The sequence below is a fragment of the Novosphingobium sp. BL-52-GroH genome (assembly GCF_044813085.1).
Lineage (GTDB): Bacteria > Pseudomonadota > Alphaproteobacteria > Sphingomonadales > Sphingomonadaceae > Novosphingobium.
In genome coordinates this window covers 400,174-456,871 of the sequence record NZ_CP171149.1, presented here as the reverse complement: position 1 = coordinate 456,871, position 56,698 = coordinate 400,174, and the positions used below count along the sequence as shown (strand labels likewise).

49 protein-coding genes, 1 pseudogene and 1 riboswitch (2 of these 51 running past the window's edge) are annotated in these 56,698 nt (G+C 66.9%); of the genes and pseudogenes, 26 read left to right on the top strand and 24 right to left on the bottom strand.

Annotated elements, in window-relative coordinates:
• From ACFFDA_RS02015 to ACFFDA_RS01995, 5 genes are all read left to right on the top strand, one after another.
• Positions 1–1,894: the 3' portion of a LamG-like jellyroll fold domain-containing protein gene (locus ACFFDA_RS02015; RefSeq protein WP_404478287.1), read on the top strand. 1,850 nt of this gene lie to the left of the window's left edge; only the last 1,894 of its 3,744 coding nucleotides appear in the window; the start codon falls outside the window, past its left edge; its stop codon occupies positions 1,892–1,894.
• Between the two features lie 22 nt (positions 1,895–1,916).
• Positions 1,917–2,579, top strand: coding sequence for a LamG domain-containing protein (locus ACFFDA_RS02010; protein WP_404477923.1), 663 nt, complete (start codon positions 1,917–1,919; stop codon positions 2,577–2,579).
• 187 nt (positions 2,580–2,766) lie between these two features.
• Complete coding sequence (locus ACFFDA_RS02005) at positions 2,767–4,341, top strand: family 43 glycosylhydrolase (protein ID WP_404478286.1); 1,575 nt, start codon at positions 2,767–2,769, stop codon at positions 4,339–4,341.
• Between the two features lie 94 nt (positions 4,342–4,435).
• A complete protein-coding gene (locus tag ACFFDA_RS02000) occupies positions 4,436–5,581 on the top strand; it encodes a fumarylacetoacetate hydrolase family protein (RefSeq protein WP_404477922.1) in 1,146 nt (381 codons plus the stop codon).
• 25 nt (positions 5,582–5,606) lie between these two features.
• Positions 5,607–6,404 carry an SDR family NAD(P)-dependent oxidoreductase gene (locus ACFFDA_RS01995; RefSeq protein ID WP_404477921.1) on the top strand — a complete coding sequence of 266 codons (798 nt, stop codon included), beginning with the start codon at positions 5,607–5,609 and terminating at the stop codon, positions 6,402–6,404.
• Between the two features lie 183 nt (positions 6,405–6,587).
• On the opposite strand, the gene ACFFDA_RS01990 is transcribed toward ACFFDA_RS01995, so the two are convergent.
• Entirely contained in the window at positions 6,588–7,598 is a 1,011-nt protein-coding gene (locus tag ACFFDA_RS01990; RefSeq protein ID WP_404477920.1) for an alpha/beta hydrolase, read from the bottom strand.
• Positions 7,599–7,700: 102 nt separating this feature from the next.
• Positions 7,701–10,613, bottom strand: a complete 2,913-nt coding sequence (locus ACFFDA_RS01985) for a TonB-dependent receptor (RefSeq protein ID WP_404477919.1) — start codon at positions 10,611–10,613, stop codon at positions 7,701–7,703.
• Positions 10,614–10,859: 246 nt separating this feature from the next.
• Between ACFFDA_RS01985 and ACFFDA_RS01980 the strand changes: the two genes are divergently transcribed.
• Complete coding sequence (locus tag ACFFDA_RS01980; protein WP_404477918.1) at positions 10,860–11,042, top strand: hypothetical protein; 183 nt, start codon at positions 10,860–10,862, stop codon at positions 11,040–11,042.
• On the top strand, positions 11,039–11,434 hold the full coding sequence (locus ACFFDA_RS01975; RefSeq protein WP_404477917.1) for a cupin domain-containing protein: 396 nt from the start codon (positions 11,039–11,041) through the stop codon (positions 11,432–11,434). The genes ACFFDA_RS01980 and ACFFDA_RS01975 overlap by 4 nt, the downstream gene beginning before the upstream one ends.
• A 19-nt stretch (positions 11,435–11,453) precedes the next feature.
• On the opposite strand, the gene ACFFDA_RS01970 is transcribed toward ACFFDA_RS01975, so the two are convergent.
• From ACFFDA_RS01970 to ACFFDA_RS01950, 5 genes are all read right to left on the bottom strand, one after another.
• Complete coding sequence (locus tag ACFFDA_RS01970; RefSeq protein ID WP_404477916.1) at positions 11,454–13,013, bottom strand: carboxylesterase/lipase family protein; 1,560 nt, start codon at positions 13,011–13,013, stop codon at positions 11,454–11,456.
• 60 nt (positions 13,014–13,073) lie between these two features.
• Positions 13,074–14,096, bottom strand: coding sequence for a sugar kinase (locus ACFFDA_RS01965; RefSeq protein ID WP_404477915.1), 1,023 nt, complete (start codon positions 14,094–14,096; stop codon positions 13,074–13,076).
• A 7-nt stretch (positions 14,097–14,103) separates the two neighbouring features.
• A complete protein-coding gene (gene kduD / locus ACFFDA_RS01960; protein WP_404477914.1) occupies positions 14,104–14,862 on the bottom strand; it encodes a 2-dehydro-3-deoxy-D-gluconate 5-dehydrogenase KduD in 759 nt (252 codons plus the stop codon).
• 131 nt (positions 14,863–14,993) lie between these two features.
• Entirely contained in the window at positions 14,994–15,830 is an 837-nt protein-coding gene (kduI, locus tag ACFFDA_RS01955; protein ID WP_404477913.1) for a 5-dehydro-4-deoxy-D-glucuronate isomerase, read from the bottom strand.
• Between the two features lie 66 nt (positions 15,831–15,896).
• Positions 15,897–16,913, bottom strand: coding sequence for a LacI family DNA-binding transcriptional regulator (locus ACFFDA_RS01950; protein ID WP_404477912.1), 1,017 nt, complete (start codon positions 16,911–16,913; stop codon positions 15,897–15,899).
• Between the two features lie 299 nt (positions 16,914–17,212).
• Here ACFFDA_RS01950 and ACFFDA_RS01945 point away from each other — a divergent pair, with 299 nt between their 5' ends.
• Entirely contained in the window at positions 17,213–18,022 is an 810-nt protein-coding gene (locus ACFFDA_RS01945; protein ID WP_404477911.1) for a 2-keto-4-pentenoate hydratase, read from the top strand.
• A 53-nt stretch (positions 18,023–18,075) separates the two neighbouring features.
• Positions 18,076–19,389: an MFS transporter gene (locus tag ACFFDA_RS01940; protein ID WP_404477910.1), complete on the top strand. Its 1,314-nt coding sequence runs from the start codon at positions 18,076–18,078 to the stop codon at positions 19,387–19,389.
• A gap of 79 nt (positions 19,390–19,468) precedes the next feature.
• Here the strand turns inward: ACFFDA_RS01940 and ACFFDA_RS01935 are convergent, their stop codons facing one another.
• Positions 19,469–20,947, bottom strand: coding sequence for a PLP-dependent aminotransferase family protein (locus ACFFDA_RS01935; RefSeq protein ID WP_404477909.1), 1,479 nt, complete (start codon positions 20,945–20,947; stop codon positions 19,469–19,471).
• Between the two features lie 60 nt (positions 20,948–21,007).
• Between ACFFDA_RS01935 and ACFFDA_RS01930 the strand changes: the two genes are divergently transcribed.
• Positions 21,008–21,628, top strand: a complete 621-nt coding sequence (locus tag ACFFDA_RS01930; RefSeq protein ID WP_404478285.1) for a YitT family protein — start codon at positions 21,008–21,010, stop codon at positions 21,626–21,628.
• A 12-nt stretch (positions 21,629–21,640) separates the two neighbouring features.
• On the opposite strand, the gene ACFFDA_RS01925 is transcribed toward ACFFDA_RS01930, so the two are convergent.
• Together ACFFDA_RS01925 and ACFFDA_RS01920 are read right to left on the bottom strand one after the other, a co-directional pair.
• Positions 21,641–22,897 (bottom strand): family 43 glycosylhydrolase, encoded by a 1,257-nt coding sequence (locus ACFFDA_RS01925; protein WP_404477908.1) that lies wholly within the window; start codon positions 22,895–22,897, stop codon positions 21,641–21,643.
• A 148-nt stretch (positions 22,898–23,045) separates the two neighbouring features.
• Positions 23,046–25,919, bottom strand: a complete 2,874-nt coding sequence (locus ACFFDA_RS01920) for a TonB-dependent receptor (protein ID WP_404477907.1) — start codon at positions 25,917–25,919, stop codon at positions 23,046–23,048.
• Between the two features lie 393 nt (positions 25,920–26,312).
• Here ACFFDA_RS01920 and ACFFDA_RS01915 point away from each other — a divergent pair, with 393 nt between their 5' ends.
• Together ACFFDA_RS01915 and ACFFDA_RS01910 are read left to right on the top strand one after the other, a co-directional pair.
• On the top strand, positions 26,313–27,662 hold the full coding sequence (locus ACFFDA_RS01915; protein ID WP_404477906.1) for an MFS transporter: 1,350 nt from the start codon (positions 26,313–26,315) through the stop codon (positions 27,660–27,662).
• Entirely contained in the window at positions 27,659–29,515 is a 1,857-nt protein-coding gene (locus ACFFDA_RS01910) for a hypothetical protein (protein ID WP_404477905.1), read from the top strand. Before ACFFDA_RS01915 ends, ACFFDA_RS01910 begins: the two co-directional genes overlap by 4 nt.
• 34 nt (positions 29,516–29,549) lie before the next feature.
• Here ACFFDA_RS01910 and ACFFDA_RS01905 read toward each other — a convergent pair whose 3' ends face one another.
• Positions 29,550–30,458: a LysR family transcriptional regulator gene (locus ACFFDA_RS01905; RefSeq protein ID WP_404477904.1), complete on the bottom strand. Its 909-nt coding sequence runs from the start codon at positions 30,456–30,458 to the stop codon at positions 29,550–29,552.
• A 149-nt stretch (positions 30,459–30,607) separates the two neighbouring features.
• Here ACFFDA_RS01905 and kdgD point away from each other — a divergent pair, with 149 nt between their 5' ends.
• Positions 30,608–31,534, top strand: a complete 927-nt coding sequence (gene kdgD, locus ACFFDA_RS01900) for a 5-dehydro-4-deoxyglucarate dehydratase (protein WP_404477903.1) — start codon at positions 30,608–30,610, stop codon at positions 31,532–31,534.
• A 138-nt stretch (positions 31,535–31,672) separates the two neighbouring features.
• On the opposite strand, the gene ACFFDA_RS01895 is transcribed toward kdgD, so the two are convergent.
• The 3 genes from ACFFDA_RS01895 to ACFFDA_RS01885 all read right to left on the bottom strand — a co-directional run bounded on the left by ACFFDA_RS01895 (position 31,673) and on the right by ACFFDA_RS01885 (position 35,787).
• The gene (locus ACFFDA_RS01895; RefSeq protein ID WP_404477902.1) at positions 31,673–32,704 is read right to left on the bottom strand and encodes an alpha/beta hydrolase; all 1,032 of its coding nucleotides are present in this window, start codon (positions 32,702–32,704) and stop codon (positions 31,673–31,675) included.
• A gap of 26 nt (positions 32,705–32,730) precedes the next feature.
• Positions 32,731–34,302: an aldehyde dehydrogenase (NADP(+)) gene (locus ACFFDA_RS01890; protein WP_404477901.1), complete on the bottom strand. Its 1,572-nt coding sequence runs from the start codon at positions 34,300–34,302 to the stop codon at positions 32,731–32,733.
• A gap of 435 nt (positions 34,303–34,737) precedes the next feature.
• Positions 34,738–35,787 carry a LacI family DNA-binding transcriptional regulator gene (locus ACFFDA_RS01885; RefSeq protein ID WP_404477900.1) on the bottom strand — a complete coding sequence of 350 codons (1,050 nt, stop codon included), beginning with the start codon at positions 35,785–35,787 and terminating at the stop codon, positions 34,738–34,740.
• A gap of 11 nt (positions 35,788–35,798) precedes the next feature.
• On the opposite strand from ACFFDA_RS01885, the gene ACFFDA_RS01880 reads away from it, so the two are divergent.
• Positions 35,799–37,019 (top strand): LacI family DNA-binding transcriptional regulator, encoded by a 1,221-nt coding sequence (locus ACFFDA_RS01880; RefSeq protein ID WP_404477899.1) that lies wholly within the window; start codon positions 35,799–35,801, stop codon positions 37,017–37,019.
• Between the two features lie 31 nt (positions 37,020–37,050).
• On the opposite strand, the gene ACFFDA_RS01875 is transcribed toward ACFFDA_RS01880, so the two are convergent.
• Positions 37,051–37,245, bottom strand: coding sequence for a hypothetical protein (locus tag ACFFDA_RS01875; protein WP_404477898.1), 195 nt, complete (start codon positions 37,243–37,245; stop codon positions 37,051–37,053).
• Between the two features lie 171 nt (positions 37,246–37,416).
• Here ACFFDA_RS01875 and ACFFDA_RS01870 point away from each other — a divergent pair, with 171 nt between their 5' ends.
• The gene (locus ACFFDA_RS01870; RefSeq protein ID WP_404477897.1) at positions 37,417–39,213 is read left to right on the top strand and encodes a UvrD-helicase domain-containing protein; all 1,797 of its coding nucleotides are present in this window, start codon (positions 37,417–37,419) and stop codon (positions 39,211–39,213) included.
• An 844-nt stretch (positions 39,214–40,057) separates the two neighbouring features.
• On the opposite strand, the gene ACFFDA_RS01865 is transcribed toward ACFFDA_RS01870, so the two are convergent.
• From ACFFDA_RS01865 to ACFFDA_RS01845, 5 genes and pseudogenes are all read right to left on the bottom strand, one after another.
• Complete coding sequence (locus ACFFDA_RS01865; RefSeq protein WP_404477896.1) at positions 40,058–40,924, bottom strand: MucR family transcriptional regulator; 867 nt, start codon at positions 40,922–40,924, stop codon at positions 40,058–40,060.
• A 119-nt stretch (positions 40,925–41,043) separates the two neighbouring features.
• The gene (locus ACFFDA_RS01860) at positions 41,044–41,373 is read right to left on the bottom strand and encodes a hypothetical protein (protein ID WP_404477895.1); all 330 of its coding nucleotides are present in this window, start codon (positions 41,371–41,373) and stop codon (positions 41,044–41,046) included.
• A gap of 77 nt (positions 41,374–41,450) precedes the next feature.
• A complete protein-coding gene (locus tag ACFFDA_RS01855; RefSeq protein ID WP_404477894.1) occupies positions 41,451–41,813 on the bottom strand; it encodes a TonB-dependent receptor domain-containing protein in 363 nt (120 codons plus the stop codon).
• A 53-nt stretch (positions 41,814–41,866) separates the two neighbouring features.
• Positions 41,867–42,034 (bottom strand): annotated as a pseudogene (locus tag ACFFDA_RS01850) (TonB-dependent receptor plug domain-containing protein); the annotation flags it as partial.
• Between the two features lie 177 nt (positions 42,035–42,211).
• Complete coding sequence (locus ACFFDA_RS01845; protein ID WP_404477893.1) at positions 42,212–43,609, bottom strand: phospholipase D-like domain-containing protein; 1,398 nt, start codon at positions 43,607–43,609, stop codon at positions 42,212–42,214.
• Positions 43,610–43,874: 265 nt separating this feature from the next.
• Here ACFFDA_RS01845 and ACFFDA_RS01840 point away from each other — a divergent pair, with 265 nt between their 5' ends.
• From ACFFDA_RS01840 to ACFFDA_RS01825, 4 genes are all read left to right on the top strand, one after another.
• Positions 43,875–44,168, top strand: a complete 294-nt coding sequence (locus tag ACFFDA_RS01840) for a hypothetical protein (protein ID WP_404477892.1) — start codon at positions 43,875–43,877, stop codon at positions 44,166–44,168.
• A 120-nt stretch (positions 44,169–44,288) separates the two neighbouring features.
• Entirely contained in the window at positions 44,289–44,546 is a 258-nt protein-coding gene (locus ACFFDA_RS01835) for a hypothetical protein (protein ID WP_404477891.1), read from the top strand.
• A gap of 2 nt (positions 44,547–44,548) precedes the next feature.
• Entirely contained in the window at positions 44,549–44,989 is a 441-nt protein-coding gene (locus tag ACFFDA_RS01830; RefSeq protein ID WP_404477890.1) for a periplasmic heavy metal sensor, read from the top strand.
• A gap of 21 nt (positions 44,990–45,010) precedes the next feature.
• Positions 45,011–45,553 carry an RNA polymerase sigma factor gene (locus ACFFDA_RS01825; protein ID WP_404477889.1) on the top strand — a complete coding sequence of 181 codons (543 nt, stop codon included), beginning with the start codon at positions 45,011–45,013 and terminating at the stop codon, positions 45,551–45,553.
• Positions 45,554–45,586: 33 nt separating this feature from the next.
• Here ACFFDA_RS01825 and ACFFDA_RS01820 read toward each other — a convergent pair whose 3' ends face one another.
• The gene (locus ACFFDA_RS01820) at positions 45,587–47,998 is read right to left on the bottom strand and encodes a DUF3772 domain-containing protein (protein WP_404477888.1); all 2,412 of its coding nucleotides are present in this window, start codon (positions 47,996–47,998) and stop codon (positions 45,587–45,589) included.
• 250 nt (positions 47,999–48,248) lie between these two features.
• On the opposite strand from ACFFDA_RS01820, the gene ACFFDA_RS01815 reads away from it, so the two are divergent.
• Entirely contained in the window at positions 48,249–49,163 is a 915-nt protein-coding gene (locus ACFFDA_RS01815) for a Ku protein (RefSeq protein WP_404477887.1), read from the top strand.
• Positions 49,164–49,271: 108 nt separating this feature from the next.
• Positions 49,272–50,297 (top strand): 2-hydroxyacid dehydrogenase, encoded by a 1,026-nt coding sequence (locus tag ACFFDA_RS01810; protein WP_404477886.1) that lies wholly within the window; start codon positions 49,272–49,274, stop codon positions 50,295–50,297.
• 10 nt (positions 50,298–50,307) lie between these two features.
• Here ACFFDA_RS01810 and map read toward each other — a convergent pair whose 3' ends face one another.
• Both map and ACFFDA_RS01800 read right to left on the bottom strand, forming a co-directional pair.
• A complete protein-coding gene (map, locus tag ACFFDA_RS01805; RefSeq protein ID WP_404477885.1) occupies positions 50,308–51,066 on the bottom strand; it encodes a type I methionyl aminopeptidase in 759 nt (252 codons plus the stop codon).
• 1 nt (position 51,067) lies between these two features.
• Positions 51,068–51,274, bottom strand: coding sequence for a ParD-like family protein (locus tag ACFFDA_RS01800; protein ID WP_404477884.1), 207 nt, complete (start codon positions 51,272–51,274; stop codon positions 51,068–51,070).
• Positions 51,275–51,435: 161 nt separating this feature from the next.
• Positions 51,436–51,675, top strand: a riboswitch (cobalamin riboswitch).
• A 266-nt stretch (positions 51,676–51,941) separates the two neighbouring features.
• Here ACFFDA_RS01800 and ACFFDA_RS01795 point away from each other — a divergent pair.
• From ACFFDA_RS01795 to cobJ, 4 genes are read left to right on the top strand one after another with little or no spacing between them, the layout of a single operon-like run.
• Positions 51,942–53,024: a cobalamin biosynthesis protein CobG gene (locus ACFFDA_RS01795; RefSeq protein ID WP_404478284.1), complete on the top strand. Its 1,083-nt coding sequence runs from the start codon at positions 51,942–51,944 to the stop codon at positions 53,022–53,024.
• Positions 53,024–53,653 carry a precorrin-8X methylmutase gene (locus ACFFDA_RS01790; protein ID WP_404478283.1) on the top strand — a complete coding sequence of 210 codons (630 nt, stop codon included), beginning with the start codon at positions 53,024–53,026 and terminating at the stop codon, positions 53,651–53,653. Before ACFFDA_RS01795 ends, ACFFDA_RS01790 begins: the two co-directional genes overlap by 1 nt.
• Complete coding sequence (gene cobI / locus ACFFDA_RS01785; RefSeq protein ID WP_404477882.1) at positions 53,650–54,375, top strand: precorrin-2 C(20)-methyltransferase; 726 nt, start codon at positions 53,650–53,652, stop codon at positions 54,373–54,375. The genes ACFFDA_RS01790 and cobI overlap by 4 nt, the downstream gene beginning before the upstream one ends.
• A complete protein-coding gene (cobJ, locus tag ACFFDA_RS01780; RefSeq protein WP_404477881.1) occupies positions 54,372–55,121 on the top strand; it encodes a precorrin-3B C(17)-methyltransferase in 750 nt (249 codons plus the stop codon). Before cobI ends, cobJ begins: the two co-directional genes overlap by 4 nt.
• Here cobJ and ACFFDA_RS01775 read toward each other — a convergent pair.
• A complete protein-coding gene (locus ACFFDA_RS01775; protein WP_404477880.1) occupies positions 55,097–55,903 on the bottom strand; it encodes a cobalt-precorrin-6A reductase in 807 nt (268 codons plus the stop codon). The two genes, cobJ and ACFFDA_RS01775, sit on opposite strands and share 25 nt — an antisense overlap.
• Between ACFFDA_RS01775 and cbiE the strand changes: the two genes are divergently transcribed.
• Positions 55,860–56,698 carry the 5' portion of a precorrin-6y C5,15-methyltransferase (decarboxylating) subunit CbiE gene (gene cbiE / locus ACFFDA_RS01770; protein WP_404477879.1) on the top strand. 370 nt of this gene lie beyond the right edge of the window, so the window shows 839 of its 1,209 coding nt (coding positions 1–839); the start codon lies at positions 55,860–55,862; its stop codon lies beyond the right edge, outside the window. The genes ACFFDA_RS01775 and cbiE overlap by 44 nt on opposite strands.

The following is a 56,698-nucleotide window of genomic DNA, read 5'->3' as shown; positions in this document are numbered from 1 at the left end:
CGATCGCTTCAACCAGGTGAAGGACAACTGGGCCTTCCTGGTGGAAGAGCACACGGCCTCGAAGAGGGCCGCGCTCTATCGCCGGCTTCATGGCGACATTACCGACCTGCTGCGCGTCGACCCCGACAACCTCGAAGCGCGCCGCTATTGGGCGGATATCGGCTATTCCGAAGGGCAGTTACCGCCCTTCACCCAGCCCGAGGCCCCCGCCGGCATGCCGCTCTGGGCATTCCGGCAGCTTGAAGACCTCAAATTGACGCGCCGGTTCGTGAACTGGTGGATCGACAATCGGCAGGTGGCATACGGCGATTTCGGCGGCGGCATTTCCGACGATACCGACCTTACGCAGCAATGGCCGGGCCTTGCGCTCATGGGAGTGGACCCGGACAAGATCAACGCATCGCTCAAGGCACTGTCGGACGCGGTCTATGCCAACGGCATGATCGTCGACGGCCTGAGCTATATCAGTACGGACGAACTGCACGTCTACGAGGAAGGCATCAATTCCGATGCCGAGCGGCTTTACCTCAATTGGGGCGAACCCAAGGCGTTGGAGCGGATGTTCGCCACCGTGAAAGCCCTCGGCGACGTGATCCGCGTGAATCCGGCCGGGCACATGCACTTGTCGTCTAGCTGGTACGGCGGACGCAAGATCTACCGCGACGAACCCTGGGCATGGCAGAAGCCTTACGGCTTTGTCATCATGCACACGCCGATCCTGCTTGGGGTCTACAACGCCGATCCGTCGGCACGGGCACTGGTGACGGGGATGATGGACGGCTTGCTGGCGCACGGCAAGCAGGATGCCGACGGCCTGTGGCGCTTCCCCAACGACATCAGTTGGGACCATGACACCGAGCGCGCGGGGGATGGCGGAGGTGCGACCCTGCCGCTGCAGTCGGCCTGGGCGGCGTGGCGTTTCACGGGGGATGACAAGTACCTGCGTCCCGTCCTTGGCCGGGTGGGCAAGGGCAACGTCGGCGTACTGTCGGAAATCAACGAGAACGCGATCACCGTCCTGGGGCGGCGCAAGGATTGGCAGGGCAGCGTGCTCGGGAGCGCCGAGGCCGGGAACGACTTCGCCCGTTTCGAGGCTTGGAACGGCACTGGCGAAAAGGCCTGGCTCGAGGCACTCAACGCCGCCGGAATCGCCGACAAGAGCCAGCACATGTACATGTACACGCATGGCCACTGGTGGAGCGATCGTGTCGAGGCGCCGAACGAACTGCTCCAGCGCGAGCGGCTGGGCGGCATCGCGCTCAAGCGGAACCAGACCTATCCCGGCAATGCGGTGAGCTGGCGTTTCGCCGATCCCGAAGCCGCGGTGAAGGTGGCGATCCTGGTACGGGACGCGACGCCCGATCGCTTCACCGTCGCCGCGTACAACACGACGGATGCCGAACAGCGCGCCGACATGGGCACCTGGAACGTCACTGCTGGCACCTGGACGATGACGCAGGGCTCCGTCTCCCGCGAAGTGGAACTGGAGCGAAGCGGCTCGCTGCCGGTGGTCTTCGCGCCGGGGCAGGGCACGGAGATGACGTTCACCCTCAAGCAGAAAGCCGCATTGCAGCCCGAGCATCGGCCGGACCTCGGCATCGGGCCGGACGACGTGGTGCGCAAGGGCAACCGCCTGAGCCTGACCGTGCACAGCCTTGGCTCCGTACCCGCTCCCGCCGGTACGGTCACTTTGGAAACGGTGGATGGCAAGGTGCTGGCCTCGGCACCCATCCCGCCGCTGGCGGCGCCGCTCGACCTTGCCCCAAAGACCGCCCGCGTCACGCTATCCGTGCCGGCCGGAGCATCCCGGATTCTGCAGGTCAGGGTGTCGACGGGCGGTCCCGAGATAACCCGGCGCAACGACGTGGTGGTTCTGGACGTGCCTCCGCGCTGAATCGTGAAGGAAGGGGAGCGCTATGAAACGGGCCGCGATATTGCTTCTTGCCGCCGCACTGATGCCGGGCGCGTTGCAGGCACGGCCGGGGCAGGTCGTCTGGCGTTTCGATAACCTCGAGCATATCGGCGGCCTTACCCCCCTGGTCCTGGGAGAGCCCAGAGTGGTCGATACGCCGATCGGCGCAGCCATCGCCTTCGACGGCTTGGACGATGCCATCTATCTCGACCGGCACCCATTGGCCGGCGCGGCACGGTTCACGGCGGAGGCGATCTTCAGGCCCGACGGAGGCGCTTTCGAGCAACGCTGGATGCACCTGGCCTCGCACGATCCGGGTGACCAGACGCGAATGCTGTTCGAGATCCGGGTAGTCGGAAACTCCTGGTATCTCGATACTTTCGTCAAGGGACCGGGCTACGCCCAAGCCCTGATCGACCCGGCCAGGCTGCATTCGATCGGTCGGTGGTACCATGTCGCGCAGACCTTCGACGGCACTACCTACCGCAGCTATGTCGACGGAGTCCTGGAAGGCGAGGCCAGGGTGGCCTTCCGCCCACAGGGCCCCGGCCGCACGTCCGTAGGCGTGCGGTACAGCCGGGTGAGCTTCTTCCATGGCGCAGTGCGGATGGCACGGTTCTCCCGCGAAGCACTGGCCCCCTCACAGTTTCGCATGGTTCGCAAGTAAGGCACCGACGGCCGCGCGCATCCGTCATCGCAAGCCAAGCTTAGTCTTCGATACCCAAACGCAGTTGGCCAATTCCGTTGACACCGGTGACATACATGATAGCGCTAGCATAAAATGGGAAGATGGAGAGAGACGCGTGAAAATCGATCGTCGGGAAGCTTTGGCCGCAGCGCTCGGAGCCGTTTCGATGACGGCGCTGGGTGCGGGATCGCCTGCCTCCTCGCGCGTGACGTCGTCTGGCGCCGGCATCGATCCGGCGCCAGCCTCTCCTGCTTATCGCCGGGGCTTCGACGGTCAGCGCATCGCCGACCTGGGAGACGGTAGGTTCCTCAACCCGTTGATGGCGGGCGACCATCCGGACCCCTCGATCATGCGGGACGGGAAGGACTATTACATGACCTTCTCGACCTTCGATTCCTATCCAGGGCTGGTCGTGTGGCATTCGCGCGATCTGCTCAACTGGCAGCCGGTCATTGCCACGCTGACCAGGAACGTCGGGTCGGTCTGGGCGCCAGACATCTGCAAGCATGGTGGCCGCTATTTCATTTACTTCCCGGCAGAGGCCAGCCCAAACGCCAACTACGTGATCTGGGCGGATCGGATCGAAGGGCCGTGGAGCGATCCGATCGACCTCGGCCTGCCGGACCACATCGACCCGGGCCATGCCGTGGGCGAGGACGGCTTGCGCTGGCTGTTCCTGTCGGGAGGTGATCGCATCCGTTTGAGCGAGGACGGGCTATCGACCGTAGGCAAGGTCGAACACGTCTACGATCCCTGGCACTATCCCGAGGACTGGGACGTCGAGGGATTTTCGCCCGAAGGGCCCAAGATCGTGCGGCACGGTGCATACTACTACCTCATCACCGCGGTCGGGGGTACGGCCGGTCCGCCTACCGGGCACATGGTGATTGCCGCGCGTTCGAAGTCGATCCACGGGCCGTGGGAGAACTGCCCGCGCAACCCGATCGTGCGGACGAAGGATTTGGCCGAGAAATGGTGGTCGCGCGGCCACGCCACGCTGTTCGAGGGCCCCGACGGCTCCTGGTGGTCGCTTTATCATGGCTACGAGCGCGATTTCTGGACGCTGGGGCGCCAAACCCTGCTGGACCCCGTCACCTGGACCGATGACGGCTGGTTCCGCATGGAGGGCGGCGATCTTTCGCAGCCGATCGCGGCGCCAAAAGGGGGCAGCAAGTCCGGCTCGCACGGCATTGCGCTCTCGGACAATTTCTCCACCCTCGAACTCGGCCGGCGCTGGAATTTCTTCAAGCCCGGTCCGGACGAGAAGGCGCGAGCACGCGTCGCCGACAAATGCCTGCACCTTGCAGGCAGGGGCACGGCCCCGGTCGATTCCTCGCCACTTCTGCTGATCGCTGGGGACCAGGCCTACGAGTTCCATTGCGACATCGAGATCGACCCCGGCACCACGGCGGGGTTGGTGCTGTTCTACGATCACCAGCTTTACGCAGGCCTCGGCTTCGACGAGGCGAAGTTCGTCACCCACCAGTACGGCATGGAGCGCGGTCGCCCCGTCCACTCGCACGGCCGGCGGATGTTGATGCGGGTCCGCATCGATCACCATATCGTCTCGTATCACACCAGCGGTGACGGAGGCAGGACATGGAAGCGGTTCGATCGCGGCATGGAAGTCTCTGGCTATCACCACAACGTGCGCGGTGGCTTCCTCATGCTGCGACCCGGCCTCTACGCGGCGGGTACGGGCGAGGCGCGGTTCCGCAACTTCACTTTCCGCGCGCTGTGATGAACGTCGCTCCCACGCGGCGCCGGCCGGGCCGAACCGGCGTTCCGGAGAAAAGCGTCCGGTCGGGAATTACCATCGCAAGGATATCGCCGAGATGACGTCGACCTTCTCCATGCTCCCCGCCGACTGGCACGAGGGCACCTTCCTCGGTCGTCTCGATTTCGGCGCAGGGCCGACGCCCGTGCTGCTCGGCGGCGGCCTCGTCCATGATATGAGCCACGTTGCCCCCACCGTCTCCGATCTCGTCGAACAGGGCGCTTTCGACCCCGCGCTCGGCGTGGCATTGGGCAGCGTCGAAACCGTGCTTGCCGCGGCCGCGCTGCTGAGCCCGATCGACCTGCAATGCGTCAAGGCCGCCGGCGTCACCTTCGCCGTATCGGCGCTGGAGCGCGTGATCGAGGAGCGTGCTCGCGGCGATGCCGACAAGGCGCAAGACATTCGCGGCGGGCTGGAAGCGCGCATCGGCGGCTCGATCCGCTCAATCGTGCCGGGCTCGCCCGAAGCGGCGGCGCTCAAGGCGACGCTGATCGAGGACGCTATGTGGTCGCAATACCTGGAGGTCGCGATCGGGCCGGACGCGGAAGTGTTCACCAAGTCCCCGGTACTGGCCACCGTTGGTTCCGGCGCGGCGGTCGGCGTCCGCTCGGATTCGGGCTGGAACAACCCCGAGCCGGAAATCGTCATCCTCGCCGATGCGCAAGGAAACGCCGTGGGCGCGACCTTGGGCAACGACGTCAACTTGCGCGACTTCGAGGGGCGTTCTGCGCTGCTGCTCGGCAAGGCCAAGGACAACAACGCCAGCTGCGCGATCGGACCTTTCGTGCGCCTGTTCGACGCGGGTTTCACGATAGCAGACGTCGAAGCGGCACGCGTACTTCTGCGGATCGAGGGCCCGGAAGGCTTCCTGCTGGAAGGGGAGAGCCGCATGTCGGAAATCAGCCGGTCCCCGCTCGACCTGCTGGGCCAGGCCTTCAGCGAGCATCAGTACCCGGATGGCATCGTGCTATTCCTGGGCACCCTGTTCGCGCCGACCCAGGACCGCGACACGCCGGGCCGGGGTTTCACGCACAAGGTCGGCGACGTGGTGACGATCTCCAGCGAACGTCTCGGCACGCTGGTCAACACCGTCGTGACGTCACGCGATGCGCCGGCATGGGAGACGGGCATCGCCGCGCTCTATCGTAACCTCGCCGCACGCGGGCTCCTCGGCGCGAACCGCGTCGAGCTGGTCGTCGGCTGACCTTTTTTTCGATCACAGGACGACCATGCCGACAACCCTCGCCTCCCATGCCGCAAGGATCGCCAACACCACCAGCTACCCTTCGCTCGCCGGCAAGGGGGTGTTCGTCTCGGGGGGCGGATCGGGGATCGGAGCGGCGCTGGTGGAGGCCTTCGCGCGGCAGGGCGCGAAAGTCCTATTCGTCGATATCGCTGCGGAACCTTCCGAAGCGCTGGTCGCGCGGCTGGATGGGGACGTGGCGTTTACCCCGCTTTTCGCGCGCGGCGACTTGAAGGACCTTGGGTTCGTCAAAGCGCAGGTCGAGGCGGCCCAGATGCTGTTGGGCGGCCTCGACGTCCTCGTAAACAATGCCGCCAACGACGATCGCCACGCCATCGCCGAGGTGACCCCGGAATACTGGGACGAACGCATGGCAGTGAATTTGCGCCACTTGTTCTTCGCCGCGCAGGCCGCCGTGCCCTTCATGGAAGCCGCCGGGGGCGGGGTCATCCTGAACTTCGGGTCGATCAGTTGGCATCTCGCGCTCGACCGGCTGGCGCTTTACCAGACAGCCAAGGCAGGGATCGAGGGCATGACCCGCGCCATGGCCCGCGAACTGGGCGGCAAGGGCATCCGCGTTTGCGCCATCGTTCCGGGCAACGTCCAGACGCTGCGGCAGGAAAAGTGGTACACCCCCGAAGGCGAGCGGGACATCCTCGATGCGCAGTGCCTCAAGCACCGTATCCAGCCTGCCGACGTGGCGGCATTGGCGCTGTTCCTGGCTTCCGACGATGCACGGATGTGCACCGGGCACGAGTACTTCGTCGATGCCGGCTGGCGCTGACCGGCGCCGATCGGGACGAAATTAGAAAGATAAAGCAAGATACTGCCAGAGAAGATGGATCGAATGGGCGAAGCGCAGGGCGGCAAGGTGAACCTGGCGTTCGTCGCCATGATCGTGGCCGTGGCGACGAACGACGGAGATGGGGGGCTGAAGCGGGTTCCAGGGGACTGAGGTTTGCGCCCGTCAGCCGAATCCGATGGTCTGCACCCAGGCCCGCCACAGGTCGGGCCATGCCTCCACCGGCTTGCCGATGGCGCGGCGCAAGCCGAAGCCGTGGCCGCCGTTGGCGAACAGGTGCGTCTCCACCGGTATGCCGCGTGCCTTGAGCGCGGCGCGCAGGCGCACCGTGTTCTCGACCGGCACGACATCGTCGTCCTCGGCGTGGACGAGGAAGTGCGGCGGAGCGCCCGCGGGCACGGTGCGGTCGGGTGAGTGCGCTGCTTCGAGCGCCGCCGAGGGCGATGGGCCCAGAAGCAGGGTGCGCGAGCCGGCATGGGCGATTCCCGGGTCCATGCTGACGACGGGATAGATTGGTGCTGCGCAGAACGGCTTGGCCGAAAGCTTGTCGGCTGCATCCATCGCGGAATAGACCGGGGCCGCGAAACGCCCGCCCAGGTCTGCGCACAAGTGGCCGCCCGCCGAAAAGCCCATCGCTGCCACCCGCTCGGGATCGATGGCGAAGTCACGCGCGCGGTGGCGGATGAGGCGCATGGCGCGTTGCGCGTCCGCCAGTGCTGTTTCCGGGCCGCTCGACCAGCCTTCGCCGGGAAGGCGATAGAACAGGACGAATGCGGTGAAGCCACGGGCAGTCAGCCAGCGGGCGATCTCGTAGCCTTCCTTGTCGATGACGATCCGCTGGTAGCCGCCGCCCGGAGTAACCATCACCGCCGCGCCGTTGGGCCGGTCGGGACGGAACACGACCATGCGCGGGCGGGTCACGCCATGGACCGCGCGGTCGGTGACGAGTGTATCGGTCGAGCGTTCGCTGACCGTCTCGACGAGCGTGGCCTCGAGTCTGGCCGGTGGTCCTTTGGGCCACAGGTCGATCGTCTCGCTCGGCTGGGGCAGGCCGGGAGGTTGCGCCCGGTCGGTGGTGGGCGGGGGCGTCTGCGCCGCCGCGCTGTCGATGGCCGCAGGGGCCAGGGCAGCCGCCGCGAAGGAGCCGGCGATCAGGGTCCTGCGATCGAAGTCCAAGGCATGTTCTCCGCGCTTCGTACGAAATTCAGGGGCAGCGAAATCCCGAAAAGATACGCGACCCGCCGCCTTGACGACAGGTCGCGCATAGGGTGAGGGATATCAGATCTTCGCCCGCGCGCCGAAGAGGATGGTGCGGCCGAAGTGGTTGTTCTCGTAATTGCGAGTCGCGTAGACGTCGTTGAAGCGGTAGCGGTACTCGTCGGTCAGGTTATTGCCGTCGATCGACAGTTCAAGCCACTCGGTCGCCTTGTAGCGGATCGCCGCATCGACGCTGGTGTACGAGCCATATCCTTCGAAGATATTCCCCGTTGCGCTGGTCGCATCGACGAACGGTCCGCGATAGCTCACCGATCCACGGATGCTGAACTTGCCATCGTCGTAGTACACGGTGGCGTTCCAGGCCTTCTTCGACACGCCCAGCAGGGTGTTGGAGTAGACCGCGGTGACGCCGGTGAGGGTGCAGGCGCCCGTCGTGCCGCTGCGTGTGCAGGCCGAGACGGCCGGACCGGTGATGGTGTAGTCGGCGCTGCTCTTGATGAAAGTCGCATTCCCCTGGAAGCCGGTTTTGCTCAGGAAACCCGGCAGGAAGCTGAAGGGCAGTTGCAAGGCCACTTCGACGCCCTTGAGCGTCGCGCCCTCGCCATTCACCTGCGCCGACACCACGTACTCCTGGTTGGGATCGTAGTTGATATAAGCAGGTGTGCTGGTGCCCAGCACGTCCCGGCCGAGGCCCAGCTGCGGCAATGTGGCGGTGTACTGGCCCGCAACCGGGAAGCTCTCGATCTTCTTGATGAAGCCTGCCACCGAAAGCAAAGCCTGCGGGGCGAAATACCACTCGATCGAGGCGTCGAAGTTGGTCGCGCGGTAGGGATCGAGGAACGGGTTGCCGAAAGTCACCCGGTAGTTGAAGCCGTCTACCGAACCGCCGGGGTTGAGGTTGCCCAGCGACGGACGGGTGATGACCTTGGCTACGGCACCGCGCAGGATCACGTCGTGACGCGGATAGAACGCCAGGTTCATCGACGGGAGCCAGTCGTCGTAGCTGCGCTCGACGGTCGCCGCGACGCCAGCGGTGTAGCCGGTCGACTGCTGGTTGGTGTGGGCATAGCGCATGCCGGCATTGCCCGCGTATTCGAGGCCGAAGATCTCGCCCTTCACATCGAACTGCAGGTAGCCGCCCGAAGTGGTCTCCTGCACCCGCCGGTTGTTGCCCAAATCCTCCTTGGCGGTGCGACCGTAAAGGTTGGTATAGGCGGCCGCCTTGGCGATGTCGGCGACCAGCCACTCGTTGGTCGTTCCGCTCGGCTGCCCGGCGTCGCCCAGCTTGATTAGGTCGGAAATGTCGGACGTCACCGGCAGGCCATAGACACTGGCCGAGCAGGTCACGGTGCCCAGGATCAAGTCCTGCGTACCGTTGGCGCCGCAGGCCGCAGTGTCACGCATGAACAGCTGGGTGCGGAAATTGTAGCGCCGCCACACCGCGCCGGCCTTGACGGTGAAGCCGTCCGCCATGTCCCACTCGGTGCGCAGTTGCGCGGTCTTGAAGCGGTTCTTGACGTAGGACGGGCGGTCGCGGATTTCGGCGAGCTGGAAGCTGGCCGGGCTGGTCACGTCGATGTCGTAGTTGAGCAAGGGCGACTTCATGTCCGAATAGTCGTAGCTGAAGCCGTTCGCGGTCTTGTTGTCGTAGGCGATCGTCGTTTCGACTGGGATGTCGGCATTCGACTGCGACATGCCGCCGAGCACGGTGAAGCGGAACTTGTCGCCGACTTCCTGGTCCCACGTGGCGCCGACCTGGTAGAATTCGGTCTTCGACTTGCGCAGGTAGCTTTCGGTTCGCACGTAGGCGTTGTTGAACGTGGCGCTGACCATGTTGCCATCATCGTCGTAAACAGGGTCGACTACATCGAAGCGGCGCTCGTTCGACCTGGCAAGGACTTCGAGCCACTGCTCGGCGCGGGTCTCCTTGAAGGAAGAATAGAGTCCGTCGATCGAGAACTTGGTCCTGTCGCTGGGTTCGAACTGGATCGAGCCGGTGAGGCCGAGGCGCTTGCGATCGTGCTCCACCACGCCGTAGCGGGGGATGCGCGGGTGGAAAGCGAGGCTGGCCGCGTCGCACGCCTCGGAAGGGCGATAGCCACCGCCCGAATTGACCGGGGCGCCGCCGCTCGGACCGACGTTCGAATAGAAGCAGGGGTTGCCGTCGACCGAGTTGAAGTAGGCCTGCGACCAGCGCACCGAGTTGTTGCCGTTCTCGATCGTGTCGGTATGTGAATAGGCCGCCGAAAGGTTGACGCCGAAGGTGCCGGAATCATTGCGCCATGACAGCAGCCCGGCCATGCGGGGGCCGACATTCTTCGACAGGTCATTGTACGAACCCTGCACGTTGAGCACGGCGGTCAAGCCCGCCTTGCCCGATAGCGGGTTGCCGGTATTGAGATCCACCACCGCGCCCAGCGAGCCCTCGTCGAGGCTGGCTTCGGCGGTCTTGTGGACGACGAGGCTGCTGAACAGTTCCGAGGCGAAGACGTTGAAATCGAACGAACGGTCGCGGTTGGCCGAGGCGCCGTCGGAGCTGGTGGCAATCGTCTCCAACCCGTTTACGCGGACGCGGGTGAACTGGGCGCTAAGGCCGCGAACGGTGATTGCGCGGCCTTCCCCGCCATCCTTCTGGATCGAGATGCCCGGAATGCGCTGCAACGATTCGGCGAGGTTCTGGTCGGGGAACTTGGCCATGTCCTCGGCGACGACCGCGTCCACCGCCGAGATCGATTCGCGCTTCACGTTGAGGGCGGCCTGGAGCGACTGGCGAAAGCCGGTAACGATGATTTCCTGCGCTACGTCGTCATCGACGGAGGTGCCGGGATTGCCCGCCGGACTGGTCGTGGCACCGGCATCGCCAGTTTCCTGCGCCATCCCTGCCTGCGCCATCCCTGCCTGCGGCAGGGCAAGCGCGCTGCCGGCGAACAACGCGGTTTTGAATAGCGAAATTCCGAATAGACCCTGTCGCATCACAAACATCCCCTCAAGACCCTCTCGGGCCGAATGATACCGGTGTCAGGAGGAAGCGTGGAGAAACGCTTGCGCTCTGTTCCGGCACCTCTGCTCCCGCCCCTTTTTGGAGCATCGAAGGCGATCTCCAAATCGCCCCTCCGGTTCCAACGTTCCTCCTTGCAGGCATTGGTAACCGGTGTCATTAATTAGTGACGCAGGAAGACGACCGTGTCAAGAACCTGTGGGAACGGGAGGAAAATAGCGATGACCGGCGAAGGTTTGAAAACTATTCCATATATTTATCATAAGCTTATGTTTGCGATCCGGTTCTGCTCCCACGCGGTGGTTGGTTGCGGCGATGCGGCCCTTGTCACCTCGTTCGCGGGTCTGGCGAGGCGGGTAATGTCGCCAGATCGCGACGGGACCATGGAAGGATTCGGGAAGTGATCGCTGCACTGTCCCTGCTTTGCGCGACGGCACTGTCGATGGCGGTCATCGACGAACGCGATACCGTCCGCGAGGAGGCTCCGCCGCACGGGGCGATCGGCATGAGCACCGCCTACCGCATCTCCGACATGGCCCCTGCGCCACGCGCGATGGAATTCCGGCGGCGGGTCCTTCACAAGGGAGCGGCCATCGGCGAACATCCGATCGATCACGACGAGGTCTACTATGTAATGGCCGGAGAAGGGGAAGTCGTCTCGGACGGCAAGCGTGCGAGGCTCGGGCCAGGCATGACGGCCTACCTCTATCGCGGCGCGGTGGTCGGCATCTGGCAGAAGGGTGCGGAGCCGCTGTCGCTGGTGATCGCCTACCCCAACCCGCCGAAGGACGATTGAGAGTGGTCGGGGAAGCGCCTCAGCTTCCGGGCTGGACGTAAGGCGCGAGTGCCCACAATTCGCGCTGCCAGCGGCGTGGATCGTTTTCCATGCGTGCGGTGTCGTCGAATACCATCGTCGCGCGACCGGGCAGGCCATAGGCAGACCACTCGGCAAGGCCCGGCCGTCCCGTCTTGGCAAGGCCGGTGAAGGCTCGCACCATCGCTGCGCCGAGCTTGCGGGCGCCGTCGTCGACGCCCGAGAAGCTGCCCGGCGCGGCGAATGTCCCGAAGACATAGGGGATGTCGTCGGTGTGGGCCGCGCCCCGCAAAGGGTCTAGTGGCGAGCGGCGGTCGAGGCGGTAGACCCAGGTTGCCCGTGCCCCGGCAGCAGCCCGCGCGTCCGCTTCGATGACCTGCCCTGGCCACGAGCGTCCGGCGGTGGTCGCCGCGTAGTACACCTGCTCGGGCGTCCAGCCCGGTTCGTGGCGGCGGTACTGGTCGACGACCCAGACCGGATCGAGGTCGACCTTGATCTCGGGGAGGATGCGCGCCGCCAGGTTATCCCAGGCCAAACCCTGCAGCTTCGGCCCGCGCGGATCGAGGAAGGCCCGGGTTTCTTCGCAGGTGTTGCCCAGGATCATGGGAATGTGCAGCGACTGCGGCGCGGCGTCGGGCCAGAACGGATGGCGCGGCAGGTTGGTCATGTCGAGAACAGGACCGAAGTAGACGCTACCGCCCATCACCGGATCGGTTGCGGACAGGCCTTCCATTAGGCGCTCGACAGGCATCGTGCGCAAGGTCTCGACGTCGCCCGGCGCCAGTTTCAGCGTTTCCATCAGTACCTGCGTGCGAGCCCAGGCGTGGGCAGGCCCACTGGCCTGCACCTGCTGGCCGCTCATCGTGGCGGCCGAGTGGAACAGGCCTTTGACGGCCGGCATCGCCATCAGCGTCGCGATCTTGGCTCCGCCACCGGATTGGCCGAACACCATGACCCGGGCCGGATCGCCGCCAAATTCAGCGATGTGATCGCGGACCCATTGCAGGGCCAGGACCAGGTCCAGCTGGCCCAGGTTGCCGCTGTCGGCATATCGCGGACCGAAGGGCTTGAGCCAGGCATAGCCAAGCGCGTTGAGCCGGTGGTTGACGGTGACGACCACTACGTCGCCATCGGCTGCCAGCTTCGCACCGTGGGTGAGGGGGTCGGTGACGGACCCCGTGGTGTAGGCGCCGCCGTGGAAATAGATCATCACTGCCCGGCGGGCGCGGGGGTGGGCTTCCGGTGTCCAGACGTTGAGGAACAGGCAGTCTTCCGCCTGCGGCTCGTCCGCCATCGCGCGTTGCGGGCAGATGGGTGCGAACGTCGCGGCGGAGAGGGCAGGGCCGTCCCATGGCTCGGCGACGGCGCGGGTGAAGCGTGCGGCGCGACCGTAGCGGATGCCCTTGAACGCCTGGACGCCGCTTTCCGACACGCCGGTGTACCGCCCGACGCGCGGTGGCTTCATGGTGCGGGCGAGCAGCGGGGCCGGCGCCGTGAACGTGGCCAGTCCCGCCGCGGACTTCACGAGGGTGCGCCTTGTGATCGCGGTGTGGCTATTCATTCTGATGTCCTCCCCTTCGGCCATTCAGAATCGCGGCCGGGTCGTGGATGACGCCTCGCCCTAGCGCCTGACGTCACCACCGCTTGCGGAGAAGGCGTCGAGTTCGTCGCGCGTGACCAGGCCCATGTCGCCGGGCTGGGTGTGCTTGAGGACGGTGTAGGCAAGGCCGGCCTCGGCCATGGCGGCGATGTCGGCGCCTTCCAGCCACTTGTGGAGCACTCCGGCGGCGAAGGCGTCGCCGGTGCCGATGCGGTCGACGATGCCGGTGACGTCGACTTCGGCGGTCTGGTGGGCGTCCTCGCGCGCGTCGATGCGGGCGGCGATGCGGTGGTGGCCGGCGTTGACGACGTGGCGCGCGGTCGAGGCGATCAGTTGCAGGTTCGGGAAGGCGTCGAAGGCGGCGAGCGCGGCTTCGCGGCGGCGGTCGGAGCGGTCGCCCGAGAACGGCTTGCCGAGCAGCAGCGAGATGTCGCGGTGGTTGCCGATCATCACCGTCGCCGCTTGCATCAATTCGGTAAGCACGCCGCGCGGGTCGCTGTCCCAGGCGTCCCACAGCAGGGCGCGGTAATTGCCGTCGAAACAGATGGGCACGCCGGCGCTGGTGGCGGCGGTGACGGCGGCTTGCGCAAGCGCGACGCCCCCACGCCCCAGCGCCGGCGTGATGCCCGACAGGTGGAACAGTCGGGCTCCCTCGAGCGCGGAGGCGAAGTCGAAATCGCCCCCGGAGGAAAGGGCGAAGACACTGCCCGCGCGATCGTAGACGATCGACGAGGGCCGCAGCCCCGCTCCGCTCTCGAGGAAATAGAGACCCATGCGGCCGCCACGGTCCTTCGACGCGCGGCCGACGTGGGCGGTATCGACGCCCGCCGCGCCGAGCGCGGCGCGGGCCTTGTCGCCGAGCGGGCCGGACGGCAGGCGGGTGACCATCTTCACCCGGTGGCCCAGCGAGGCGAGGCCCGCCGCGACGTTCGCCTCCGCGCCGCCCACGACCATGTCGAGCGCGTCGCACTGCACCGTCAGGCGATGGCCGGGGGTGGCGAAGCGCAGCAGCACTTCGCCAAAGCAGGTGACGTGTCCGCTCATCGCCGCATCACCGCGCGAGCCAGCCGCCGTCGACGGCGAGGACCTGCCCGGTGACGTAGTCCGAAGCCGGCGAGGCGAGGAACACGGCGGCGCCGGCGATGTCCTCCGGGTTGCCCCAGCGGCCGGTCGGGATGCGTTCGAGGATCTGGCGGTTGCGCGTCTCGTCGGCGACGAGCGCGGCGGTGTTGTTGGTGGTGATGTAGCCCGGCGCGATGGCGTTGACCTGCACGCCCTTGGGCGCGAGTTCGTTGGCCATGGCCTTGGTCACGCCGGCGACGCCCGACTTGGCGGCCGCATAGCTGGGCACGCGGATGCCGCCCTGGAAGGTCAGCAGCGAGGCGATGTTGACGATCTTGCCGCCGCTGCCGCGCTCGACCATGCCGCGCGCCGCCGCCTGGCTGAGGAAGAACAGCGTCTTGAGGTTGGTGTCGATCACCGCGTCCCAGTCGGCTTCGGAAAACTGCAGCAGATCGTCGCGGCGGATGATGCCGGCGTTGTTGACGAGGATGTCGATCTTGCCCAGGCCTGCGATGGCCTCGTCGATGACGCGGCCGACGGGTTCGATGCTCGCCAGGTCGGCCTTGATGTTGACCGCCTTGCGCCCGGTCGCGGCGATCAGGGCGAGAGTCTCGGTGGGCTGCGAGCGACCCGCCACGGCGACGTCGGCGCCGGCTTGCGCCAACGCGACGGCGATGGCCTGGCCGATGCCGGTGTTGGCGCCGGTGACGAGCGCGGCCTTGCCCGCGAGGTCGAAGGAAATTGCCATGAATCCAATCTCGTCATTGCGAGCGCAGCGCGGCAGTCCGGGCGGTCGCGCGCTGGGCTCTGGATTGCTTCGTCGCTGCGCTCCTCGCAACGACGAAGGGGGCGGGGAGGAAGCGGGAGGGGTGGACCGCGCTACTGGAGCTGGCAGATGTCCAGCACGTTCATGTCGGTGTAGTCGAGGTTCTCGCCGCCCATGGCCCAGATGAACGCGTACTTCTTGGTGCCCGAGCCCATGTGGATCGACCACGGCGGGCTGATGACGGCCTCCTCGTTGGCGATGACGATGTGGCGCATCTGGTCGGGCTCGCCCATGTAGTGGAAGATGCGGTCGTTCTCTTCGGGCAGCTCGAAGTAGAGGTAGATCTCGGAGCGGCGGTCGTGGAGGTGGGGGGGCATGGTGTTCCACACCGAGCCTTCCTCGAGCACGGTGAGGCCCAGCAGCAGCTGCGCGCTCTCGCACACGCCGGGGATGACGAGCTGGTAGATCGTGCGCTGGTTCGAGTTGGCGAGGTCGCCGCGCGCCAGCGGATTGGCCTGGTCGAGGGTGATGTGCCTGATCGGCAGCGCCTTGTGCGCCGGGACCGAGGCGATGTAGAACCGCGCGCCCTGGCCTTCGAAGATCACCTCCTGGCTGCCCATCGGCACGTAGAGGCATTCCTTGTTGCCCATCTCGAAGCGCTGGCCGTCGACGGTGATCGCGCCGGGTCCGCCGATGTTGGTGATGCCGGCCTCGCGCCGCTCGAAGAACGACTTGCCCTCGGCGCTCTTGGGCACCGTCTGCAACGGCAGCGCCAGCGGCTCCGCGCCCGGCACCGCGCCGCCGATGATGAAGCGCTCGTTGTGCGAGTAGTTGAGGTTGACCTCGCCCTCCCTGAACATCCCCGTCACCAGGTAGCGATCGCGCAGTTCCTCGTTCGAAACGCAATCCATCATGTCCGGATGCGTGGCGTGGTAGGTCTTGCAGTACACGTCGAACTCTCCCGTTTAAGCTCTCGGGAGCATTCGTATCCGGTCATGGTAACCGGTGTCAACGTCCTAGGGCATGTATTCGATGGCCGAGGCGCGGCGGATCAGGTCCGACAGGAAGAACGAGGGCTCGGACGCTGCCGTCTCGGGCCGGGTTAGCTTGAGGGCGGCAGTGCGGGCCATGGCCCGGATCGGCCAGCGCACTGTGGTGAGCGGGGGCCAGATGTGGGCGGCGATGGCGGTATCGTCGAAGCCGATGATCGACAGGTCCTCGGGCACGCTCATGCCGCGTTCGCGGGCGGCGTGAAGCACGCCGGCAGCCATTTCGTCGTTGCTGGAGAAGATCGCGGATGGTGGGGAATCGACCGAAAGGAGTTGTCGTCCGGCGGCGTGACCCGATTCGAACCGGTAGTTGCCTCGTGCCGAAAGTTCCGGGTCGGCGACGAGGCCGGCCTGGGCCATGCCCTGGAGGAAGCCCAGTTCACGCTCCCGAGCAGAGCGGAAGCCTTCCGGTCCGGCGACGAAGCCGATGCGGCGGTGTCCCAGTTCCGCGAGCCAGGCGACCGCCTCGCTCACCGCCTGCTGGTCGTTGGAAGCGACGAGATGCGCGTCGTCGTCCAGCCGCGCCGAGCCCATCCGCACCACCGTGCAGCCAAGCTCGCGACACAGGCGTGCGAGTTCGTCGTTTTCGGACAGGGGCGGCAGCAGCATGACGCCGTAGAGGCGCTGCTGCTCGATGAAGCGCGGGATATCCTCGAGGAGAGTGGGGGAATGACGGTCTACCGGGCGCACCACCAGTGCGAACTCGGTATTGCGGATGGTGTCGAGAATCCCCTCCTGCACGCCGAGTACCATCTGCGCGTTGGGATTGTCGTGGATCAGGCCGATCAGGAAGTTGCGCCGCAGCGCCAGGGCGCGCGCCTGCGGATTGGGGACGTACTCGAGGTCGGCGATGACCGATTCGACCTTTTCCCGCGTCGCCTGGTTCAGCAACGGCGACTTGTTGATGACCCGGCTCACCGTCTTCTTCGACACTCCGGAGAGCCGAGCGACGTCGTTGATGGTAGGTTTCTGCCCTTTTGCCATGCGGCATCCTTCTGACCTTTGGTCGTACCTGATTTTTCCGGCTTGCCTTCGAGGAAGGCAAAAGGCAATATGACACCGGTTACCATCGTGTGGGGCATGCGCTTGCCGGATCAGGTCCATAGAGCGGGTCCTGCATCCTGGAAAGTGGCGGGCCGCATGGTGGCGAGTGAGCTTCGTGCGCAGTAATCGGCGCGGCGGGCATTCTCGGCAAATGCGCGGCGGACTGTTGCGCCCTGGTTTGACACCGGTGTCTAGTTTCAGATCGGGGTTCTTCAGGGGGTTTGTTAGTGGGGATTGGTTTGACTGATACGGTAAAAGCAGTGGCCGAGGCATTCGTGGCGGCGCGGCGCGAGAAGCGTGCGTTGACGTCCTATCCCGGAGAGGCACCGACCGATCTGAGCGGCGCCTACGCGATCCAGGACCTGGCCATCGGCATTGATGGTCGCGCGATCCTCGGCTGGAAGGTCGGCAAGATCAACCCGCCCGATGAAGAGCGCCTTGCCAGCAACCGACTGGCGGGCCCGATCTTCGCGGGAAGCGTGGTAACCCTTGGCGAGAGTGACGACGAGAGCGGGGCGCCGCAGATGCCGGTCTTCGCGGATGGGTTCGCGGCGGCGGAGGCGGAATTCCTGCTCCACGTCGCGGCCGGATGGAACGGTATCGTCCCGCAGGACGACGACGCCACGCGCGCCGTCCTCGACGCTGTGCACCTGGGCATCGAAGTGGCCAGTTCGCCCTATCCGGGCATAAACGCGGATGGTCCGCCAGTGACGGTTTCGGACTATGGCAACAATTTTGGCATGGTCGTGGGCCCGGCCCTCGATGGATGGGAGACCATCGATTTCGACGGCGTGACCGTGCGTCTGGAGATCGATGGAAACCTCGCCGGAGAAAACACCACTGCCGCCATGCTCGACGGGCCGCTGGGTGCGGTGCGCTTCCTGCTCGGCAACCTCGCCGCGCGGGGAATCGACTGCAGCGAGGGCACCTGGGTATCGACCGGCGCGGTCACCGGGGTCCACCCGGTCGTGCCGGGGCAGCAGGTCCTTGCCACTTTCGAAGGACATGGGACCGTCGCTTGCGGCATCGTGGCGGCAATACCGGACTGACGAGGACTACGCGTACGGCAGGATAACAAGGCCGCCGTTAGGGGAGCAGGGAAATGGATGCGGAAATAGGCCGAACGCAGGCAGTCGGGGCCGGACAGGTTCCCGGCAAGGTCGGGCGATATCGCTGGGTCGTCGTGGCGCTGCTTTTCGCCGCCACGGCCATCAATTACATCGACCGCCAGATGATCGGCGTGCTCAAGCCGACGCTCGCGGCCGAGTTCCATTGGACGGAGTCCGATTTCGCGGGGATCGTGTTCTGGTTCCAGGTCGCCTACGCGATCGGGTACCTGTCCTTCGGCAAGGTCGTCGATGTGCTCGGCGCCCGGTTGGGCTACACGATCGCCATCGTGATCTGGACGGTGAGCCATATGGCGCACGGCTTCGCCACCGGCGTCGTGTCGTTCGCGATGGCCCGCTTCGGCCTGGGGGTGGGCGAATCGGGCAACTTCCCCGCCGGCATCCGCGCGGTGACGGACTGGTTTCCCCAGAAGGAGCGGGCCTTCGCGATCGGGCTGTTCAATGCCGGCGCCAACGTCGGCGCGATCATCACCCCGCTGCTGGTGCCGCTGCTGGTGCTGTGGTTCGACTGGCGCATGGCCTTCTTCGTGACGGGTATATTCGGCATCGCCTGGCTGGCGGTGTGGTGGCTGGTCTATCGCCATCCCAGCGAGCATCCCCGCGTCAGCCCCGCCGAACTCGCCTGGATCAGGCAGGACCCGGCCGATCCGGTTGAGAAGATCGGCTGGGCGCGCCTGCTCACCGTGAAGGAAACCTGGGCGTATGCATTGGGCAAGTTCCTGATCGATCCCATCTGGTGGTTCTTCCTGTTCTGGCTGCCGGGCTACCTGTTCGATCGCTACGACCTCGATCTCAAGACCTTCGGCCTGCCGCTCGCGGCGATCTACCTGATCTCCGACCTTGGCAGCATCGGTGGTGGCTGGCTGTCTTCCAGGCTGATGAAGGCGGGGCGCACTGCCAACTTCGCACGCAAGACGACGATGCTCATCTGTGCCATCTGCGTGCTGCCGATCTGGTTCGTGCAGAGCATCGACAACGTCTGGTCGGCAGTGCTGGTCATCGGTCTTGCGACGGCGGCGCACCAGGCGTTCTCGGCGAACCTCTACACGCTGCCGTCGGACGTCTTCCCGCGGGGTGCGGTCGGTTCGGTGGTCGGCATCGGCGGAACCGTGGGCGCGTTCGGCGGCATGGGCATGGCCCTGTTCGCCGGCTACATCCTGGATGCGACGCATAGTTACGAGGTGCTCTTTGCGATTTGCGCCAGCGCCTACCTGCTGGCCCTGCTGGTGGTCCATCTGCTGAGCCCGCGCCTCGCGCCGGTGCGCATCGAGGACATGTCGCAGCGCTAACGATCGGGATGCGGTGTGCGGAACAGCGCACCGCCTGTCCGGGGGGCGGGGACACCCCCGGCGGAGTTGTCGACGCCGCCTAGATCACCCGTTCCGCCTCGAGTTCCCATGCCGCCGGGTCCGGCATCCGCCCGTGGCGCGAGCGCAAATGCGCCTCGGCCATGGCCAGGCGGTCGACCGCGCGATCGAGTTCGGCTTCGGGAAGCGTGAATGGCAGGCGGACGAAGCGTTCGAAGGCGCCATTGACGCCGAAGCGCGGGCCCGGCGTCATGCGCAGCGACAGGCCTTGTGCCATCGCCGTCAGCGCGGAAGCCTCGGGCCGCGGCATTTCCGCCCAGAGCATGAAACCGCCCGGCGGGATCGGCACTCGCCAGTGCGGCAGCGCATCGGCGAGCCGGGCGACCAGGTGGTCGCGGCGCCCGCGTATGGTGATGCCGGCGTCGTATCCCGCAAGGCGGCCGTCCAGCAGCGCGGCGACCGCCAGTTGCTCCATGATCGGCGTCGCCATGTCGAGCGTCGCGCGAATACGGCTCAGCGCCACGATCGTCTGCGGGTCGGCGCGTATCCAGCCGACCCGCAGGCCGCCCCAGAAGCACTTGCTGGCCGAGCCGATGCTGATGACCGTGTCGCCATGCGGGTCGTGCGCGGCGACCGGCGGGGGCGCGGTCACGTCGAGGGCGATCGCCGCCATCGTCTCGTCGATCACCAGCGGCGTATGCGTGGCCCGTGCCGCGCGCACCAGCGCCGTACGCGTCTCGGAATCCATCAGGCGGCCGGTCGGATTGTGGAAATCGGCGATGATGTAGGCGAGGCGCGGGCCGGTCTGGCGAAACGCGGCATGGATCGCCTCGATGTCCCAGCCCGTGTCAGGAAGCCCGACTGGCACCGGGACGCAACTGTGACCGAGGATCGCGGCGATCGCGTTGTGATAGGTCGGATGGTCGACGACGATGCGATCGCCCGGTCCGGAGAACAGGTGCAGCAGCAGGGATAGGCCCTGCTGTGCGCCGCTGGTGACGAAGATTTGATCCGGTGTAGTCGGGCACCCGCGCGCGGTGTAGTCATCCGCGATCGCGGACCTCAGGCGCGGGATGCCGAACACTTCGTAGCCAAAGCCGGACAGGAAGGCCGGCATCTGGCCGAGCGCCTGTTCATAGGCGTGCCAGACGGTTTGCGGCGCGGGTAGCACGGCTTTGGTCCAGTCGACGACGTCGGGCCCGGCCTCGGCGTCATCCTCGGCTGCGTCGCCAGCGCCGGGCGTGCGGCCATGTCCCGCGGCCGGCAGGCGGGTGACGCTGCCCGATCCCTGGCGACTCACCAGGTAGCCTTCGTCGCGCAAAAGGTCGAAGGCGGCGCTGACCGTGGTGCGGCTCACTCCCAAGGCCTGCGCCAGATCGCGTTCGCCGCCGATCCGCACGCCAAGGCCGATCCGGCCGTCGAGGATCAGGAGGCGCAGTGCACGCGCAAGTTGGCGATAGGCAGCACCTCCGCCCGCGCTGCCGCGCCAGGACCCGAGTTGGCGGACAAGCGAGGTCGGGCTCAGCGCGGTCAAGTTCATAAAGGCCAATATCTTTTAATTGGCTCTAAAAAACAATGCCTATCGGCTATAGTGGCTTCAATCATGATAAAACGACGCCTTGCCCAGCTACTCTGGGGTCTTGTGCTTTACGGCATTTCGATGGCTCTCATGCTGCGCGCCAACCTCGGTCTCGATCCCTGGGACGTGCTGCATCAGGGGCTCGCGCCGCTTATCGGGCTCAGTTTCGGCATGACGGTCAACCTGCTGGGCCTGATCGTGTTGCTGCTGTGGATTCCGCTGCGGCTGCGACCCGGCATCGGCACGGTCCTCAACATCGCCATCATCGGCACGGTGGTCGACCTGTCGTTGCCGCTATTGCCGGCGCCGGAGGGATACCCCGCCCGCTTCGCGTTTCTGATCGCGGGGATCGTGCTGAACGGGATCGCCGGCGGCGCCTATATCGGTGCCGGCTTCGGCACCGGGCCGCGCGACGGGTTGATGACGGGCATCGCCGGTCGCACCGGCTGGCCGATCAAGATCGTGCGCACGGGCATCGAGTTGAGCGTTCTGGCGGCCGGCTGGTTGATGGGCGGCACGGTCGGGCTGGGCACTGTGCTATATGCGGTGACCATCGGCTGGGTTGTGCATCATGCGCTGCCGTTCTTCACTCTCCGCGGCAACGCAGGCTCTGGCGGGGCCGCCGTGGCCGCGAACCCCTGAGGTCGCCGGTCATCAATCGCGCGGGGTGAAATCGGCGACCAGGTGGCCGTTCGCATCCATCCGCGCAGGAACGATGCCGGGTTTCTCGCGGAAGGGTGCTTCGTCGTCGTTGCCGAAGATGGTGCACCACCAGCGGCCTTCCTTGTCCCTGAAGATGTTGCCGCCGCCGCCGCAGGGTACGCTTTCGTAGCGGTCGCGATAGGGGCCGAACGGCTTGTCCGACGTCGCCAGGGCGAAGGAGTAGCGGTTGGGGTGGAAGCGATCGACGGCACCGAGGTAGTATCTGCCGTCGTGCTTGAACATCGTGGCGCCCTCGAAGCCGATGTCCTTGTAGCCGCGGTGCACGCACTTTTTGTTGTGGTGCGTCGGGTCGAGGTCGGGCGTATCGAGGATGACCGGCTGCCACTCGCCGTCGTAGCCCGACAGATCGGGCTTGAGGCGGACCATTTCGAAGGCGCCGCCGTACGTCAGGTAGACCGCGCCGTCGTCGTCGCCGAACAGGGTCGCGTCGATGCCGTTGCGCAGCGGCTTGTCGGGTGAGAAGGCGTGGACGTAAGGCCCTTCCGCCTTGCCGGTGGTGCTGCGCAGCACGGCGATACCCGACCGGCTGATCGAATGGCAGATGTAGTAGTTGCCGTTGATGAAGTGGATTTCCGGCGCCCAGACAGCGCGGAAATAATCGCCCTTGCGCACCGACCACTGCCTTTCCCAACCGCCGTCGCGTTCGATGCTCCAGACGAGGCCCAGGTAGTCCCATTGCCTGAGATCGGGCGAGCGCCAGAGTTCGACGCCATCGTTGGCCTTCCAGATGTCGTCCCCTGTGGAGCCGGTCATGTAGTAGTTGCCGTCGCCGCCCAGGCACACGATCGTGTCGCGAAGATGCAGGTGCAGCAGCGGCTTGACCGGGGGGATCAGCCCTTGCGTGACGACGCGCGCGGAGTCCGAATTGGCCCAGGGCAGGAGGTTCGCGGGGGCCGGGCCGGGACCCTTGTAGCGCACGCCCTTGCGGTCCACCGCCGCCTCGCTGGTGACCCAGCCGCCGCGTTCGGTTTCGGGGGTGACGGGGAGGCCGGGACCGCTGCGGCGGGCGACGTCGTAATATCCCGGCGGAGGCGGATCGACCGGGCGGCCGTGGTCGTCCTCGATCGGGAAAGGCGGGCGCTTGAGAGGAGCGACCAGCTCCTTCGCAAGAGCGGGGGCGCCTGCGCCCAGCAGCGCCGCGCTGCCCGCGATCATCGAGCGGCGACTGAATTCGAAGCCGTTGGTCACCTTGCGTCTCTCCCAGTCACGTCGTCATTGCGAGTGCAGCACATGTCGGGTGTCGCAATGACGACGTGTTCGTTTTCTGTCATTTGGGACGAAAAGGACCCCGGCCCGGTGCTCGCCGTGAAGACGGGCGCGGGGCCGGGGCCAGCCGTCAGTACTTGAAGCGCACGCCGAAGTAGAACTGGCGCCCGAAGGTGTGGTTCAGAACCACGCGGTCGGTGTCGCCAATGTACTGGTCCTTGCGCTCGTTGGTCAGGTTGTTGCCCTCGATCGTGAGCGTGAGCGCCTCGTTGATGTTGATGCCGATCGAGGCGTCCACGTTGATGGCGCTGTTGACGCCTTCCTCGGTGTTCTGGTCGCGCGCGCCGCCGCCAAAGGCCTCGACGTAGCCGGAACGGTAGGACACCGAGCCGCGCAGGCTGAGCAGCTTGTCCTCGTAGAACAGCGTGCCGTTGGCGGTGTGCTTGGACAAGTTGGTCAGCGGGCCGACCACGACGCCGATGCCGCCGGGCCCGGGATACTTGAGGTCGGCCTTGACGTAAGTGTAGTTCGCCAGGACGCCGAGGTTGCTCAGGATGCCCGGCAGGAAGTCCAGTTGGTGCTGGTAGTTGACTTCGAAGCCCTTGAGCTTGCCGCCGTCGCCGTTGATCGTGCGGCGCACGGTGACGGGCACGTCGGGAGCAAGGCCCTGGTCGGTCGCCAGGTTCAGCGGGAAGCCGAGCTGGTTGAAGGGGACCAGCGTGGAGATCTGGGTGCCGCTGAGCGAACCGATGTCCTTCTGGAACAGGCTGACGCCCAGCAGCGAACCGGGGGCGAAGTACCATTCTGCCGAGAGGTCGAGGTTGAATGCCTCGGTGGGGTTCAGGTAGGGGTTGCCCTGGTTGAACACCTGGTTCGCGGCCTGCAGCGTCAGGTTGCCGCCGGGAGACAGCGCGCCAAGGCCCGGGCGGGTGATGACTTGCGCGGCGCCGAAGCGGACCAGGAACTCCGGCGAGAATTCGGCGACGAGGTTCATCGAGGGCAGCCAGTTCTCGTAGCTGCGCTTGACCGTGATCGGCGTGGCGACGCCGCTGGCCAAACCATAGCCGAACGAAGTTTGCTGCGTCTTTACGTAGCGCATGCCGGCATCGCCGCGGATGGTGATGCCGCCGAACTCCTGCTCGAAGTCCACCTGGAACCAAAGCGCCTTGTCGACTTCCTTGATGTTGCCTGTGTTGCTGGCGGCAGTGGCGTTGGGGTTCGATCCGGCCACGTCGCGGCCGTTGACGCGGAAGTCGACCGACCGGCCGTTGATGGTGGTCACGCAGTTGCAATAGATGTCGAGCGTGTCGACGAAGCCCTGCAGGTTGGGAATGACGTAGCCGCCATAGGCCGGATCACCCGTCACGCCGTTGAACGGGCTGGTGAGCGCAGCGACCTGTGCCGGCGTCAGCGTGCCCGAGGAGGTTTCCGCTACGAAGCGGCGGGATTCGAAAGTGTCGTAGCGGAACCGGCGATATTCGCCGCCGAACGAAAGCTTGAAGCCTTCGGCCAGATCCCATTCGCCGCCCAGCTTGGTCGAGAGGTAGTCGTTCTTGACTTCGTTCTGGCGGATGCGGATGTCGGACGTGCCGTTGATGAAGGACCAGTTTGCCGGATCGTTCGGGTCGAAGCCCCAGTTGATCGTGGGCGAGCGGTCGTTGTCGCGATAGTCCCAGCTGAAGCCGTCCGAATTCAGGCGATCGAGCACGACGGTGGTCTGCACGGGGCTGTCGAACTTCGACTTCGAATAGCCGACGTAGCCGTTCAGGCGGAAGGTGTCGGTCAGTTCCTGCTTCAGCACCGAGTTGACCTGGTAGAAGGTGGTGCTGAATTCGTCGTGGCGCGATTCGATGCGCATGTCGACGTCGTCGAACACGCCATAGACCAGTTCGTTCTGGTCGTTGACCTCGCCGGTCCGGATGATCGACTGCGACTTGCCGCTGGCGCCGGTGCGGCTGAAAGACAACGCCTCGATGTAGTTTTCCTGGCGCTTAGTCTTGGACTTCGAATAGAGCCCTTCGACGATGATCTCGGTGCGGTCCGAGGGCTTCCACTGGACCGCGCCGGTCAGGCCCAGGCGCTTGATGTCGTTGGTCCAGGTATCGTAGCGCGGAATGCGCGGGTGATAGACCAGGCTGTCCCAGTTGGAGCCGTCGGCAGCAGGCGCGGTGTTGAGCTGGGCGGCGGTGTAGCCGGGCAGGGTGGAGGCCGCGTTGAAGCCGCCGTTGGCGCCCGCGGGGCTCCAGCGCACGGTGGAATGGCCGGTTTCCTTGATCGAGCGGGTGGAATAGGCGCCCGAGGCGAGCACGCCGAAAGTACCGCCATCGTTCTGCCAGCTGACCAGCCCGGCAAGGCGCGGGTCCCAGGCCTTCGACAGGTCGTTGTAGCCCGCGCGGCCCGAACCGGCGATCACGAAGTTGTCCTTGTAGTCCAGCGGACGGGCGGCCTGCAGGTCCACCGTGGCGCCCAGGGAGCCTTCCTCGACGGAGGCCGAGGCGGTCTTGCGCACGGTCAGCGAGTTGAACAGTTCCGAGGCGAAGACGTTGAAATCGAAGCCGCGGCCACGGTTGACGCCGCCGCCGGCATCCGATCCGCCGGTCGTCGCCACCGCTTCCATGCCGTTGATGCGCACGCGGGTATATTCGGGGCCAAGGCCGCGCACGGCGATGCTGCGGCCTTCGCCGCCTTCGCGCGAGATCGCGACGCCGGGAATGCGCTGGAGGGATTCGGCCAGGTTGTTGTCGGGGAACTTGGCGATGTCCTCGGCCTTGATGACGTCGACCGCGCCGGTAGCCAGGCGCTTTTCCGCTTGTGCGGTCTGGACCGAGTTGCGAAAGCCGGTGACGATGATGTCGGCCGCCGTGGCGCCGCCGAGATCTTCCGCCTGCGCGTCCTGCTGAGGGGGCAGGTCCTGCGCGACCGCCGGGGAGATGCAGGCGATCGCGAGCACGGTGATGGAAGCGCTGCGCACCAGGCGACGACGAAGTAGCGTAGAAGACGTCATGTTTATCCTCCCCATTTTGTTCGACCTGGCGACCTTGAAGCCCGCCATTGTCGTTGAGCTTCCCCGGCTCTGCTCTATCAGTAAGCTTGATACCGGTGTCAGCAACCGTGAAATGATGGGAGGAGGATAGGCGAGGTCGTTCGCTGCTTCGTCCGCGAAAAGGGGCACGATCGATGCACGCGCCGCATCGGTTTGCGGATCGGGCGAGAAGCGGGGCGAAAGGAGGGCTTGGCGGGGCCTGCGGCGGGGTGGATGCAGGTAAGCCGGCCGGTCGTAAGATTGATGATGCGCAGCGGGCATTGATCGAGTTGAATTGCGGCATGGATGGGGCGCCCCTCGCTCGCCTAGTCTGGTCGAAGGATAAGCCCGACAAGGGACGAGGGAGAGTTGGACGTGTCGAGTAGAGCCGAAATTGCCGCCGTCCCATCGGCCATCGCCGCGCGGCCAACGCGCGTGCGGTTTCTGATTATCGCGCTGGTCTTCGTCATCACCTCGCTCAACTATGCGGACCGTTCGACCTTCTCGATCGCCGGAGCCTCGGCCGCGGACGAACTGGGGCTGGGCGCGATCGAGACCGGCTTCATCCTCAGCGCATTCGCGTGGGCCTATGCCGCCGCGCAGATTCCGGGCGGCCTGCTGCTCGACCGCTTCGGGACGCGCCCGGTCTACATTGCCGCGATCGGGACGTGGTCGATCTTCACCGCTATCCAGGGCTTCGCGGGGTTGCTGACGGGGGCGGCGGTGGTGGCGCAGTTGTTCGTGCTGCGCTTCCTCGTCGGGCTGTGCGAGGCGCCGTCGTTTCCTGGCAACGCGCGGATCGTCACCGCCTGGTTCCCGGCGCGTGAGCGGGGGACGGCATCGGCGATCTTCAATTCCGCGCAGTATTTCTCGCTGGTGGCATTCGCGCCGCTGATGGGATGGGTGGTCCACACGCTCGGCTGGCGGTCGGTGTTCTTCGTGATGGGCGGGCTGGGCCTGATGGCGATGCTGGCCTTCGCCGCGTTCATCCGCGATCCGGTCAGCCACAAGTGGGCCAACCGCGCCGAGATCGACCTCATCCGCGAAGGCGGTGGGCTGGTCGAACTGGACAGCCAGAAGGGCAAGCGCGGAGATCCCACCTTTACCTGGCACAACGTGCGCCAGCTGCTTGCCAACCGGATGATGATCGGCATCTACCTCGGCCAGTACTGCATCAACGTTCTGACCTATTTCTTCGTGACGTGGTTTCCGATCTATCTCGTCAAGGATCGCGGTTTCGACATTCTCCAGGCGGGCTTCGTCGCCGCCGTGCCGGCGCTGTGCGGCTTCGTGGGCGGCGTCGCCGGCGGCGTGACGTCCGACTGGCTGTTGGCGCGGACCGGGTCGATCACGCTGGCGCGCAAGGCGCCGCTGCTGGGCGGGATGCTGCTGGCCAGCCTCATCATGGTCGCCGCCTATGTCGAGACCCGATGGGGCGTGGTGCTGCTGATGTCGCTGGCGTTCTTCGGCAAGGGCGTGGCCTCGCTCGGCTGGGCGGTGATGTCCGACGTCGCGCCGCGCAAGCTGGCGGGGCTCGCGGGCGGCGTATTCAACACCTTCGGCAATGCCGCGGGTATCGTCACTCCCATCGTCGTGGGCGTGCTGGTCGCCAGCGCGGGTTCGTTCGATACCGCGCTGGTGTTCGTCGGCGCGCACTGCCTGCTGACGATCGTCGCCTACTTCGTCGTCGTGCAGAAGCTGGAACGCCTGGAACTGGTGCCTTGAACCTCGACCGACGCTCCCTGCTTGCCGGAAGCGGCATCCTGGCACTGGGCGCGGGCGTGCCCGGCATCGCCGCCGAGGCCCGGCGTGCGCCCGAGATCGCCATCGACACGCCGATGGCGGCGCCGCGCTGGGCGGTGCTGCAGCGCCACCTCATCGCTATGCAGGGCGACGCTGCACAAGCCTTCCACGACCGCTACTTCAACCGGAAGCACGAGATCGAGGCGTTCTTGCGCTGGGGGGCCAACGACGGTCCCGACGATGCCATCGAGGCGATCAACGACTGGCCCTATCTCTACATGATGGGCGGGAGCGACCATATCCTCCAGCTTGCCCGCGCGGTGCAGGAAGCGCACTTCGCGCAGTACGGCCGGGCGAGGACGCGCGACGTGCCGATGGGCCGCAACGGCATGTACGTGCGCGAGTTCGCGCCGCAGATGGACTGGCAGCATATCTCCGAAGGGCTGACCACGTTCAACCAGCTCGGCCTGTGCACCCCCGGCGACCGCAAGCTGATCGAGCGTGCACGCCGTTTCGCGGACTTCTACACCGGCCGCGATCCGATCGCGACCAATTACGATACGAAGCTGCGACTGATCCGCTCGATGTTCAACGGCAGCATCGGCCCGCTGATGCGCCCGGCGACGATGCTGGACTGGGCAGGCGATCCCTTCGACACCGCGCCATTCGAGATGGTCCACGGCGAGAGCAGCTACAAGGACACGCTCGAACATTACCGCGAATATACCGAAACGGTGGGCGACAACCCGCTGAACCTGCACTCCACCGCGCTGGGCTTCAACGCCTGGATGCTGACGGGCGAAGGACGGTTCAGGGACTGGATGCTCGAATATGTCGAGGCATGGGCCGCGCGGGCCCGCGCCAACGGCGGCATCCTGCCAAGCAACATCGGGCCGGACGGCACCGTCGGCGGCGGCGCGGGCGGCAAGTGGTACGGCGGCACTTACGGCTGGGGGTTCAGCCCGGTCAACCCCGTCACCGGCAAGCGCGAGGACCGCAACCGCATCCCGCGCGCTATCATGGGCTTCATGAACGCCTACATCGCCACCGGGGACGACCGCTACCTGCAGGTCTGGCGCGACCAGAACGCGCGCATCAACGCAGCTTCGCGCAAGGTGGACGGCGTGCTTTCTGCACCGACGATGCACGGGGACGGAGGCTGGTACGGTTTCAAGCCCGGTCCCTATCGCCTCAATACCGGCGAGATCTGGTATCTCTCGATGCGCGAGGGCGACCGTGCCGCCATGGCACCGACGCCGTGGACGCGGTTCCTGGGCGGAGAGGCCGCCGAATGGGCGGAACAGGCCCTGCTCGCCGACATGGACCGGGTGCGCACCCAGTTTGTACGGGTGCGGGAGGACAGGACCACCCCGCGGACGCGGCTTGCCGACAACCCGATCGAGCGCAATCCGGTCTCGGTGACGGCGCTGATGCACCAGACGATGGGCGCGATCCACGTCGCGCGGCCACCGTGGTCGCCCAATTCCCCGAACCAGGGCGGGACGTTGCTGTTCGCACGGCTGCGCCACTTCGACGCCGACCGCAGGCGCCCCGGTCTGCCGCAGGACGTGGCGGCGCTGGTGGAGAGGCTGGACGGCGCGGCGACGACGCTCTCGCTGGTGAACCTCAACCCCGCCTTGCCGCGACGGCTGGTGATCCGGGGCGGCGGGTATGGCGAGCACCGGATCGAGGCGGTGCGGCTGGGCGCGCGCCGCATTCCGGTAGGCAGCCGCGACGTGGCCTTGCGGATCGAGCCTGGCTCGGGTGCGCGGATCACGCTGGAGATGGCCCGCCATAGCCAGCAACCGACGCTGGACTGGCCGGAGATGGACTGACCGCCGTCACCGAGCTCGGTTCCTGGACGGCGGTTCAGGCTGCCGAAACCGCTTTCAGGCACAGATCCCTGAATGCCGGCAGAGCCGGGTTTTCGTTCTCGCGCCGCCAGGCGAGGTGCAATTCCACCGGGGCCTCGGGCTCGCTCACGAACGGGCGGAAGACCACGCCGCGGGCATGCAGCCCGGCAGCCGCCTCGGGTACGATGCCCGGAGCCAGTGCCGCCCCGACGAGCCCGAGCAGCGAGTGGATCTGCGTGACGTATTGGACGTAGTTCGGGGCTGCGCCGGCGCGTTCGAACAGGCTGCCGAGCAAGGTGTGGAAGTATCCCGCGCCGCGCTGCGCATACATCACGAGGTCGATGGCGTCGAAGTCCGCCGGGCCGAAGCTCTCCCGACTCGCAAGCGGATGATCCTCGGGCAGGGCCACGAGCAGTCTTTCCAGCAGAAGCGGGGCGGAATCGAACTGCACCCGGTCGATCGGCGGGCGCACCAGTGCGAGGTCGATCAATCCGGTGTGCAAAGCCTCGAATTGGTCGCCCGAGACGAGTTCGTGCAGTTGCAGTTCCAGCCCTGGCAGTTCCACCGCCGCGCGCTTGACGATGCGCGGCAGCAGGACGTAGCCCGAGACGGCGGTGAAGCCGATCGAGATGCGCCCCGCTTCCCCCTTCCACACCCGCCGGGCCGCAAGGGCCGCGCTTTCGGACAGGCGCACGATGCGTCGCGCTTCGTGCAGAAACGTTTCGCCCGCCAGTGTCAGGGTCACTCGGCGGCTGGTGCGGTTGAACAGTTCCACTCCGAGGATTCGCTCGAGCACTTGGATCTGCCGGCTGAGTGGCGACTGGGTCATGTGCAGGCGCTCGGCCGCGCGGCCGAAGTGGAGTTCCTCGGCCAAGACGACGAAGCAGCGCAAGTGGGTCAATTCGAACATGATCGATGCGTACATGCTGCCCGCCCTCAGTGAAAGATGCGAGGTTATGCCACCGGCCACATCCCATCGATGCCCGGTGGACATGAATTGATCCATTCTAAGCGGTGGGTGCGCGGGCCCGAGACCGCTAGCAAAGTGGCACAGGATCAATTGGAGCATTAGCGATGTCGCCTCAGGAATTGGCCGCCCAGATCGGCGGAGGCCTTCTCTCGTTCCCGGTCACGCATTTCGACCAGGACCTGGCGTTCGACGAAGGAGCCTACCGCGAGCATCTCGCGTGGCTTTCGGACTACGATGTCGCGGGCCTGTTCGCCGCCGGCGGGACGGGCGAGTTCTTCTCGCTGACGCCGGCCGAAGTACCGGTGGTGGTCAAGGCGGCGGTCGAGGAAGCGGGCGGCAAGGTGCCGGTGCTGTCCGGCTGCGGCTATGGCACCGCGATCGCGACCGGCATCGCCCGCGATGTCGAGAAGGCCGGCGCCAACGGCATCCTGCTGCTTCCCCCCTACCTCGTAAATTCGACGCAGGAAGGCCTCGCCGTGCATATCGAGGCGGTCTGCAAGGCGACCTCGCTGGGCGTGATCGTCTACAATCGCGACAACGCGATCATCAACGAAGATACGCTGGCGGGGCTGTGCGAACGCAATGCCAACCTCATCGGCTACAAGGACGGCGTCGGTGATGTCGAACTGATGATGCGCATCTATGCCAGGATGGGTGAAAGGCTGACCTACATCGGCGGCTTGCCCACTGCCGAGACGTTCGCCCCGGCCTATCTCGAAATGGGCGTGACGACGTACTCCTCGGCGATCTTCAACTTCATGCCGGAATGGGCGCTGGGCTTCTACAAGGCGGTCCGGGCACGCGACAAGGCAAGCGTCATCGCGATGCTCAGCGATTTCGTGCTGCCCTACATCGCGATCCGCAACCGTAATTCGGGCTATGCGGTCTCGATCGTCAAGGCGGGGATGAACGTGGTCGGCCGTCCTGCCGGCCCGGTTCGCTCGCCTCTCACGGACCTGACCGACGCCGAGCAGCGGGACCTGCTCACCCTTGTCGACAAGGCGAATGCCTCGCTGCGGGCACCTGCGTAAATCCCCCGCACACGGGTTGCTCCAACAGCCCGTGTGCCAGCCCGCCGCAGAGACATCGTCGCAGGGATGAACCCGCTCCAACCCCTCCGGGGCCGGGTTCATCCCTGTTTTCGTGCGTCCCGTCCAGGCTTGGCCGGCTCAGCCGAGGCCGACGCGCCCGGCCCAGTCCAGCCACAGGTCCGGCCACGCCGACACGGGCTTTCCGGCGATGTTCCAGATGCCGAAGCCATGGCCGCCTTCATCGAACAGGTGCGTGTTCACCTTCACCCCGGCGGCCTTGAGCGCCGCACGCAGCCGCAGGGTGTTTTCCACCGGCACCGTCGGGTCGTCTTCGGCGTGGACGAGGAAGTGCGGCGGGGTGTTCGCGGTGACGACGCGGTCGACCGAATGGAGCGCTTCCAGCCGTGGGCTCGGATCGGGGCCCAGCAGCTTTTCCCGCGATCCAGCATGTGCGATCCGTGCGTCCATGCTGACGACGGGATAGATCGGAGCCGCGCACCAGGGACGCGCGGACAGCGTGTCCGCCGCATCCACGGGGACGTAGGCCGCGGTCGTGAACCGGCTTGCGAGATCGGCGCAGAGATGGCCGCCCGCAGACAGGCCCAGGGTCGCTACGCGGTCCGGGGCAAGGTTCCATGCGGCGCTCCGCGCGCGAATGAGGCGGATGGCGCGCTGGGCATCGGCCAGCGGCGTGTCCGCGCGGTTGGCCCAGCCTTCGCCGGGCAGGCGATAGATCAGCACGAAGGCCGTGTAGCCGTGTTCGGTCAGCCATTGCGCGATCTGGTAGCCGCCCTTGTCCAGCGTCATCCAGCGATAGCCGCCGCCGGGAATGACCAGCACCGACGCACCGTTGGGGCGCTCCGGCCGAAACGCCACCATTCGCGGCCGGGCGATGCCGTGAATCACCCGATCGGGAGAGCCCGGGATCGTCGAGCGGTCTTCGATCTTTTCGACCGGCATCTGCGCCGACGCCCCCGGAGGTGTCCCTGGCCAGAGATCGATCGCTTGTCCGGTTTCGCGAAACGGCCGCATGGGTGCGGCGGCCATGGCACCCGACGAGACCGACCATCCAGCACTGGCGGCCATGAGCCCGGCAAACATGGTCCTGCGGTCCAGGGCGAGGCCGGCCGACTTGCGCGGGTGTGGCCGGCCGGAGGCGAGATCGTCCATTTGCCTCTCCATCGTCCTGCGGTCCGTCAGGAGAGCTTCAACACGCCATCGATCCGGCGAGGAGCCTGCCATGGATTGCCGTCGCGCAACGCTTCGGGGAGCATTGCTACAGGCATGTTCTGGTAGCAGACGGGCCGCAGGAAGCGCTCGATCGCCCTCGCCCCCACTGAAGTCGAACGTCCGTCCGAAGTGGACGGGAAGGGGCCACCGTGGACCATCGCGTGGCATACCTCCACGCCCGTCGGCCAGCCGTTGACGAGGATGCGGCCGACCTTGCGCTCCAGCACGGGCAGCAGGCGCGCCGCTGCGGGTTCGTCTTCGGCATCGACGATCAGGGTCGCGGTGAGCTGGCCTTCGAGGGCCGCGAGGACCGTGCCGGCCTCCGCCATGTCCGAAACCGTGATGACCAGCGAGGATGCGCCGAACACTTCGGCACCCAGGGCCGCATCGGCGAGGAAGTCCGCGGCGTTGGTCCTGAACAGCGCTGCCCGGGCCTGATGGGGGCCTTGCGGTTCGTGCCCTCGAGCCACGGTGACCACCGCCGCATGCCCGGCCAGGGTGGCTACGCCCTCCTCGAAGGCGGAATGGATGCCGGGCGTCAGCATGTCCTGCGCGGCGCTGGCCGCCATCGTCTCGCTGGCCGCGGCCAGGAACGTGTCGAGATCGGGGCCGTCGATGGCGATCACGAGGCCGGGGTTGGTGCAGAACTGGCCCGCCCCCAGCGTCAGCGATTCGACGAAGGCGACGCCGGCCGCCGCTGCGCGTTCCTTGAGGGCCGCCGGGAACAGGATGACCGGGTTGCTGGAACTCATCTCGGCATAGACTGGGATCGGCTCGGGCCGGCCGGAGGCGGCGCGCATCAGCGCGAGGCCGCCGCCGCGCGATCCGGTGAAGCCGACCGCCTTGACCCGATGGTCGGTGACCAGCGCCGTGCCGGCCTCGCGCGTGGCGGGCAGATAGGAGAAAGTGCCTTCGGGCAATCCGCATCGCGCGACGGCACGCTGGACCGCGCGGGCGACGAGTTCGCCCGTACCCGGATGCGCCGAGTGGCCCTTGACGATCACCGGGCAACCGGCCGCGAACGCGGAGGCGGTATCTCCTCCGGCGACCGAGAATGCGAGCGGGAAGTTGCTGGCGCCGAACACCACCACGGGGCCAAGCGCGACCTGTCGCATACGCAAGTCGGGACGGGGCAGGGGCGCGCGGTCGGGCAGTGCCTGATCGATCGTCAGCCCGGCCCAGCTACCCTCGCGCAGCACTTGTGCGAACAGGTGTAGCTGGCCCACGGTGCGGCCGCGCTCGCCTTCCAGTCTGCCGCGGGGCAGGCCGGTCTCCGCCATGGCACGCACGATCAGGTCGTCGCCAATCGCGATGACCTGATCGGCGATGGTCTCGAGGAAGACAGCCCGCGTTTCGGGTGCCGTTTCGGCGAAGGCGATGGCGGCGGCATCGGCGAGTGCGCAGGCGCGCTCCACCTCTGGCAGGCCGGCCATTGTGAAGCGCGGCTCGATGGGGCCCCCCGTCGCCGGGTTCACGGCGGTATAGGCGGACTGGGTGAAAAGTTCGTCGCGGCCGATGAGAATGGCGCCGGTCAGCATGTGCGGGGTCCTTTCGCGCAAAGGAAATCGGTTGGGAACGGGCGGCGGCTAGAGCCAGTGCGGCTTTCCGCATAGGGGAGGCCGGGCCCGGGAGCATTGTCTTCACCGCAGCGATCGTGCCCGCAATCGCATTGGACAGCCAAGGGCAGGGGCAAGGCGCAAGTGCCTCGCGGCGTTCGTCGTCGGCATTCTTCGGCCCGGTGTCAGAGCGCGACGCCGCGTTTCCAGAAGCCGATGGAGCCTTCGCCGTTGCTCTCGTGGCATGCCGGCTCGCCGCTGGCGATGGCGGCGATGCGGTCGGGCAGCGCTTCCGCTGCCCGTGCAGTTATGCGCGAGATATCCGGGGAACTGGGCGATCAATGCTTTGAGCGAAGCGTCGAAGCTGGCCTGGTCGCGCTCGACGCAGGCTTCGGCAGCCAATCTCGGCCCGATCGCTCAGGCCGTCGCCTCGCATCGGGGCGCTGGGCCGGTCGTCTCGGCGGGGAGGATGTGCAGCGTCGCGTGAAACGGAGCTGGCGGTGGCATGCCCTCGATGCGGGCGATGAGCTGATCGGCCGCCGCCGCCGCCATCGCACCGAACGGCCGCAGCACCGAGGTAAGGGCGGGGGTCAGCATGCGTGTCAGCAGGCTGCCGTCGAAGCCGACGACGGACAAGTCGGCCGGGACGTCGATGCCCCGGTTCGCCGCGACCTTGAGCACGCCCGCGGCCATGATGTCGTTGGCAGCGAAGATGGCGGTCGGGCGTTGCGCGAGGTCGAGCAGGAGATGGGCGGCCTTCCCCCCGGATTCGAAGGCGTAGTCGCCGAAAGCTTCGGCGACCGAGGCGTCGGCTTGACGCGCGGCTTCTTCGAGAAAGCCGGCCCGCCGCTCCATGGCCGAGGCGGTGTCGGCGGGACCGTTGATGATCGCCAGCCGGCGGTGGCCAAGGTCCAGCAGGTGCCGGGCCACTTGCGCTCCTGCAGCGCGCTCGTCGCTCAGGATGACGCCTGCAAATCCTTCGATCGGAACCGAGGACAGCGCCACCGCCGGCACCTGGGCGGCGTCGAGTGCGGCGGCAAGGCCAGCCACGCCCGAGACCGGTGGCAGGATGACGAGCCCGTCCACCCGCGAGCGTTCGGCGAAGCCGATCACGTCGCCGATCGCCGCGCCCGCCTCGAGCGGGGTCGGGTGGACGATGAGTTCGTAACCGCGTGCCGCCGTCAGCTCGACGATCCCGCGCTGGATGGAATCGAGCACCAGCGCATTGCGGTCGTTGTGCACCAGTCCGATCAGGAACGAGCGCCGCATTGCAAAGGCGCGCGCGCGCAGGCTCGGCCGGAAGTGCAATCGTTCGATCTCGGCCTCGATGCGGCTGCGTGTCTCGGCGTTGACCTTGGGCGACTTGTTCAACACCCGCGATACGGTTCGGATCGAGACCCCTGCCGCGGCTGCCACGTCCTCGATGGTGGGATCGTTCTCGCGTGATTTTCCGGGGCGGTCCTGCATCGCACCTGTCTATGCCCTATGGCGGCGCGATCAAGTCGTTCACGACGCATGGGCAAATGGCGGGCGGGTTGCTGGCGGCCCGTGTCCGGGTTAGCAGCCTTCCAGCCCGAGGCAGGAGAATACGAGCGTGGCGACGTACTTTGGCTGACGGCGATACCGATCACGGGCCCGCAAGGGAGAAGTCCTCGCGGCGAACGCTGGCGGGGGTGACCATCGCCGACGTGGCCCGGCTTGCCGATGTCTCGCTGATGACGGTGTCGCGGGTCCTGAATGGCAAGGCCAACGTGCGCCAGCAGACGCGCGAGCGGGTGCAGGCGGCCATCGAGGCGCTGAACTATTCCCCGAGCGCGGCGGCCCGCAGCCTGGCCGCAGCGAGCGAGATCCGGATCGGCCTGCTCTACAGCAATCCCAGCGCGGGCTATCTCAACGAGTTCCTGGTGGGCAGCCTCGATCAGGCGAATCGGGAAAACGTGCAACTCGTCGTCCAGCTATGCGATAGTGCGCAGCGGCGGCTGGAGACCGTCCGGCGACTGATCGAAGGAGGTATCGACGGAGTCATTCTTCCGCCTCCGTTGTGCGATGTCGCCGACCTTCATGGGCTGCTTGTGGATGCCGGCGTTCCGGCCGTCGCGGTGGCGTCGGGGCGGCCGCCGATCGCCCTGTCCTCGGTCAATATCGACGATCGCGCGGCGGCTCGCGCGATGACCGGCCATCTGGTTTCGCTTGGGCACCGTCGCATCGGGTTCGTCGCCGGCAATCCCGACCAGACCGCGAGCGCCTTGCGACTGTACGGTTATCTCGATGCACTGGGCGATGCCGGCCTGGCATCCGATAGCGACCTGATCGCCGAGGGGCTATTCACCTACCGCTCCGGACTCGAGGCCGCCGGCGCCTTGATGGGGTTGCGACAGCCTCCCACCGCCCTCTTCGCCAGCAACGACGACATGGCTGCGGCAGCCGTCTCGGTGGCACACCGCATGGGCCTCGACGTTCCGGGCGACCTTTCCGTGGTCGGCTTCGACGACGCGCCTCAGGCCACCGCGATTTGGCCCGAATTGACGACCATCCGGCAACCCATCGCCGAAATGTCGCGTGCGGCAGTGCAGTTGCTGATCGAGGACGTGCGGGCCCGTCGCGAGGGGCACCGTTCGCTTCCCAGACACCGGCAGATGGGGTTCGAGCTGGTCCGCCGTGAGTCCGACACCGCGCCGGGCGGCAGGGCGAAAGCTTAGGAGCAAAGGGGGATGAAAGGGCGACTTTGGTCTACGAGCCAAAGTCCAGATGCGCGGTGTGTTTCGACAGGTGGTTGCTTGGCGGCACGGCATGACCGTCGACCGTGACGACGTTGCGTGCCTCTCCCCGGCGATAGTAGCCATCGTACTCGGGCGTCGCATAGCACGAATGGCCGGCCTCCGAGAGCAGTGCAGGGTGGCGCGCCAGCCTCGCGGTCGCCAGCATCCGGGACGGCGCCAGCGTGCGCTACAGGCTCGTCGTACATTTCGAGCGCGGTCCCGCCGTGCAGGCGCTTGTCGAGGCGCCGGTGAAAGTGGGCAGGGGCTGATAGCGCGGCGATTTCCACACGCATACCTGGCAGAGCGACGCAAAGTTCCACGGCTCGATTTCGTGGCGGTGAGCGATCACAACGTGGCGTCGCGGGGTGCCGAACCGGCCGTCGATGCGCCGTACTTCGATTCGATGATCGACATCCCCGGCCGCGAGGGAACGCCCCATTACGAACACTTCAGCCTGGCCGGCACCGACCGCAGCCAAGAGCTCAATATCGTGGCGAGCGCGGCTGGCGGAAAGACCGTGACCATGGGTGGCACCCTGCCGCTGCCATCGCGGGCAAGCGCCTGCTCATCGGCAATCCGATCTACCGCAACCCGCTTGATTGGGTTGGGCCACCCCGATCCGTCGTCTCGGATCAAGCCCGGTACGACGATTTCCTCTATTCCGGCTACACTTGACGCCGTGGACCCGCGTCGCGATCAGGCGGCGATGATACCGACGCCCGAGCAGCAAGCCATTCTCGATCGGCCCCCGACCGGCACCGTCAAGGTCGTCGCGGGCGCGGGGTGCGGCAAGACGTCCACGCTGGTCCGTTACGGCAAGCGATGGCCGGCGCGGGCGCTCTACCTGGCCTTCAACCGCGCGATCGCCGACGAGGCGGGGCGCAAGTTCCCGCCCCTGATCGAGACCCGTACCGCGCACAGCTTCGCCCATCGCGCGCTCGACGTCGGCAGGCGGACGGTCGATCTCGTACCCCGCTACCGACACGAGCATCTGCGCGCCTTCGATCACCTGATCCAGCCGGTGCGCGGGATGACCGACTGGCAGGTGCGCGCCGCGATCCTGCGCACGATCGACAATTTTCTGATCGATGCCGGCTCCAAGATCCGCCCCGACCATTGCGACCTTGCCAGCAAGTCGCAGCGGGTGCCGGTGCGCGAGATGACGCGCGAGATCGTGCGAACTTTGCTCAAGTTCGACGGCCACGAGTTGCCGATCACTCACGACACCTATCTCAAGGCCTTCGAACTGTGGCACCGGATCGAGGGCGGCTTCGGGTATCTCTTGCTCGACGAGGCACAGGACCTGAACCCGGTGCTCATCTCCATCGCCAGGAAGGCGGGGCTGCCGACGATCCTGGTCGGTGATCCGTACCAGTCCATCTACCGATTTCGCGGCGCGGTCGACGCCATGGACGAATTCGATACCGCCGAACTGCCGCTTACCCATAGCTGGCGGTTCGGTCCGGACGTGGCAGCGCTTGCCAATCGGATATTGCGCCACAGCTCCCGGCCGCCGCGCCATCCGCTGCGCGGCAACCCCGATCGCGAGACGCAAGTGCTGCGCTATGCCGGCAAGCTGCAACCGCGCCCGGGCACGGCGATCCTGGCCCGCACCAACGCCCGCCTGTTCGAGAGTCTGGCGACGATCGAGCAGCCTTTCCACCTGATCGGCGGCATCGCCGATCTGCAACGACAGCTCTCCTCCACCTTGGCCCTGCGCCAGCGCCGCCACCATCAGGTGATGGACGCCGGCGTGGCGCGGTTCACCTCCTGGGCGTTGTTCGACCATGCCGCCAATCGCGGCGACGGCGAAGCGCGGCGGCTGCGCGATATCGTCGAGCGGCACGGCGACCGCCTGCCTGCCATCCTGAACCGGCTGGGTACGCTGCACCGCGACCGCGAAGCCGATGCCGCCCTGATCGTCTCCACCGCCCACAAGGCCAAGGGGCGCGAGTTCGACACCGTGGTCGTTCTCGACGATTTCGAGGACCCCGCCAACCTCGTCGCGCGACGCCGCAAGGACATGACGAAAACGGTCGAGGCAGACCAGCAGATCAACCTGCTCTACGTCGCCTGCACCCGCGCGACGCATCGGCTGTATCTTTCGCCCGAATTGCACGACACGCTGTGCTGACATGCACTTGGGGACTGCGATCACCCGGTGAAAGGCGCCAGCCTGTCGAACCGGGGGCCGGGCTTCTTCCAGTTGCCTTGCTAGCCTCAGCAGAAGGGCATCGGCGCCAAGTGGCCCAGCGATCTGCCCGTAGAGGAAGGCGAGCCCGAAAGTTTCGAACCCCCGGGGGAGCAGGTAGAGGAGGCTCGCTCCCACCACCAGCCACAGCGCGAACAACCGCTCGCGTTCGCTCGAGCGCCCCGCGAGCGTCATGCTCAGCACCATCAGCGTACCGCGCGAACGCAAGGACTGCTCCACTGTGAAATACAGTCCGATGTCCGAGGGTTTTAGGCCGAACAGGTTTGCGATCGCGGGCGCGGCGAGCAGCGGTCGGCATTAAAGCGATATTCAAAGGCGCACGCCGTAAGTCGCGAGAGCGCCGACTGCCCGGACGTAGTTCGAGTTTCCCGGCAGGCCGGCGTATGTATAGTAGTACTTGTCGAAAATGTTCTTGCCCCAGAGGGCAATGTTCCAGCGGTCGGCGCGCGGTCCGAACGTGATTTCGCCGTTTACGAGTCCGTATCCGGGGATGTTCTGGTTCTTCGCATCCAGCGGTTTGTCCTCGGGACGCGACAGGCTGCGCTACCAGCCGCCGGAGGTATTGACGACACCCGACAGGCGTCCCTGGACGTTCGGTGCCAGCGGACCGCTGACATAGGCCTGCGGGGAGGCCCACGGGCCCGTCGGTCAGCGGCTTCGCACGATGCGCGGTCACCCTCGTGGATCGGCGGGGGCGGCATGGCGCCTGCTTTGGCCCCGGGATGCGGCGGAGGCCCGGCTTGTGGCCGGGCCTCCTCGTTCGCTGTTACGCTTCGGTTTCGCTCTTGTCCTTGCGGGGACGGCGTGCCGGCGCCTTGGCGACGGGCGCGTCGGTCTTGCTGCGTGCCATCCGGCGACGGGGTGCCGGTGCGCCGTCCGTAGCCGGGGTGGCAGCACCGCTCGCCTTGCGGGCACGCGCCTTGGCAGGTGCGGCATCGGGCTGGGTCGAGGGTGCGGCAGCCGCCTCGTCGACCGGCTTGTCGGCCACGGTGCCCGCCTCGGGCGCGGCGGCCTTCGGCTTTGCCTTTCGTGCCGGCTTCGCGGGCTTGCCTTCAGGCTTGGGCGCCGCGCTCTTGGCAGGAGACGCGGATGGAGTGCTTGCCGCCGGCGTTTCCGGAGAGGAGGCCACGGCCGTCGCCGGAGCCTTCTTCGGCGCTGACTTGGCCTTGGCTTTGACGGGAGTCGTGACGGGAGCGGCCTCGACTTCGGCCGGTGCCTCGGCGGAGGACGAAACAGCGGGGCGACGACCCAGTCCCAGTCTCACCGAGACTTCGCGGCGCATGTCCGAATAGCTGGGCGCGACCATCGGATAGTCCTTCGCCAGGTTGTAGCGCTCCCGATATTCGGCCGGCGTCAATCCGTGGCTCGCAAGATGGCGCTTGAGCGTCTTGTAGGGCTTTCCGTCGATCAGGCTGAGCAGATGGTCGCGCGAGGACAGGCTCTTGCGGACCGAGACTGCCGCGACATGTTCGGGCGGTGCGGGAACGTCGGGTACGGCCTCGCCGGCGAGCGCCGTTCTCGTCGTCTGGATCAGATCCGCGAGTTCGGAGCTGGCGACGCTGTTGTTCGCGACATACGCGCTCAAGAGCTGGACGGTCAGGGTGGTAAGATCGGGCTGTTCGGTATCCGCCATGACATTCTCCCGGCAAGGGCCATTGTATATTTGCGAGGGTTCGCAAGTCGTCCATCCGATCCGGTCGATCTCAAGACAAGTCCTTACCAGCACATGATACAGTCGTCCGTCAACTGCGATTACCCGTGAATACGGTCCGAAAGTCGCCGCCTGCCAGCAACTTGGCGTATATTCCGCCGGCGATCGCCGTCCGCTGTGTTCACCAGCGCATCCCCACTGTCACGATCAGGGTCCGTGCCTGTCACGGCACCACCCGATGTACTCTGCGGATCGCGGGCATCGATATAGGCATAGGACGCGATCGTGCTCAGTCGCCGGGTGACCTCGCTCACGAGGTCGCACTCCACGCCGCGCGACGTGACTTCGTCACGAGCCTCGGTGATCGTATTGCCGTCGCCGATGTCCACGATCGCCTGGACGTTGTTCTTCCTGATGTCGTAGGCTGCCAAAGTAGTGGGCCGGCGGCGAATATTTCGCTCTTGACGCCGATCTCGTAGCTGCGGCTCTTGTCTGGCGGGAAGGCACCTTAGGCGAGTTGGTCGGGAACCGAGGAGTTGGGAGCGAAGGCCCGCGCGTAGCTGACATAGACCGAGACGTTGGTGCGTGGCTGGTAGACGAGGTGCCGTCGCGGCAGGCAGCTGTCGGTGCTCGACTGGTCGGTGGAGCGGGATGCTCCGTTCTGCGGGAAGTTCTCGTAGGTTTCGTAACGCTTGGCGAAACCAGCATCCAGTTGTCGTCGATCATTACGAGGTCCTGGATACAGAATGCCGCCGTCTCGTAGCTGTCGATCGTTGCGGATTCGGGGATGATGGTCAGGTTGGCGTGGTTCTGGTGAAGCAGACCATGGACGGGATCGAAGACGGCGGGCCTGCCCCGTCGCCGTGAACATTCAGCGAGACGTAGTCGCGATTCGTCGCTGAGGTCGCAGTTGCCGTCCAATCGGCGGATCATGAAGTTGTCGCCGATGTTCCCGAAAGTATTGGCCTCTGTGATACCGCTGAAGTTGCGCAGGACGTCCGTGATATTCCGCGCGGATTGCTCGTGGATCACCTGGCTGGATACAGCGGCCATGGATTGCGGCACATTGAGCAGCGGCACGTCGATCTTCATCGCCCGTCGACGCCGAGGTGAACTTGCGGGTGCCTTCTGCTTGGCCTGTGACGACGATCGCATCGTTCTCGTTTTTCTCGGCCGCACCCGGGTTCAGCTTGCGAAAGTCCCGGAATTATCGCCGACCGTGCCGGTGTATTGCGTTGTGCGGTGCGGCGTCGAGGGCCGGCAAGGCGTTCACAGCAGCGGGCTGACCATGCGCGCGATGTTCTCCGTGATCTTGCGTAGGCGCGGACGGGCCTGCCATGTCTCCCTGGACAGGCGGTCGCTGCCGGCGATATAGCCGGCCTGGACGGCCTCCAGCCGCGCCACGCTGGTGGCATCGTGGAGCAGCAGGCTCACTTCGTCGTTGAGCTGGAACGAGCGCAAGTCGACGTTGCTCGATCCGATGATGCCGAGTTCGCCGTCGATGCTGACGTTCTTGGCGTGGAGCAGGTAGTCCCGGAAAAGGTGGACGCGGATGCCCGACCGCAGGAGATCGTCGTAGTAGGAGCGCTGGGCGAGGCCGACCAGTGGCTGGTCGATAACCGCGGAAACGATGACGTCGACCTGGACGCCGCGCAGCACCGCCGTGCGCATCGCGCCGATGAGGCCTTCGTCGGGAATGAAATAGGGCGAGGTGACGACGACGCGCCGGGTGGCGCGATGAATCTGGCCCGTCAGCAGCGTCTGGAAGCCCTCGACCGGATAGTTGGCGCCGCTGGGCAGGAGCTGCGCCTGCGCGGCGCCGGCGGGCGATGGTAGCGCCATGTCGCCAGACGGCATGGCTTCCGTCTCGAGGAACCAGTCCGTCAGGAACGTCGCTGTCATTTGCGCGACCACCGGGCCGGTGACGCGGGCGACCAGTTCGCGGTTCTCGACGCCGGGGCGGAAGTCCTTGTCGACGATGTTCTGCGACCCGGCATAGCCGATCGTGTCATCGATCACGAACAGCTTGCGATGGTTGCGCATGTCGCGCCGGGTCCGGCCACGCAGCCAGTGGAAGGGGAGGGCCTCGCGGACGTGGACGCCCGCGCCGCGCAGCGCTGCCATGATGCCCTTGAGCCAGCGGTGCGAGCCGACCGGGTCGAGCAGGACGTGAACCGCGACCCCGCGCCGCACCGCGCGCGAGAGCGCTGCGACGACGCGCTGGCCGGTGGCGTCGTCTGCGAAGATGTAGACCAGGATCCGCACATGGGCACTGGCGCTCTCGATGTCCTCGACCAGGCGGTCGATGGTCGCGTCATAGTCGCCCAGCAGTTCGATCCGGTTGCCGCCGACAGCCGCAAATCCGCCAAGCCCGGTGGCCAGCGTCGCGGCGTCGCCGGGGGGTTGGATGCGGGGCAGTCGCGCCATCGGGCCGGAAAGCATCGCTCTCGCCCGCTCCAGGCGCTGGGCGCGCCAGGCCGGAAATCGCGGGCGGCCGATGGCGAGGTAGAGCAGCAGGCCCGGGATCGGCAGAAAGAATATCAGCAGCAGCCAGCTTCGCGTGGCTTCCGGCGAGCGGCGCAGCGGCACGGCCAGCAGCATGACTAGGCGCACCAGCCATTCGCAGGCATAGTAGAACGTGCCGGATTGCGCGAGGATATTGGCCATCTGGCGTGATCCTAAAGGTCATGGCTCCTCCGTTCCAGCCCCATCGTGGGAACGGGCCGCGCTGGCCGGTGGGAATTTCCCGCCCGATTTGATCATCACACGTTAATTGACGGTCGCGGACCCGGCCTTTGCGCAGCCCATAGGGCACCACCAGCACGGATGGACGTCCAGCGATGACCGCAAACGACAGCCAGGGCCCTCTCGACCAGCTCGTTACCGTCCACATCTGGCGCGAGAAATACCCGCTCCCGCCCCGTCCCTCACGGTGCCGGTCGACGGGAAGAACTACTATCTCACCATCAACGACTACGTCCACGCAGATGGCCGGCGGGTGCCGTTCGAGATTTTCATCTCGACAAGCTTGGTGGAGAACTTCGAAACGATGGCGGCGCTGACGCGGACGTTGTCGGCTGCCTGCCGGCGCGGCGATGCGACGTTCCTGTTCGAGGAAGCGGTCACTGCCCATGGCGAAACCTGCCCCAGCTGTAACCGCGATACCGCGCACCGGATCGAAGTTTGCCTGACCTGTTTCCAGTGCGGCTACAGCAAATGCGGATGAGCGCCGCAATTTTTGCCGAAACGGTGAGGGATGGTAGCATGCCGCTGCGTAAGGGGAACAACGCGCGCCCTCGCGGCGGCACGGCGCGCGAGCACCGCTGAAGGACACGGGACCAGGCCAATGAACGAAGTTGACGAAATGCTCTCGATGCTGCGCGGCGCGCCGTTGCCGCAGGCGCTGGAGGCCATCGATGGCCCCGTCATGAGCGGGCTTGCCGCCGGCCGTGAGCGCATGGCGGGGCGGCGCAGCCTGGGCCTCGCTTGCGTCGTGGCGGCCGCGGTGGGCCTGTGGGGCGGCATGGCGGCTCCCGAGCGGGTGCCGGACCGCTCGCTGCTCGCAATCCCGGCGTCCGCGCCGTCGCACCTGCTGGCCGTCTGACCTTGGTCAACGCCTATCGCTACGTCCTCGTCGCGCTGGTCGCCTTCCTGGTCGCGCTCGGGGCGCTGTGGCTCGGCCACAGGCTGCGGGTGATCGGGCCGGAGGAGAGCAGGCTCCACGTCGTCATGGCACGCGAGCTGGATCTCGACCCAGCCCAGAAGGGCCGGATCGATGCGCTGGAAAGCGGGTTCGCGCAACGCCGCGGGCAACTGGAAGCCGAGCTGCGGGCAGCCAATGCCGACCTCGCCGCCGCGATCGAGCGCGAACATGCCTATGGGCCGGCGGTGGAGAAGGCCATCGACCGCTCGCACGGGGCGATGGGCGAACTCCAGAAGGCGACGCTGCAGCACGTCTTCGCCATGCGCGGGGTGCTGCGTCCCGATCAGACGAAGCGTTTCGATGCGGCCGTGGCCCAGGCCCTGACCTCGCCGACGCAGGATTGACCCGGCGTGTCCGGGGCGGGGATGGACGACGCGGCGGCGGTGGCCGATGTGCTGGCCGGGCGGCAGGCGGGTTTCGCGGCGCTGATGGCGATGCATCGCGAGGCGGTGTTCCGCCTGGTGCGCGGCCATCTTGGCAGCGAGGCGGATGCGCTGGAGGTTACCCAGGAAAGCTTCGTCGCGGCCTTCCTCTCCTTGCGGCGCTACGATCCCGAACGGCCGTTCCGCGCATGGATCCTGCGCATCGCGGTGAACAAGAGCCGCGACTGGTCACGGCGGCGGGCGGTGCGGCGCTTTTTCACGTCCGCGCTGCCGATCGATCAGGCCGCCGGGGTTCCCGACGCCGGGCCCGATCCCGAGACGGCGCTGGTCTCGTCCCGCGCGGTCGAGCGCATTCACGCGGCGATCGCCGCGCTTCCGGCATCGTTGAAGGAGCCGCTCCTGCTGTGCGCGCTCGAGGGCCTTCAACAGGACGAGGCCGCGGTGATCCTCGGCATCTCGCGCAAGGCGGTCGAGACCCGGATCTACCGTGCCCGGCAGAAACTGGCGCATCTCGCCGGGGACTAGACCGGGCTCGTCCGGGACAGTCGTACAGGCGCCTCAATCCCCGGGTGTGGCACCGCCCTCCCTGAGCCGCCGGTCGAGGCTGCCGCTTTCTGTGGAGACCAGTTCCATGCGTTGCGGCCCGGTGCCGATGTCGATCCCTTCCGCGCCGAACTTGCGCAGCAGGACGAGGAACACGTTGCTGCGCGTGCGATAGACGTCGCGCGGGGAGGCGACGTGCGCGAAGCAGTTGAAGAAGATCCGCCCGTCGACAATCGAATCGATGAAGGCGACGGGAGCGGGCTCCGCGATCACCGCAGCCTCGTTCGCGAAGGCGGAGAGGACGATGTCGAGGACCACGTCGACATCGGTGCCGAGCGGGACCGAGAACTTGACCTGGATGCGCCCCAGCGGACTCGACAGCGTCTTGTTGAGCACGCTCTTGGTGATGAGTTCGGAATTGGGCACGATCAGGGTCGAGTGATCGGGGAGGGTGATCTCGGTCGAGCGCACGCTGATGCGCTTCACGTCGCCCTCGTCGGTGCCGACGCGCACCCAGTCGCCGATCTTGATGGGGCGCTCCGCGAGCAGGATCAGCCCGGACACGAAGTTCTGTGTGATCGCCTGGAGGCCGAAGCCGATGCCCACCGACAAGGCAGACAGGAGCAGCGCGATCCGTTCGATGCCGATGCCAAGAGATGCCAGCGACCAGATGATGGCGAGCGCGATGCCGACGTAGCGGGCGACTAGCCCGGCCGAGTTCCGGCCCGAGCCGTCGAGGTCGGTGGCGGGCAGGTAGCGCTTCTCGAGCCAGCTCATGAACGCGCGGACCAGCGCGAGGCCGATCGCCAGCACGAGTATCGAACGGATGATCGCGCCGGGCGAGATGGATACGCCGCCGATCTCGATGCCCTGGGCAATCGTGCCGATGCGGCCGAAGAAGCTGCCGATCCCGCCACTGCCGCCGAACGGCGTGACCAGCAGGCCCAGCGCCACCACTACCAGCACGACGCGCAGCACGCCGGAGACAAGCACTCCGAACTGGTCGACGAGGCTGCCGCGCAGACCGACGCTGCGCGTCAGGGTCAGGCCCATGCGGCTGTCGCGGTTGAACAGCATCGTCGCGGCATCGTCCACCGTGCCGAGCAGGAGGTACAGGGCGCACGCCAGGATGCCGATCCAGACGATGAGCCTCGCGACGAAGAGGCTGAGCCCCACGTAGCCCAGCGCGAGCGCGAGCACGGCCGAGACCACCAGCACCCAGGCGACCAGCGTGACCACGGCGAGGCTGGCGCTGGCGGACAGGCTGGCGTCGTCGTCGCGTTCGGCGCGATCGGCGCGGAGCCGGCCGAGCGCGAGCAGGAAGGCGCCGATCCATAGCAAGTGCACGAGCGCCTCGACCATCTGCCAGGCCGTCGTCGCGGACTGGCTGGCGCCGACCGCCCGGATGAAGGAGTCGAGCAGGCCGCTGGCGAACGCGATCAGGGCGAGCGCCCAGCTCAGGGGGCGCAGGCGGTTGGCGGTCTCGTCGGATATCGGCGCGAGGCGCCAGGAGGGTTGCCCGCGCATCAGTACCGCGCCGGCGAGCGAGGCGGTGAACGCGGCGAAGCCGATCGAGCCGACGAACCCGTCTAGCAGTTCGTCCCAGCCGCTCGGGAAGAGCCCGGCCCAGCGGAATCCTTGAATCAGGGCAATGGCGGCGAGCAGCGGCGCGAGAGTGCCGACGATCACTCGCCATACCGCGAAGACCGAGCGGCGCACGCGATGGCCCGGCGTGTTGCCGATCAGATAGCGCTGGCCGACATGGCGGCAGGCGATGCGCAGCGGCCCCATCACCAGAACCGCGAGGATTGCTCCTGCGAGGACCTGCCAGGGCAACCCGCCCCGGCCTTGGGCACTGACCTGCCGCGACCCCTCCTGCGCGAATAGCTGCACCCGGCGCAAGTCGCGGGGCAGGGCGGTGAGCATCGCGGTCCAGAACGCCGGCGACAGCGGCGTGGCGACGCGGGTGGAAAGGGTCTCGTTGAGCTGTTCCGCCTGACTGCGGTCGATCTCGTCGATAAGTTGCTGCGCTTCCACGTCGACGAGGCGGCCGCGCTTGACGGCCGCGTCGATGGCCGCCCGGCCCTTGGTCAGACTTTGGCGCTGGCGCTGGATCTCCGGAGCTTCCGCCAGCCCCGGGGTGACGGGTCCGAGCCCGGCGATCCGCGCGTCGACGAGCGCGATCTGCTCCTCCAGATCGCCGCCGGCGGCTCGCGCCGACTGTTGCGCGGCCGTGGCGCGGGCCCGCAGCGTGGTCCGCAGTTCGGTATCGAGGCGGTTGTCGAGCGCGTGATCGACGGCCCTCAGCTCGGTTTCCGCGTCCTTGATCTGCCGGGACGCCTTGCTTGTCTGCGCGATCTGGGCGGTGGCGGGAACGGTGCCTGTCAGCAGCAGGAGCGCGGCGAACAGGCGCAAGACGATCGGCATTCGGAAACCTCGGTTGGGGGAATCTCCTCGTGTGCCTATCCCCTGCGGCGCGCAAGACCCAAACGCCTATCGCCCGGAAGTGCGTTTTCCGCGGGCGAGTAGGCCGGCCTGCAACAGCCATTGATCGGATTGGGCGCGGACCCCGCTTGTTCCTTCGACTTAACGCCGGACACGGGCATGCCTGATTCCGTGCACCGCGGGAACGCTATGGCCCGGCCGGGGCTTATGCGAATCTATCGAGGAGACGCTCATGGCCGCACGCCCCTACTGGAAGGGCCAGATCCGACTGGCGCTGGTGTCGATCCCGGTCGAGGTCTATTCCGCGACCAAGAGCGGCGCGGCGATCGCCTTCAACCAGATCCACGAACCCTCCGGCCAGCGCATCAAGTACGAGAAGGTCGTGCCCGGGATCGGTCCGATCGACGTCGACGAGATCGTCAAGGGCTTCGAATATGCCAAGGGCGAGTATGTCCTGCTCGACGAGGCCGAGATCGAAGGGGTGAAGCTGGAAAGCAAGAAGACGCTCGAGCTGACCCAGTTCGTCGACGCCCACGACATCGACATGATCTATTTCGAGAAGCCCTATTACGTGGTCCCTGCCGATGACCTTGCGGAGGAGGCGTTCATCGTGCTGCGCGAGGCGTTGCGGCGGAGCCGGAAGATCGGGCTCGGGCAACTGGCGATGCGGGGGCGCGAATATGTGGTGAGCATCAAGGCGTGTGGCCGCGGGCTCGTCATGGAGACCTTGCGCTATGCCGACGAGGTTCACAAGGCGGCCAGCTATTTCCGCGACATAGCCGACGACGAGCCGGACGAGGAACTGCTCGATCTGGCCACGACGCTGATCGACAAGAAGACGGGAAAGTTCGACGCGAGCGAATTCCACGATCGCTACGTGGACGCGCTGAAGGAACTGATCGAACGCAAGAAGAAGGGCCGGACGCTCAATATCGAGACCGAGGCGGCCGGCGGCGATCCGAGGGGAAGCAACGTCGTCGACCTGATGGCGGCGCTCAAGAGTTCGCTCGGGTCCAGCGCGAAGGGGGCCCCTAAGGCCGCATCCAAACCCGTGGCAAAGGCGCCGGCAAAAGCGGGGACCAAGAAGCCCCCGGCGAAAACATCCGGGAAGGCGCCGGCGAAACCATCGACCCGCAAACGCGCCTGAGGCGGTTTCCGCCGATCCCGTCGGCATTGCCAGGATGCCATTTCGGTGGTCTTTTTCGCACATACACGGCGGACCATTCCCGCGCCGCGATGAGGTAGCAATCACGCCATGAAGCTCGCCGTCTACGCGACCAAGCCATACGATCGCCGCTGCCTCGAAGCCGCCAACGCGGCGTTCGGGCACGAGCTTGTGTTCCTCGAACCCCGGCTGGATGGTGATACCGTGTCGCTTGCCGAAGGATTTCCGGCAGTTTGTGTCTTCGTGAACGACCGTCTCGACCGCGCGGTGCTGGCCCGGCTCGCGGCCGGTGGCACACGCTACGTCGCGCTGCGTTGTGCAGGGTTCAACAACGTGGACCTAGTCGCCGCCGGGGAGCTGGGCCTCAGCGTCGTGCGCGTGCCGGCCTATTCGCCCCATGCCGTCGCAGAATTCACCATCGGCCTGCTGCTGGCGCTGGATCGCCGCATACCGCGCGCCTGGATGCGGGTGCGGGAAAACAATTTCGCCCTGGAAGGGCTGATCGGGCGCAATCTCCACGGCCGTACCGTCGGTGTCGTCGGGACCGGGCGAATCGGCGCGCTCGTCGCCCGGACTTTGCGGGCGGGCTTCGGCTGCGAGGTGCTGGCCAGCGACATGGTGACCGATCCCGCGCTGGAGGCGATCGGCGTGCGCTATGTCCCCCGCGAGGAACTGCTGACCACCAGCGAGATCGTGACGCTGCATTGCCCGCTGACGCCCGAGACTCGCCACCTGATCGATGCGCGGATGATCGCCGCCGCGCGTCCCGGGCTGCTGGTCGTCAACACCAGCCGCGGGGCGCTGATCGATACCCGCGCCCTGATCGACGGGCTCAAGAGCCGCAAGGTCGGCGGCGTGGCGCTCGACGTCTACGAGCAGGAAGCCGACCTGTTCTTCGAGGACCTGTCGAGCGAGATCATCGAGGATGACGATTTCCAGCGCCTGCTGACCTTCCCCAACGTCCTCGTGACCGGCCACCAGGCCTTCCTGACCGAAGAGGCGTTGGACAACATCGCCACAACGACCCTGCAGAACCTGGCGGATGCGCAAGCGGGACGCCCCCTCGTCAACGCGGTCACGGCCGAGGCGGTGATCCGGCCGGCCGGCCGGCACTGACCGGCCCGCCTCAGGTTCCGTCGGCGCGCAACGTCAGCACCTCGACGCCGCTCGCCGTCACCGCGACGGTGTGCTCGAATTGCGCGGAAAGCTTGCGGTCCCGGGTCACCACCGTCCATCCGTCGCGTTCGGTCGCGACCATGCGCGTGCCCTGGTTAACCATCGGCTCGATGGTGAAGACCATGCCCTCCCGCAGCCTCAGCCCCGACCCTGGGCGGCCGAAGTTGAGCACTTGCGGCTCCTCGTGCATCTCCCGGCCGATGCCATGTCCGCAATATTCCCGGACCACCGAGTAGCCATTCTTTTTGGCATGCTGCTCGATCGCATGGCCTATGTCGCCAAGTTGCGCGCCGGGGCGGACCTGCCTGATGCCCTTCCACATCGCCTCCCGGGCCACCTGCACCAGCCGCCGCGCCGCCGGCGGGGCATTGCCCACGAGATAGGTCTTGCTGGAATCGGCGATGAAGCCGTTCTTCTCCAGGGTTATGTCGAGATTGATGATGTCGCCGTCGCGGATGATCTCTGCGGGATCGGGCACGCCATGGCAGACGACATGGTTGATCGAGCAGTTCAGAACGTACTTGAAGCCGTATTGCCCCTTGCTCGCCGGGCGCGCGGCTAAGTCCACGGTGATGAACCGCTCGACCAAGTCGTTGACCTCCATCGTCGAGCGGCCGGCCAGGTCCTGCCCGTCCAGCATCTCGAAAACCGATGCGAGCAGTTTTCCTGAGGTGCGCATGAGCGCCAGTTCGTCGGGGGTCTTGACCATGTCAGGCGGCCATCGCGCCAGCCACGCGCACTCTGGCCACCTCGAACTGCATCTTGACGACATCGTTGAAGGACATGGTGGGATTGGCCTCGGCAAGCATCCCGATCTTCATCCAGAACTCGGCCTGCGCATTGATGGACCGGCACATGACGGTGCTGGCCTTGCGGGCCTCCTCGTGAAGCTCGTCGTCGATTTTCACTATGCCCATAAGACCTCGGCAAGACGTTGCGTATACGGTTCATATACGTTCCGTATCGTGACGGTCAATTCTCCCGCAAAAGTTTCCCGCGCTCGATGACGGATGAGCTTGCAGCAGGGCCGATCGAAAGCTAGCGGGCGATGATCGGGGTGCTTCCGTTTCGGAAAAGGCCCCGATACGATCGCGCGGGTGCCTCGAGAGGGGCTTAAAAGGGAACGCGGCGGGATGGCGGCTGTCATCCCGATCCGAGGCTGTCCCTGCAACTGTAAGCGGCGAGCGGGATGCCGGGACTTCTCCTTCGGAGAAGTCGGCCACTGGGTGACCTTGCGCGATGCGCACGATCCCGGGAAGGCTGCGCATCGAGCTTCGACCCGCGAGCCAGGAGACCTGCCGGCGCATCGGTCGCTCTTGCCCTGGTCCAGGGATAGGCCAAGGCTCGGTACTCCGCGTGAGCGACGAACCCGTGCGGCTGGGGCTGCATCGGTGTGCAGGGACGGGCGTGATTCACGCCCGCCCGTCGTTGCGCACGGACCGACATTCGTCGGCAAGCCCCGGTCATCGTCGCCGTGCGTGAGTGGGATCGTATATGCGCGCGTCGCCGACCGGGCCGACTGGCGGTACATCAGGATCGGAGGGATTTGCCGTGCGCGGCTGGTGCCCGACCGCGTGGCGCCCGATGGCGGCCGGCGACGGGCTGATCGTGCGCATCCGCCCGCGCCTTGCCCGGCTGTCGCGCGGGCAGGTCGCGGGGCTGTGCACATTGGCCGACCGGTTCGGCAATGGCATGATCGACGTGACCAGCCGCGCCAATCTTCAGGTCCGCGGCGTTGCGGAAACGGGCTGGGCGGCCTTGCTGGAAGGGCTCTGCGCGCTCGACCTGGTCGACCCGGAGCCGACCATCGAGCAGCGGCGCAACGTGCTCGTCGCACCCGACTGGATCGAAGGCGACGCGACCTGGCAGGTGGCAACGGACCTGGCGGCGCGGCTGCACCTGCTCCCCGATCTTCCGGCCAAGGCGGGTTTCGCGATAGATGCGGGCGTCGCGCCGGTGCTGGCCGACGTTCCGGCCGATTTCCGGATCGAACGCGCCGCAAGCGGCGGCCTCCTCCTGCGCGCCCAGGGCCGGGCGACGGGTATCGCCGTCCCGCCCGACGAAGCCGCCGATGCGCTGGTGGCGCTTGCCGCCTGGTTCGTCGCGACCGGCGGGATGGAGGCGGGCCGCATGGCCCGTCACCGCGCCGACCTGCCTTCGTGGGCGACGGGGGGCGAGCGGGGGGCACCACCTCGAGCGGCGCTCGTGCCTGGGCGTCACGTCCTCGGGCCGGTTCGGGGGGTGCCGTTCGGCAGCACCAGCGCTGCGGCGCTGGCTGCGCTGATGGAATGCTCGCAAGCGACGGCGATGCGGGTGACGCCGTGGCGCGTGCTGCTGCTCGAAGGGGGAAAGCCCGTCGAGATGTCGGGTTTCGTCGACGATGCGTCGCACTGCGCGATGCGCGCCGAAGCCTGCCCCGGCCTGCCTCTGTGTCCGCAGGCGACGGTGGCCACGCGTGCCCTTGCGTTGCGGCTGGCGCCGCACGTCGGCGGCCGGCTGCACGTCTCGGGCTGCGCCAAGGGGTGCGCGCATGGCGGCGCGGCGGCCGTCACGCTGACCGGACGCGAGGGTCGCTTCGACCTCGGACGCGACGCCCGCGCTGGTGATCCCCCCGTCGAATCCGGGCTCGACCCGGAAGACCTGCTCGCCCGTTTCGGAGCCGAATGATGCCACATGCCTATGAAACCGACGGTGCCGCGATCTACCGCCAGTCCTTTGCGACCATCCGCGCCGAAGCCGACCTGGCCCGATTTTCCACCCTCGAGGAGCGGATCGCGGTCCGCATGATCCATGCTGCCGGCCTCGTCGACCTCGCCGGGTCGATCCGCTTCTCGCCCGGCTTCGCACAGGCCGCCATCAATGCCCTCGCGCGCGGGGCACCCGTCCTGTGCGATGCCCACATGGTGTCCGAAGGGATCACCCGCGCGCGGCTGCCGGCCGGCAATGCGGTGATCTGCACGCTGAGGGACGCCGCCGTGCCGGGGCTGGCCCGGACGCTGTCGAACACCCGCTCGGCCGCGGCGCTGGAGCTGTGGCGCCCGCACCTCAAAGGGGCGGTCGTAGGTATCGGCAACGCACCGACGGCCCTGTTCCACCTTCTGAACATGCTGGAGGACCCGGATTGCCCGCGCCCCGCCGCGATCATCGGCTGTCCGGTCGGCTTCGTCGGCGCGATGGAATCGAAGGCGGCGCTGTGGGCGGCGCCGCCGGTGCCCTGCTGTATCGTCGAAGGGCGGATGGGCGGCAGCGCGATCACGGTCGCCGCAATCAATGCCATCGCGAGCCGCTCGGAATGACTGTCGGCACCATCCACGGGGTGGGCCTGGGCCCTGGCGCGCAGGACCTGCTGAGCGTGCGCGCGGACCGGCTGGTGCGCGAGGCCCGGCACGTCGCCTATTTTCGCAAGTCCGGCCGGCCGGGACAGGCGCGCCGTATCGTAGAGGGCATGTTGCGCGCCGACGTGGTCGAGTTCCCGATGGAATACCCGGTGACCACCGAAATCCCGCTTGCCGACCCGCGCTACAACGCCTGCCTCTCGGAGTTCTATGCCGCTTGCACCGCGCACTTGGGCGGGCTGGCGGGCGGCGGCGAGGACGTCGTGGTGCTGTGCGAGGGCGATCCGTTCTTCTACGGCTCGTTCATGCACCTTTACACGCGGCTGGCGGGCTCGGTGCCGTTACGGGTGGTGCCGGGCATCACCGGCATGTCCGGCGCGTGGACGGCCAGTGGCGCGCCGATGACCTGGGGCGACGACGTGCTGACAGTGCTCATGGCGACGCTGCCTGAAGAGGATCTCGCCCGCCGCATCCGCGACACCGACGCGCTGGTGGTGATGAAGATCGGCCGCAACCTCGACAAGCTGCGCCGCGCCGTCGCTGCCGCCGGGCGCGAGGGAGAGGCCTGGCTTGTCGAGCACGCGGCGATGGCCGACCAGCGCGTCACGCCCTTGCGCGAGGCGCTGGCGGTGACGCCCTATTTCTCGATTCTGCTCATCCACGGCAAGGGGCGCCGGCCATGACCGGCTGGATCGCGATCGCCGGGATCGGCCCGGGCGATGCGGCGCTGGTGACGCCGGAAGTGTCGGCCGCGCTGGAACAGGCCAGCGACATCTACGGCTACGGCCCCTATGTCGCGCGCGTTCCGGCGCGCGAGGGGCTGACCCTCCATGCCAGCGACAACCGGGTCGAACTGGAACGCGCCGCCGATGCCCTCGCTAGGGCGGCGGCGGGGGGAGGGGTGGTGGTGGTGTCCTCCGGAGATCCGGGGGTCTTCGCCATGGCGTCCGCCGTGTTCGAGGCGCTTGAGCAGGGGCCTCCGGCGTGGCGTGACCTCGATATCCGGGTGCTTCCCGGGATCACGGCGATGCTGGCGGCCAGCGCCCGGGCAGGGGCGCCGCTGGGGCACGACTTCTGCGCCATCAACCTGTCGGACAACCTCAAGCCCTGGAGCCTGATCGAGCGCCGCTTGCGACTTGCGGTCGAGGCGGACTTCGCGATGGCGTTCTACAACCCCCGCTCGAAGGCGCGGCCGGACGGCTTCGGCCGCGTGCTCGACATCCTGCGCAAGGCCTGCGGCGGCGACCGGCCGATCCTTTTCGCCCGCGCTGTCTCGACTCCGCAAGAGCACTTGCGCGTCGTTACCCTGGGCGAAGCCACTCCCGAGATGGCGGACATGCGCACGATGGTGATCGTCGGCTCCAGCCGCACCCGGCTGATCGCGAGGGACGGAGCCCCGATCGTCTACACCCCCCGGTGGGCGCCGTGATCGAGCCAGTCCATAACCTCGTCGACGCGGTGGACGGCCTTGCCGCCGGGGTCCGCCGGACGGTCGATCATCAACACCGGCAACCCGAGTTCGCGCGCCGCCACCAGCTTGGCCTGCGCGCCGCTTCCGCCCGCGTTCTTGCAGACGACGATGTCTATGGCGTGCTCGCGCAGCAGGTCCAGGTCGGCCGCCGCGGTGAAAGGCCCGCGATCGACGACGAGGTCGTGGTGCGGCAGGACCGGCGCAAGATCGGCGCGGTCGACGAAGCGCAGCAGGTAATGGTGCTGGGGTTGAGCCGCGAAGGCGCCGACATGCATGCGGCCGAGTGCCAGCATGACCCGGCGCGGCGGTCCGGCGAGAGCGGCGACGGCAGCCTCGATATCGGCGACGTGCCGCCAGCGGTCGCCGGCTTGGGCGCGCCAGGCCGGACGGGTGAGCCGCAAATGCGGCACCCCGCCGTTGCGCGCGGCGGCCAGCGCATGGGCGCTCATCGTCGCGGCGAAGGGATGGGTGGCGTCCACCAGATGCGTTACCCGGTTCTCGCGCAAGTGGCGTTGGAGCCCCGTGACTCCGCCGAAGCCGCCGATGCGGACCGGCACCGGCTGGGCTCTTGGACGTTCCACCCGTCCGGCATAGCTCAGCGTCGCCGACAGCCCGCGCGCGGCCAGGGCCTCGGCGAGCGCGCTGGCCTCGGTCGTGCCGCCCAGGACCAGCACGTTGGGAACCGGGGGAAGGGGAATGCCTGATACTCCTGAACGGCCCTGGCTGACGATCGTGGGCATCGGCGAGGATGGTCTCTCCGGCCTCGCCGATGCCAGCCGGGACGCGCTGGCGCAAGCCGATCTCGTGACCGGCGCTGCACGCCATCTCGCGCTGGCGGGCATCGAGCCCGCCCAGTCCATGCCATGGCCGGTGCCCTTCGAGCATGGTATCGCCGCGCTGCTGGCCCGTCGGGGGCGCGGGACGGTGATGCTGGTCTCCGGCGACCCGTTCTGGTTCGGCGCCGGCAGCGTCGTGACCCGCCATCTCCAGCCCGGCGAGTGGATCGCCCACCCTGCGCCCTCGACTTTCGGCCTGGCCGCGGCACGGCTGGGCTGGCCGCTGGAGACCACCGCGTGCCTGGGCCTTCACGCGGCGCCCTTCGCCCGGTTGCGGCCGCATCTGGCGCCCGGCCAGCGGGCGCTGGTGCTGGTGCGCGACGGCGCCGCCGTCCGCGAACTGGCGCGTTACGTCGCCGGGGAGGGCTTCGGCGCCTCGCAGGTGACGGTGCTTGAAGCGCTCGGCGGCTTGCGCGAACGGGTGCGCGACGCGACGGCCGACACGCTGGATTTCGCGGACATCGCCCATCCGGTCGCGGTGGCCATCCGCTGCGCCGGCGACGGGGCGGTGCTACCGCTTGCCTCGGGCATCGGCGACGACTGGTTCGCGCACGACGGGCAGATGACCCGGCGGCCGGTCCGGGCCCTGACCCTCTCCGCCCTAGCGCCGCGACCTGGCGAGATGCTGTGGGACATCGGCACCGGGTCGGGCTCGATCGCGATCGAATGGTTGCTTTCGCATCCCGGGACGCGGGCGAT

What these genes read in the sequence shown, in the direction of transcription:
- ACFFDA_RS02010 (WP_404477923.1), top strand. Translation starts at nt 1,917, where the DNA reads ATGAAACGGGCCGCGATATTGCTTCTTGCCGCCGCACTGATGCCGGGC.
- ACFFDA_RS02005 (WP_404478286.1), top strand. Translation starts at nt 2,767, where the DNA reads ATGACGGCGCTGGGTGCGGGATCGCCTGCCTCCTCGCGCGTGACGTCG.
- ACFFDA_RS02000 (WP_404477922.1), top strand. Translation starts at nt 4,436, where the DNA reads ATGACGTCGACCTTCTCCATGCTCCCCGCCGACTGGCACGAGGGCACC.
- ACFFDA_RS01995 (WP_404477921.1), top strand. Translation starts at nt 5,607, where the DNA reads ATGCCGACAACCCTCGCCTCCCATGCCGCAAGGATCGCCAACACCACC.
- ACFFDA_RS01985 (WP_404477919.1), bottom strand. Translation starts at nt 10,613, where the DNA reads ATGCGACAGGGTCTATTCGGAATTTCGCTATTCAAAACCGCGTTGTTC.
- ACFFDA_RS01980 (WP_404477918.1), top strand. Translation starts at nt 10,860, where the DNA reads ATGACCGGCGAAGGTTTGAAAACTATTCCATATATTTATCATAAGCTT.
- ACFFDA_RS01970 (WP_404477916.1), bottom strand. Translation starts at nt 13,013, where the DNA reads ATGAATAGCCACACCGCGATCACAAGGCGCACCCTCGTGAAGTCCGCG.
- ACFFDA_RS01965 (WP_404477915.1), bottom strand. Translation starts at nt 14,096, where the DNA reads ATGAGCGGACACGTCACCTGCTTTGGCGAAGTGCTGCTGCGCTTCGCC.
- kduD (WP_404477914.1), bottom strand. Translation starts at nt 14,862, where the DNA reads ATGGCAATTTCCTTCGACCTCGCGGGCAAGGCCGCGCTCGTCACCGGC.
- ACFFDA_RS01950 (WP_404477912.1), bottom strand. Translation starts at nt 16,913, where the DNA reads ATGGCAAAAGGGCAGAAACCTACCATCAACGACGTCGCTCGGCTCTCC.
- ACFFDA_RS01940 (WP_404477910.1), top strand. Translation starts at nt 18,076, where the DNA reads ATGGATGCGGAAATAGGCCGAACGCAGGCAGTCGGGGCCGGACAGGTT.
- ACFFDA_RS01935 (WP_404477909.1), bottom strand. Translation starts at nt 20,947, where the DNA reads ATGAACTTGACCGCGCTGAGCCCGACCTCGCTTGTCCGCCAACTCGGG.
- ACFFDA_RS01920 (WP_404477907.1), bottom strand. Translation starts at nt 25,919, where the DNA reads ATGACGTCTTCTACGCTACTTCGTCGTCGCCTGGTGCGCAGCGCTTCC.
- ACFFDA_RS01905 (WP_404477904.1), bottom strand. Translation starts at nt 30,458, where the DNA reads ATGTACGCATCGATCATGTTCGAATTGACCCACTTGCGCTGCTTCGTC.
- kdgD (WP_404477903.1), top strand. Translation starts at nt 30,608, where the DNA reads ATGTCGCCTCAGGAATTGGCCGCCCAGATCGGCGGAGGCCTTCTCTCG.
- ACFFDA_RS01895 (WP_404477902.1), bottom strand. Translation starts at nt 32,704, where the DNA reads ATGGACGATCTCGCCTCCGGCCGGCCACACCCGCGCAAGTCGGCCGGC.
- ACFFDA_RS01890 (WP_404477901.1), bottom strand. Translation starts at nt 34,302, where the DNA reads ATGCTGACCGGCGCCATTCTCATCGGCCGCGACGAACTTTTCACCCAG.
- ACFFDA_RS01885 (WP_404477900.1), bottom strand. Translation starts at nt 35,787, where the DNA reads ATGCAGGACCGCCCCGGAAAATCACGCGAGAACGATCCCACCATCGAG.
- ACFFDA_RS01880 (WP_404477899.1), top strand. Translation starts at nt 35,799, where the DNA reads ATGCCCTATGGCGGCGCGATCAAGTCGTTCACGACGCATGGGCAAATG.
- ACFFDA_RS01875 (WP_404477898.1), bottom strand. Translation starts at nt 37,245, where the DNA reads ATGCTGGCGACCGCGAGGCTGGCGCGCCACCCTGCACTGCTCTCGGAG.
- ACFFDA_RS01865 (WP_404477896.1), bottom strand. Translation starts at nt 40,924, where the DNA reads ATGGCGGATACCGAACAGCCCGATCTTACCACCCTGACCGTCCAGCTC.
- ACFFDA_RS01855 (WP_404477894.1), bottom strand. Translation starts at nt 41,813, where the DNA reads ATGTTCACGGCGACGGGGCAGGCCCGCCGTCTTCGATCCCGTCCATGG.
- ACFFDA_RS01845 (WP_404477893.1), bottom strand. Translation starts at nt 43,609, where the DNA reads ATGGCCAATATCCTCGCGCAATCCGGCACGTTCTACTATGCCTGCGAA.
- ACFFDA_RS01835 (WP_404477891.1), top strand. Translation starts at nt 44,289, where the DNA reads ATGAACGAAGTTGACGAAATGCTCTCGATGCTGCGCGGCGCGCCGTTG.
- ACFFDA_RS01825 (WP_404477889.1), top strand. Translation starts at nt 45,011, where the DNA reads ATGGACGACGCGGCGGCGGTGGCCGATGTGCTGGCCGGGCGGCAGGCG.
- ACFFDA_RS01820 (WP_404477888.1), bottom strand. Translation starts at nt 47,998, where the DNA reads ATGCCGATCGTCTTGCGCCTGTTCGCCGCGCTCCTGCTGCTGACAGGC.
- ACFFDA_RS01815 (WP_404477887.1), top strand. Translation starts at nt 48,249, where the DNA reads ATGGCCGCACGCCCCTACTGGAAGGGCCAGATCCGACTGGCGCTGGTG.
- ACFFDA_RS01810 (WP_404477886.1), top strand. Translation starts at nt 49,272, where the DNA reads ATGAAGCTCGCCGTCTACGCGACCAAGCCATACGATCGCCGCTGCCTC.
- map (WP_404477885.1), bottom strand. Translation starts at nt 51,066, where the DNA reads ATGGTCAAGACCCCCGACGAACTGGCGCTCATGCGCACCTCAGGAAAA.
- ACFFDA_RS01800 (WP_404477884.1), bottom strand. Translation starts at nt 51,274, where the DNA reads ATGGGCATAGTGAAAATCGACGACGAGCTTCACGAGGAGGCCCGCAAG.
- ACFFDA_RS01795 (WP_404478284.1), top strand. Translation starts at nt 51,942, where the DNA reads ATGGCGGCCGGCGACGGGCTGATCGTGCGCATCCGCCCGCGCCTTGCC.
- ACFFDA_RS01790 (WP_404478283.1), top strand. Translation starts at nt 53,024, where the DNA reads ATGCCACATGCCTATGAAACCGACGGTGCCGCGATCTACCGCCAGTCC.
- cobI (WP_404477882.1), top strand. Translation starts at nt 53,650, where the DNA reads ATGACTGTCGGCACCATCCACGGGGTGGGCCTGGGCCCTGGCGCGCAG.
- cobJ (WP_404477881.1), top strand. Translation starts at nt 54,372, where the DNA reads ATGACCGGCTGGATCGCGATCGCCGGGATCGGCCCGGGCGATGCGGCG.
- ACFFDA_RS01775 (WP_404477880.1), bottom strand. Translation starts at nt 55,903, where the DNA reads ATGCCCACGATCGTCAGCCAGGGCCGTTCAGGAGTATCAGGCATTCCC.